The sequence below is a fragment of the Pseudomonas fragi genome, from assembly GCF_002269505.1.
Lineage (GTDB): Bacteria > Pseudomonadota > Gammaproteobacteria > Pseudomonadales > Pseudomonadaceae > Aquipseudomonas > Aquipseudomonas fragi_D.
In genome coordinates this window covers 173,015-230,685 of record NZ_NQKQ01000001.1, presented here as the reverse complement: position 1 = coordinate 230,685, position 57,671 = coordinate 173,015, and the positions used below count along the sequence as shown (strand labels likewise).

Sequence of the window (57,671 nt, the reverse complement as noted above, 5' to 3'; positions counted from 1 at the left end):
CTTTGCTGACCTCGCCGAGCAGATCGTACGCGCATTGCCCCGTGAGCGTTACGAGATCACGGCGGCCTTTTTGCGTGGGCGCCCGGGGCCGGGCGAACCGGTGAGCAAGGCCGATCACTCTGTGTATTTCGAGTTCAGTGACAAGTCGCTCAAGGGCATGCGCTTGCGCGCCATGTGGGCGTTGTACAAGTTCTGCCGCAAAGAGCAGTTTGATGTGGTGATCTGCAACCGCTTCAAACCGGTGAACATGATGCTGCAGCTCAACCGCTGGCTGAAAATCCCGCTGTGTGTGGGCATTTCCCATGGGTTTGGCGAGTACGACCGTTTTTACCGGCGCAGCCAGGCCAAGCGCCTGATCGACAAGCACTGGCGCTTTGTCGGCGTTTCGCCTGCGGTCAAACAGTACCTGCTGGACTGCCAGTGCGGTTTCACTGACGCCAATACCTACGCGATCACCAACGCCATCGATATCGAGCAGGCCGAAGCCCTGCAACTGCCACGCGAGCAGGCCCGTGAAAAGCTCGGTCTGGATCAGGATGCGCGGATGATCGGTGCGTTGGGGCGTTTGGTGCCGATTAAGGGCCATCGTTTTTTGTTGCAGGCCTTTGCCGCATTAAAAGACAAATACCCGACAGCGCAGTTGGCCATTATTGGTGCCGGGCGTGAAGAGTCGCGTTTGCGCGAGCAGATCGGGCAGTTGGGCCTCAATGGTCGTGCGCACCTGCTGGGGTTTCAGGAAAACGCCCTGCAATACGTGCGTGCGTTCGATATCTGGACCATGCCTTCGCTGGCAGAAGGTCTGGGGTTGGCACTGCTTGAAGGCATGAGCGGACACTTGCCAGTGATCGCTACCAATGTGCCAGCCATGTTGCCGCTGATTGAAGGGGCTGGTGGCCTGGCTGTGAAACCCAGCGATGTGGCAACCCTGACCGCTGCGCTGGACGAGTACCTCGCCCTGTCGGATGAAGCCTTGCACGCCAAGGGCGAGCAGGCGTTCCGCTACTTGCAGCAAAACCACGACATTGAGGTTTTCCGTCAGGAGTACCTGGATTTGATTGACTCGGGCCTGCGCCAGGCTCGCAAGGAACACCCATGACTGACTCGCAACCTCTGGTAACGGTGATCATCGCCTCCTACAACCACGGGCCTTACATCGAGCAAAGTATCCAGAGCGTTCTGGATCAGACTTATCCCAACATCGAACTGCTGGTGATCGATGACGGCTCGACCGATGACAGCGTGGAGCGCATTCAGCGTTTACAGGCCGAACATGGCTTTGACTTCCGGGTGCAGCAAAACCAGGGCCTGACGAACACCCTCAATGGTGCGATTGCGCGGGCCAAGGGCAGCCTGATTGTGCCGTTTGGCTCCGACGACATCATGATGCCGGACCGCATTGCGGTTCAGGTCGCCTATATGGATGGCAAGCCTGAGGTGGGTATTTGCGCGGGCAATATCGAGTTGATCGACGCTGACGGCAACCTGTTCCCGGAGAAGCGTCAGCGTCGCGATGTACCGTTCCGGCGCCTGGACTTCGATGACATGTTCCTTGAGCGCAAGCCGTATCCGCCTGCGCCAACCCTGATGATCCGCCGCGAAGCGCTGGACAAGGTGGGGGGCTTTGATCCGAGCATCCGCCTGGAAGACCTGTATATCGAACTGAAAATTACCCATGCCGGGTACTTTATCGACGGTCTGAACGTGGTGATGGCGCGTTATCGCAAGCACGCGACCAACTCATACAAGAACCATCGGTTCATGATCGACAGCATTTTGCGCATTTATGCACAGTTCAGCGATCACCCGTTGTATGACGAGGTTCGTTACAAGTTTCTCAACTCCATGTTCCTGAAAACGGCCAACCGCAATCGTGCCCTGGCCCGTGAGCTGTTGGCGCAGACTCCGTTCAAACACTGGACGGGCAAGACCTGGCGTGGCCTGGGGCGGCTGTATTTCTCACCCCTGGAAAAAAACTGACTGTTGTGAAAGGTTATTCCGGCTCGACCCGTGAGGTCGTCCGGGTGCGCTGACGCAGTCGGCGCACAAGCCTTTTGCCGGCGGCCATGCCCGGTTTCTCGATGTAGAGGAAGCTCAGGCTGCTGAGCACAATCAACAGGCAGCTGCTCAGGGCCGCCAGCAGCAGGAATACCAGCGGTTCCCTGGTGTCCAGTGGCAGCGCCAGTGGCAGCCGCTGCAACATCAGCCAGATCAGGAAGCCGTGCAGCAGGTAAGTGCTGTAGCTGATTTCACCCATCCAGCGAATGCTGCGCTTGGCCAAAGCGCCAAACAACGTATGCCCCGAGGCGATGATCGAGAACACCAGGGTGAGCAGCAGTAGCGGCAAGAATGCAAAGCTCTTGCGAAACAGGGTCAGCACGGCCGCCAGTACAATCAATGCAATCACACCGGCAACAGGCGTCCGGCTCCAGGCCAGCAGCCAGGGTGTGCGCACCCAGTAAGCTGCGGCCACGCCACCGAGAAAGCTCATCAGAATGTGTTTTTTCAGCGAATGCTCCCAACCCACCACCTGATACAGCGCGTAGATGGCGACCAGGCACAGTGCAGTCCGGCGCCAGTCGCTACGGTACAGAAACACCATCCCGAACAGTGGCAACGCCATGTAGAAGAACACTTCGTAGCTCAGGGTCCAGGTGACGTTGGCAATCAGCCCGCCGGTTTGCGGGTATTGATTGATGTCCGGGCGATCAAAAAACAGCCAGGCAAGTATCTGGCCCGCGATCTCAAGCGGGGTGTCCTTGAGGGTCCAGCCCTGGATGTAGAACACGCTGACAATCACCAGCAGCATCAACGGCAAATACAGCGGGTACAGGCGGAAAATCCGGGACACGGCGAAGGCCAGCCAGTCGTACTGGCGGCCTTTCTCCAGCAGGCGACCCCAGAACAGAAAGGCCGTGATCATGAAAAACAAGGCCACGCTGGCCAGACCGATCTGGGCGTAGAAGTTGGTCGAGGGCATCTCGAATGCCCCGGTGTGCAGATACACCCAAGTGATGGCTGTGTGGTGAATGAATACCCCGAAAGCCAGATAGCCGCGCAAGCCATCGACACTGCCATAGCGGCTTTGACCTGAATGCTCCAGGTTGCGCTGGATGGCCGGCGACCATCGCAGCAGCAATGCTGACGTCATGATCGCCAGCCCATAGGCCAGCACCGCCCACAAGGGGTTACTGCTGTCCAGGCTCAATGAGTGTTGGCTTGGGCAAGTGCCATAACCTGGGTGCGCAGGCTTGTAACGGCAGGGGCGGGCGCCAGGGTGGCGTAACCTTGCAGCAGCTCGGGCAGTTGCTCTTCGAACAGCCAGCGACGGTCCTCGGGGTAGCGTTGCATATGCCGCAAGTTGCGCTGGCGCAGGGCGATGCGCAGTGCTGAAGGATAGAGATGCATGTCGGCGATATCGATCAGGGCGAACTCGCCATCGTCCATCAGCAACACATTGCCTAAGTGCAGGGAGCGGAAGTAAACGCCCTTGTCATGCAGGATCGCCAGGAACTTGCCGAAGCGCTCAACCAGGGCCTGGCGCATGGCCGGCGAGCCCATCGACTGCATCACCTGGCGCAGTGTCTGCCCCGGCAATGGTTGATACAGCACGGCGGTGCTGCCATTGCTCAACTGAAACAGATCGAGGATTTTCGGCGCGGGAATGCCCATCGCCTGCAAGCGCTCGCTGTTGACGGCAAAACGTTCCGAATAAGGGTTGAAACTGCCCGAGGTGTAGTAGCGGCGTGCGCGGAATAACTTGAGGAAGTTGCCATTTTGCAGGCGCAGCACCTTTGGCCCCAGGCCATCTTCTTCAATGACCTGGGCATGGCTGGCAAGGGCGTTGAAGGCCGCATCGGACAGGCGATGTACCGGTCTGTCGCGCAGGGTCTTGAGGCGCAGGCCGATATTCAGCGCGGCGATCAGGGCCAGCGGGATCCACAGCAGATACCAGTGTTCCTTGGGCCGCGAGATGATCCCGCCGCCTTCGGTCAGGCCGGCACCGATACCGTATACCAGCCAGGCGGACGCCAGGATGAACAAGGGTTGCGCGCGGTGACGCCAGCTGCTGTAAAGGCCCCAGGCCTGCATGAACAACCAGGGCAGCAGGCCGAGCAAGCCGACGTAGAAAAGGACACCCAGGAAAAAATTATGGGGCTCGCTCAGGGGGTAGTCGGGGTGTTCGGACAGTGTCAGAGACAAGTGAGCGTCATAGCCATGGCCGATCCACGGGTTTTGCCCGATCAGGTCCAGCGCCATCTGCCACAGTTCAAAGCGGAACGAACTGCCACGGCCGATGAGCATGTCCCAGAACAGTGTAGTCACCACCACGCCGCCGATGGCCAGCATGCTGATCAGGGCGAGCGAACGTCGGTTCCAGCAGATAAAGCTGAGCCAGGCCATAGCCATCACGATGGCTACCAGCGGAGTCCGGGAGCCGGTGGCGATCAGCGCGGTGAACATGATGACAAAGCCGGGAATGGCCACAAGCAGGGCTGGCGGGCGTTTGCAGGTCATGCCCAGGGTCAGCCAGTAGATACAGAAGAAACCGAATGCGTGGGAGCTGAGCAGCGGGTTGTCGAAAGCGCCGGCACCGATCATCCGCTGTTGCGGATCTTGGTGGGGATAGAACATATACAGGTTGTACAGGGTGGCGACCAGGGCAATGACTGCGGCAGCAAAGATGACCGGCTGCAGGCTGTCACTGCGGTATTTGACCAGCAGCGTACCGCCCGCGAACAACATGAACAGGTGCAAAGGGGGTTTGAGCAGGCCGACAACGTTGTCGTCGGTGTTGCTCCAGATCAGGCTGGCCATGGCCCAGGCGGCAAACAGCAGAAAACCTGCAATCAAGGGTTCACGCAAGATGTCCCTGAGCTCTTTGGGCCGCAAGACAAGGGCAATCAGGGTCGGAATGCTGAACAGGCCGTAATACAGTTTGTGATGCAGACTTCGTCCAGGCAGAAAATAAAGGTCGGATAAAAGTAATAAAAGACCGACAGGCAGCAGCCATAGGCAAATGAAATCAAACGCCCGTTGTTTTGAATAATTTAAGTAGCTCAATTGCATGCTGAAAGGTTCGTTCCAGATTTTGGACGGCCATACTAGCGCACTGGCCCTGTAGTGTCGTTTTTACTGCCCCGGAAGGCCGGGCTACAAGCGGCAGTCAGTACACCAGAGAAGCTGTGATAAAGTCAGCTTCCTTTTTTACTAACCGCCGCGTGATATGACCGAATCCAGCCCCAGCACAAGCGAATCGAGCTTGAAGATATATCTGCGCCTGCTCAGCTATGTCCGGCCTTATGTCGGCCTGTTCCTGCTGAGTATCGTCGGGTTTCTTATTTTCGCTTCGACCCAGCCAATGCTTGGTTACATCCTCAAGTATTTCGTCGATGGCCTGTCCAACCCGGACGCAGTGTTGTTTCCTACCGTTCCCTATTTGCGTGATTTGCGCCTGTTGCAGGTCGTGCCGATCCTGATCGTATTAATTGCTGCATGGCAGGGCCTGGGTTCCTTCCTGGGCAACTACTTCCTGGCCAAGGTTTCCCTGGGCCTGGTGCACGACCTGCGGGTGCAGTTGTTCAACAACCTGCTGGTCCTGCCCAATCGTTATTTTGACAAGCACAACTCGGGCCATCTGATCTCTCGTATTACCTTCAACGTGACCATGGTGACCGGTGCTGCTACCGATGCGATCAAGGTGGTGATCCGTGAAGGCATGACGGTCGTGTTCCTGTTCGGCTCGTTGTTGTGGATGAACTGGCGCCTGACGCTGGTGATGGTCGCGATCCTGCCGCTGATTGCGGTCATGGTGAGTACGGCCAGCAAAAAATTCCGCAAGCAAAGCAAGAAGATTCAGGTGGCAATGGGCGATGTAACCCACGTTGCCTCGGAAACCATCCAGGGCTACCGCGTTGTGCGCAGCTTTGGCGGTGAGGCTTATGAGCGCAAGCGCTTCCTGCAAGCCAGCCAGAGCAACACCGACAAGCAACTGCGCATGACCCGCACCGGGGCTATCTATACCCCGATGCTGCAACTGGTCATCTATGTGGCGATGGGCATCCTGATGTTCCTGGTGCTGTACCTGCGCGGTGACTCGTCGCCGGGCGACATGATTGCTTACATTACCCTGGCCGGCCTGTTACCCAAGCCGATTCGTCAGCTGTCTGAAGTCAGCTCGACTATCCAGAAGGGCGTGGCGGGTGCCGAAAGCATCTTTGAGCAGCTGGATGAGAAACCGGAAGTCGATACTGGCACTGTTGAACGCGACCACGTCACCGGTCGTCTGGACGTGCGCAACCTGAGCTTCACCTACCCGGACACCGATCGGCAGGTGCTCAAGGATGTGACCTTCTCGGCCGAACCGGGACAAATGGTGGCATTGGTCGGGCGTTCAGGCAGTGGCAAGTCGACACTGGCGAACCTGATTCCGCGTTTCTATCACCACACGGCGGGCGAGATCCTGCTCGATGGCGTTGAAGTCGAAGATTATCGTCTGCTTAACCTGCGCAAGCATATCGCCCAGGTAACCCAGCATGTGACCCTGTTCAGCGACACAGTGGCCAACAACATTGCCTACGGTGATCTGGCGGGTGCCCCGCGTGCTGATATCGAAAAAGCCGCGCGTGATGCCTACGCGATGGACTTTATCGAGCAATTGCCACAAGGCCTGGACACTCAGGTCGGTGAGAACGGCGTGCTGCTTTCCGGTGGTCAGCGCCAGCGTCTGGCAATTGCCCGCGCATTGCTCAAGAACGCCCCGCTGCTGATTCTGGATGAGGCTACCTCGGCGCTGGATACCGAGTCCGAGCGCCATATCCAGGCGGCACTCGACCACGTCATGAAAGGTCGTACCACGCTGGTGATCGCTCACCGCCTGACCACCATTGAGAAAGCCGATCTGATTCTGGTGATGGATCAGGGCCAGATTGTCGAGCGCGGTACCCATGCCGAACTGATGACGCAAAATGGTTACTACGCGCGCCTGCACTCCATGGGGCTTGATGCGCCCGAGGCCTCCGGCGATATCGCCTGAGACTTATACTGATAAACCTGTGGGGGCAAGCCTGCCTCCACAGGGAATCTTCATCTTGAGTGTTGTAGCTCATATCTGATTCTCATTCGCTGCGATTAATACCGTGAACTGACCTGTGTTCACCCTGTGTTAATATCGCGCCCCTGTTCATTTTGTATGTGGGTTCTCCATGAAGTTGTCCATGCCGCGATTCGATCAAGCCCCTGTCTTGGTGGTAGGCGATGTCATGCTCGACCGTTATTGGCATGGCGGGACCTCACGGATTTCCCCTGAGGCGCCGGTGCCGGTAGTCAAGGTCGAGCAAATCGAAGACCGCCCGGGCGGCGCTGCCAACGTTGCGCTCAACATTGCTGCACTGGGCGCGCCTGCCTCGCTTGTGGGCGTGACCGGTGATGACGAAGCCGCCGACAGCCTGGCCAATCGGCTTGAGGGGGCGGGCGTTCGTGCGCTGTTCCAGCGCATCGCGCACCAGCCGACCATCGTCAAGCTGCGGGTCATGAGCCGTCACCAGCAACTGCTGCGTATCGATTTCGAAGAACCGTTCGCTACCGACGCTCTGGCGTTGGGTGCCGAAGTTGAAAAACTCCTCGAAGGCATCAAGGTGCTGGTGCTGTCTGACTACGGCAAAGGCGCCCTGAAAAACCATCAGGTGCTGATCCAGGCCGCACGCGCCAGGGGCATTCCGGTTCTGGCCGATCCCAAGGGCAAGGATTTCTCGATCTACCGTGGCGCGAGCCTGATCACGCCAAATCTGAGCGAGTTCGAAACCATCGTCGGTGGCTGTACCGACGAGGCCGACCTGGTGGCCAAGGGCGCCAAGCTGATGGCAGACCTGGACTTGGGTGCCTTGCTGGTGACCCGTGGCGAACATGGCATGACCCTGTTGCGCCCGGGCTTTGCTGCCATGCACCTGCCAGCGCGGGCACGTGAAGTGTTTGACGTGACAGGGGCGGGCGACACGGTCATCTCGACCCTGGCCGCAGCCATTGCTGCCGGTGAAGAACTGCCCCACGCCGTGGCCCTGGCCAATCTGGCGGCGGGTATTGTGGTCGGCAAGCTGGGTACGGCAGCCATCAGCGCGCCGGAGCTGCGCCGTGCAATCCAGCGTTCCGAAGGGTCGGAACGCGGCGTGCTGAGCCTCGATCAATTGCTGCTGGCCATCGAAGATGCGCGGGCACACAACGAGAAAATCGTTTTCACCAATGGTTGTTTTGATATTTTGCATGCCGGGCATGTGACTTATCTGGAGCAAGCACGGGCCCAGGGCGATCGTTTGATTGTCGCGGTCAACGATGATGCTTCGGTGAGCCGCCTCAAAGGTCCGGGCCGGCCGATCAACAGTGTGGACCGTCGCATGGCGGTACTGGCCGGTCTGGGTGCTGTGGACTGGGTGATCAGCTTTCCTGAAGCCACCCCGGAAAACCTGCTGGCTCAGGTCAAGCCTGATGTACTGGTCAAGGGCGGTGACTACGGCATTGACCAGGTTGTCGGCGCCGATATCGTCACCGCTTATGGCGGTACGGTGAAAGTGCTGGGGCTGGTTGAAAACAGCTCGACCACAGCCATTGTCGAGAAAATCCGCGGTCAGTAAATGCAGCCCTCACCCCAACCCTCTCCCGCAGGGAGAGGGGGCAGGTTGGCGGTGTTGTTGAAGCCGCGTACGGTCAGTTCCCTCTCCCTCCGGGAGAGGGCTAGGGTGAGGGGCTTTTCGCCTTCACCACCGTCCTGAAGATCTGCCGCGCCTTGCCCGTCAGGCGCTTGAGCCGGGACTCGGGCTTGGGTGGCGTCAAGCCCTGTTGCCGGACCCAATCCTTCCAGCGAATCCGCTCGTCGTGCACTACCCAGCCGTCCTGCGGTGCAAAACTCTCGGCCAGGCGCACGCCACGGGTGCTGGCAGGTTGCAGGCGGTCTTTGCTCAGGGTGTACAGCTCGGCGCAGGGCTGGCCTTCCGTCAGCGGGATCAGGTACAGATCCGGGCGCTTGCGATCAAGGCGCGCCACCAGTTGATCGCCTTCAAGCCGCTCTTCGACATGAAACAGGCTCAGGGACTTGGCTTCCCTGGGTACCTCCAGGCGCAGATCGTAAATCAGTTGCAGTGAGGCCGTCGGCAAGTGCACGTAGGTTCGTGGCCGCTCTAGCAAAGGCTGGCTGCCACAGCTTACAGGCCGGGTCGCACCGGACAGGGGTGTCAGGCGAAAGGGCAGGGCTTCGCGGTAATGCAGTGCGGCAGCGTAGGGTGCAGGCAACCATGTGTCATTGAAACGCCCGCTCAGCCAGCCTTCGGGAGTTTCCAGCAGACACTCTTCGGCAATTTCCTGAATGGCTGTATGCAGGGGCAGATTGACCTCGTGGGCCGGTACATAACCAGAGATCAGCTTGAGCACCACATCACCGCGATCCTGGCGGCGCTGGCGCACCAGCACCCAGTAATCGCGACCTTGCCAATGCAGGGTGAGGCGTATGGATACCCCCAGGTTAGCCAGTTCCAGCGAAAAACGCTCATTGTCGGCAACCGTCACCGGGCGGCGTTTTTGCAGGGTTTGCGCGAAGTTCAGCGGCATGCCGATGCTTTGGTAGCTCAAGCCCTCGGGCGTGGCCTCGACATACAGCGGCAGGGTTTTGAAGTCGCTGGGGTTCTTGCGGATCAGCATGCGCGGCATGTCGGCTCCTCCTTGCGTCGGGGTCGGCCGCGTCGGCGGCTTCAGGTTTTACGCAGAACCTGCGCAACTGTCGCCACGTTATGGGCCAAGTGCAACGGATTGATGGTGCCGACAATAGCACTGGCAACCCCGTCATGACCAAACACCAGTTCGAAACTGGCGCGCACCGGATCAACACCCGGGCTCAGGCAAACATGACCGCTGGCCAGGGCTTTTTTAACCAGAATGGCCTTGCCATGGGCCGCGGCGTAATCGATCACGGGCAGCTCGGCCTGTTCATTGAGGTTATAGGTCACCATCGCGCAATCGCCGGTTTCCAGGGCTTTGAGCCCACCCTCAACGGTTTTGCCCGATAAGCCGAAACCGCGAATCTTGCCCTCGCGCTTAAGCTCGGCCAGGGTCTCGTAGACTTCGCACTCGTTGAGAATGGCAAGGTCATTGCCGTCGGAGTGAACCAGTACCAGATCGATAAAATCCGTTTCCAGACGTTTCAGGCTGCGCTCCACCGAACGCCGGGTATGTGCGGCGCTGAAATCGTGACTCGACTGGCCGTCGACGAACTCTTCGCCGACCTTGCTGACGATCACCCAGTCCTGGCGCTGACCTCGCAGTAGCGGGCCAAGGCGCTCTTCGCTGCGACCATAGGCGGGGGCGGTGTCGATCAGGTTGATCCCCAGGTCGCGGCTGAGCTTGAGCAGCATGCGTGCTTCGTCATCATCCGGGATCTGAAAGCCGCTGGGGTACTTGACCCCTTGGTCGCGGCCCAGCTTGACGGTGCCCAGACCCAGTGGCGAAACCAGCAGGCCGGTACTGCCTAGCGGGCGATGGAAGTCGTGCAGGGTTGGCTGGCTCATGGCAACAGTTGCTCCCACGCGGTTTTGCCCAGTGGCGGACGGGGTAGCGGCGGCAGGGCGGGAGCATTACCCGGTTTGATACCGTCTTGTTCCAGGGCTTGCAGCACCCGGTCAGAGAAGTCCGGCGCCAGTGCCAGTTTGGTTGGCCAACCGACCAGCAGGCGGCCTTGGTCCGCAAGGAAGGCGTTGTCCGGTCGCACCAGCCCGGACTGCGCAGGCTCGGCACGGTTGACCCGCAACGTGGCCCATTGCGCTTGACTCAGGTCGACCCACGGTAGCAGATTGCCCAGCTCTTTTTTGGCCACGGCGATCTGCTCGGCAGGTTCGCGGGCCACGCCATCGGCTTCTGCGATATCACCGCCCAGATACCACACCCACTCGCCATTGGCTGCGGGGTGGGTGGTGACGGTAATGCGTGGCTTGGGGCCACCGCCCAGGCAGTGAGCGTACAGCGGCTTGAGGGTGGGCCCCTTGACCAGCACCATATGCAGCGGGCGCAGTTGCTGGGCCGGCACACTGATGCCGACACGGGCCAGCAAGTCGGCATTGCCGGAACCTGCACTAAATACAATGCGCTGGGCGTGAATATCGAGACCGTCGACTCGCAGACCGATCAACTCGTCGTTCTCGAACAGCGGTTCAATGACCTGACCGGCCAGCAGGCCGTCGCCAGCGAGGTCGGCCAGGCGCTCGATCAGGCTCGGGACATCGACCACCAGCTCTGCCAGGCGATAGACCTTGCCCTTGAAGCGCGGGTCTTGCAGGGCCGGGGGCAACTGGTCGCCCTTGACCTGGTCGACCCGGCCACGCACGGCCTTGCTGGCGAAAAAGCTGGTGAGGTTGCCTGCCAGAGTGCCGGGCGACCACAAGTAATGGGCTTCGGAGAGCAGGCGTACACCGCGCAGGTCGAGCTCGCCGTCACCGGCCAGGGCTTCGCGCCAGCGGCGGGGCATATCGGCAATGGCTTCGGATGCACCGGTGAGGGCGCCATGCAGCGCGTATTTGGCGCCACCGTGAATGATGCCCTGGGATTTCACACTCTGCCCGCCACCCAGGCTTTCACGCTCGACCACAACCGTGGAGAAGCCCTGGCGTCGCAGGCGGGCATTGAGCCAAAGGCCGGCAACACCAGCGCCGACAATCAGCACGTCGGTGGAAATAACAGATGGCATGGGCGACCTCGGCGTTTAAAGACAAAGACCGCAAGTATACAGCCTGATCTTCAACCTGCCTCGTCAGCGACCACAGGGTGGGCTGTTTCAATGCCCCGCTGTTTTCGAGAACAACTGGATCACCACCACCCCCAACACAATCAGGCCCATGCCGAGCATGGCAGGCACATCGAGCTTTTGCCCGTAGATAAACAGTGCCGCGATGCTCACCATCACGATGCCCATGCCTGCCCACACGGCGTATGCCACGCCTACCGGGATGGTGCGAACCACCAGGGTCAGCATCCAGAACGCGGTAGCGTAGCCGGCAATCACCAGAACCAGAGGCAATGGCGTGCTGAAGCCCTTGATCGCTTTCATGGAGACGGTTGCAATCACTTCGGCGCAAATGGCGATGGCCAGATAGTAGTAGGCGTTCATGGTGGAGTCCTGAGTTTGGAGCGGGGCAATTTAACAGCTAGCCATTCTAGTAGTTGTGAAACTGTGTAGTGTGTTCTGGTTGCGACAGGGTAGGGGCTATTCGGTGCCATCATCGTGAATACTTTTTCAAGTAAACTCCGCACCCATGAATAGAACTCTCTACACCTTGCTGTTTCATCTGGGGCTGCCACTGGTGGCGATTCGTTTGTGGCTGCGGGCGCGCAAGGCGCCAGCTTATGCCCGGCGCATTGGTGAGCGTTTCGCCATAAATCTGCCAGCCATGCAGCCGGGCGGAATTTGGGTGCACGCGGTTTCGGTGGGCGAGAGCATCGCTGCCGCGCCGATGATTCGCGCACTGCTTGAACGTTATCCACAGCTGCCAATCACCTTGACCTGCATGACGCCCACCGGGTCCGAGCGGATCCAGGCATTGTTCGCGGGCGAACCGCGTATCCAGCATTGCTACTTGCCTTACGACTTGCCATGGGCGGCGGCGCGGTTCTTGAATCGCGTGCAACCCAAACTCGCAGTGATCATGGAAACCGAGTTGTGGCCCAACCATATCCACCAGTGCGCCAAGCGTGGCATCCCGGTGGCGCTGGCCAATGCGCGGTTGTCGGCACGCTCGGCCAAGGGGTATGGCCGTTTTGCCCGCCTGACCCGGCCCATGCTGGAAGAAATGAGCCTGATCGCCGTGCAAACCGAAGCCGAGGCCGAGCGCTTTCGTCAGTTGGGAGCACGGCCTGAGTGCGTTGAGGTGACCGGCTCGATCAAGTTTGACCTGAGCATCGATCCACAACTGCTGGTCGATGCCCGGGAGCTGCGTGAGCAGTGGCAGGCCCAGGCGCGTCCGGTGTGGATTGCCGCCAGCACCCACGAGGGGGAGGACGAGATTGTGCTCGCTGCCCATCGGCGATTACTCAATCAGTATCCCAACGCGTTGCTGATGCTGGTGCCGCGTCACCCTGAGCGCTTTAACACGGTGTTTGAACTGTGCCGACGTGAAGGTTTTGCCACGGTGCGCCGCTCCAGTGGCGAGCCGGTCTCCGCCAGTACCCAGGTCATGCTGGGTGACACCATGGGTGAATTGCTGTTCTTGTATGCGCTGGCAGACACCGCGTTTGTAGGCGGCAGTCTGGTGCCCAACGGCGGGCACAACCTGCTGGAGCCGGCGGCGCTGGCCAAGCCGGTGTTAAGCGGGCCACATCTGTTCAACTTTCTGGAAATCAGCGCGATGCTGCGCGACGCCGGAGCACTTGAAGAAGTGGACGACGCCCAAGGGTTGGCGCTGGCGGTACAGCGCCTGTTCGAGTTGCCGCAAGACGCCCGGCGCATGGGCCAGGCGGGCCTTAAAGTCATGCAGCTCAATCAGGGCGCCTTGCAGCGGTTACTCGATGGCCTGGGGCGGTTGATGTCGCGCTAGTCGGCCAGTGGCAGAAACCAGCGTTTGGCCAGGTCTTTGCCAATCTGGCCGCGATGAACGTTTACAATGGCCGGGGCAGTTTTCGCCTTGTCCAGCTGGACAATGTAGCTGAGTTTGCGCTGCTCTTTTGTCTTCAAGTGAGCGGCCGTGTAGTTCTCTTTCGGGGTCTGGGCCTCGTCATAGTGAAAGTGGGCATACCACAGCGGGCTGCCCTTGCGGTCGTTGACGGCGTACTCCTGAATATAGTCCTGCCGCTCACCGGTTAACTGGATGCGCTTGCCAAGGCCGGCCATCTGCACCTGCTTCTCATCAATCAAGTACTGCAGATTGCCATGGGTCGGCGGCAGTTCGAGGCTCAACTTGATACGCATCTCCCGGCCTTCCCTGATCATTTTCTGGGCAGCACTGCGCATGCTGTCGATCAGGGTCTGATCGTCCTGGGACCTTGAATCCTCGGCTTGGGCTTGCAGGGCCAAGTGCAGTTCAGTGGCCAGCTTGTCGAGCTTGTTGGCTTCGCGAGTGAGCTCTTCCTCGACTTCCTGCGGGTAGCGGGTACTTGTGCTGTGCACTCTGGCCTTTTGCAGATGCCATTCGGACAAGGCATAAAGTTTGCGCGCATCACCCTTGATGATATTCAGCGCCCGTGTACGCGGTGATTCAGTACGCACGGTTTTAATCTCGATCCATTCGTCCCCGTGCTGCAAGTAAGTCGACAGTAATTGCTCGTCATAGTCTGAGCGGATCTCAATGACATCACTCAGCCATTCGTTGTCTGCGGGCCTGAGTTCGCCGATCAATTTGCCCTTGCCACGGACATGAATCACTTTTTTTGAGCGACTGCCAGCGGCAGGTGGTGTGCGCTTTCCAGGTCTTGGTGCGGGGGGCTGCTGGGGCGGCTTGATCTCGGCCGCCAGTTGGCGGGTGACATCCTGATAGAGCTCTGTCAGCAACAGACGAAGCTTTTTGAAGTACTCAGGCTCCAGCTCATCGGCATACATCAAGCCAATGCCTTGCAAGGCATCCAGCGCCTGCCCGTAGTTCTCCACGAGGCTGTCCAGTACCTCCAGGCGCTTGTCGGCGTCGAACTCCAGAGTGTTGAGCTGGTTATGGGTGTGGGTGTGCTCATTGAGCGGGTCAATGGCGCTATCAAGGCTTTCTTCTGTGAGACTGCTTGCAGAGGGCCCGGAGCTGGCATGTTTCAGGCAGTCAAGCTGAAAGCCTTTGAGGGTCAGGCTGGTATGCCCTCCCGCAGGTAGCGACTGGGCCAGCTCGGTGGCGGTAGCGATCCCCTCTTCGCCGAGGTTGTACAGTTGCTCCAGGTAGCCGTCTCTTTGCTCGATGCGTTCTATTGTTATCTCGTTGATTGCCACCTGTTCCCGGTTTGATTGTGCATAGCCCTGGCGGTCTGCATTTACCGCAGCCTCAATATCAGTACCTGGCAGGTTGAACTGCGGCCACTTGTTGATCAGGGCTCTTTGTTCGCTTGCCGAGACAGACAGGGATATGCAGCGGTTGTCGAAAGACTTCTCCAGCATGGAAATCATGATCTTGTCGTGAAAGGGGATATCAAGCTTGCTGCGTTCCTCGGCAGTGGCCAGCAGTGCCTGGTAGCCGCTCAGTTCTGCGTGCAAGGCCGTTTTGAGTCTCTCGCGAAAGGTGGTGAGCTGCGCGGCGGTAAAACGCGGGTCCGCCATCGCACTTTTGAGGGCGCTGTGGGTGATCTCAACGGCTTTCTGCAGGGGAACTTCACGGGGGAAGAACTCAGTCAACTGCACTTCCAGTTCGCGTTTACGCTGGGCCTTCTGTGCTTGCAAGGCGGCTATGCGCCTGGACAGGCCGCCACCCCGCAAGCGCAACCGTGTATCTACCATCCAGTTACCCTTGCCGTCTGTTCTCAGGTTCGGGCCGCTGCGATTGATATCGCTCTCTGAAACGATGCAAACATCATCGTCGATGTCGATATGGACGGGGTATAACCCTTCACCGAGCAATGCGTGCCACTTCTGATCGATAACATAGAGACCCTTGAACGGGCCGTCGGCCACCGCAGGTGGCAGAGTCTCGGGCTGTGCCACTTTGAAACTGGCCAACAGCTCGCGTCTGCTTGATGTCAGCCGGTCGCTGGCACTGGCGGTACTCAAATCCAGCACGGCGCTGTTGGCACCGGGGAACTCGCCGGGCAGGGCCACGATACCCGTGACGACTACAGGAGGCTCCGGTTCCGGCCATGCTTCGGCGATAGGGGCCGGGGCCGGAGCCTGCATGGCCTTGCCCGTTAATCCTGCGGGCAGAGGTGAGAGTTTCTGCAGGGTTTTCTGGGACTGATGGAACAACAACATGCCCAGGTTCAGCAATACATCGGCGGCTGCCAGTTCGCGGGTAGCGGCGTCACTGCTGGCCAGCGCAGGGATGTCATGGCTGGCCACATTCGCCAGGCTCAGCAAACCGCCGGTAAACATGATGGGGGACGATAATCCGGGCAGCAGCAACAGGCTGTTGAAGATCAGCCCGCCGCCTTCCAGCAGCACGGCCCAGCGGCTTTCCGTGTTGGACACCGAGTCTGTGTTCGCTTGCTCTACCAGTGCCCTGGCATTGCAGCCAAAAAGGTACTGCATCAATTGGCCGTTTTGCAGGTATTGCAGTAACTCGTCGCTGCCATTGGTTGCCAGTCTGGCGGGCCCCGGCAGTTCAATCGGAGCGAAGTCACTGCCCAAGCCGAAGCGAACGTAGTGTGGCTCCTTGAAGCCGCCGTTGTCGTAGATCGGACGGGCAATATCACTCAACCAGGTCAGCACGCTGGTTTGCAGTGGCGATGGCTCGGCGATGGCGTCCAGCAGGGCAGTGCGGGTGCTGAATTCCAGCAGTGAAGGCGAGTAAAACGGCCGATACAACACATGAGGGCCATGCTCGACGTTGGCCGGCTCGATGATAAACATGTTACTCACAATATCGGGCCGAGCTTCAGGGTGGCGTAACAAGGCCAGATGACGAATGACCACAGCAACGCCATCGACCTGTTGGTCTGCCGCGCTGGTCTGTACGACTGCGGCAACCTGGCGTGCCCCGGGCGCTGTCATGCCGCTTTCTTTTTTCAGGCTCAGTTCCAGTGCTTCCAGTGGCAGTTGCACATTGATCTGGCTCGCAAACAGCTTTTCTCGTACCCCGGCATCGGCTGTATTGCTCAACAGAGCGTCTTCCAGATGTTTCGGGTATAGCCTGCCGATATCGACCTTTTCGATCAGTCCGCCACGTTGCGTGATGTAATCGGGTGTCAGCCAGCTTGGCAGCGGCCGCCCCAGGCGATGACTCAGGCTGAGCGTGCCCTTGGGCCGTCCGATCAGGTTTTTCAGGGACAGCTCCGTGAGGCTCATGCTGATGCGCTCCACGATACCGACGGCCCCTGGCAGGCCGGTCGCGGACAGAAAAGTCAGCTCAATATCATCGGGCGCAAAGTTATCCACACGCTCTTGTATGGTGAAATCTTGCTCGAACTGGCGCTGGTCGGCGCGCATTTGCCGGTGCAACACGTCGACGGCATAGGTGTGGATGTCGCTGATGCCATACAGGTAAGTCCTGCCTGCACTGGTTTGTTTGGCTGTATACAGGGCAAGGCTGTAGTGGCGGTAGAGTGCCATTTCGGCCGGGGACGCGTTTTTGAGCCACTCGGGCAAGTGTTTCTTGACCGCTACAAGGCTCTGTAAGTCGGCTCTTGGCGCGTTGGCGAAGTTCGTCGAGGTGTCGGTGATGGACCTGTAAACCCTCTGCAGTGCCTGCCATCCAATAGTGGAAGGTATCTTCAGCTTACCTGTGCGTTCAAGTTGGCGGTTGAGAATGGCAGAGGCATGTGCATTGAAAAAGTTGCCATCGAGCTCGAATTGCTTAACGCGGATCTCCTTGACGCTGTAGGACTTGCTTATCTTGCTGGCCCAGGCCTGGCCCAGCGCGTCCATTGAATCAAAGATGAGGGTGGCGCCGTCAGCCTTGCACACCAGGACTTGATCCCGGGTTGCCAGGGCGATCCTTGAGTTGAGTACGGAGTAAACAGCTTCAGGGTTCAGCATGGTGGCCTCAAGCCAATAGGCGCGCACGGCGTTTTCGCCATGCAGGCGGCTGCGCTCTTCGAGATCCGGGGTTGTAATGACCTGGTTGATGGCGGCAAGCGCGGCGGGGTTCAGGTCCGTTTGCCGGAGTGCGCCAATCGTCAGGGTGTCCTTCATCACATCACTAAGCCATTGCCAGCGGCTGGCGCCGGTATCGGCGCTTTCTGTCCAGAACTCCTTCAGTGCATTCTGCAGGCCGATGGGCAGGCGCCAGGCCAGTTCTTTGGCCAGGGTCTCGATGACTTGCATATCCAGCTCACCATCATCGGGCTTGAGCCACTCAGGTGCGTTATCGGTCAGGTAGTAGGGCTGCGTATTGACAGGGCTGATATCCAGCGCGACGCGGCTGCCCAGGTATTCAAGGACCTTGGGCATGAACGGCTCCAGCGACCAGCCACCGCCTGCTCTGGGCACGGCCAGGCGGGTGCGTTTCAGGTCGATCTGCACAGAGGGATAGCGCTGTGCAATGGCCTCAGTGAGCATTTTGCGAGCGACTGATTCAAGCGACGGTGGGTTGGCGAACTGTTCCCGTACGGCATTTTCGGGAAGGGCGAGAGAGGGCGAGGGGACTGTAGGCATGAGCGTTCCTGTGTTGCGTTCCAGAAGGTCATACGACCGATGCCGTATTAACTTCTGGTGCGCTCAAGGAACGGTGGTATCTGGATATATCAGCAATCAGGGCGCTGGGCGAATCAGTTGCCCGGCGAGCGCAGGTTGGCCTCGGCAGCCTTGGCCAGGTCCGGTGGCAGGAAGTCCTTGTCCGGGTTGTAGTCGGCTTTGAGGTAATGCGACAGCGCTTCCAGATCCCCGGGGTTGAGCGTGCCCGCTGCCTGTTTGAGGCGCAGGTTGTCGAGGATGTAGTCGTAGCGGCTGTTGTTGTAGTCGCGCACCGAGTTGTACAGCTGGCGCTGGGCGTCGAGCACGTCGACGATATTGCGGGTACCCACCTGGTAGCCGATTTCCGTGGCCTCCAGCGCGCTCTGGTTGGAGATGATCGACTGTTTGCGTGCCGATACCTGTTCAACGTCGGTATTCACCGCGCGATGCAGGTTGCGGGTGTTTTCCACCACCTGGCGGCGCAGGGCTTCGCGCTGTTGTTCGGTCTGGTCCAGACGCGAGTAGGATTCACGCACTTGCGAGCTGGTCAGGCCGCCGCTGTAGATCGGGATATTCAACTGCACGCCGATGCTGCGTTGCGACACGTCGCCGCCATAACGCTGGTTCAGGGCGTTGGGGTTGCTCAGGCCGAAGGCGTCGTTGTCGCCGGTTTTGTACTGCGCCACGGCATCGAGGGTTGGCGCGTGGCCCGCCTTGCGTTGCTTGAGGGTTTCTTCAGCGGCGCTCACCGCGTAGTTGCTGGCCAGCAGGTTGAGGTTTTGCTGCGCGGCGGTGTCGACCCACGACTTGGCGTCATTGGGCATCGGCGGCAAGATCGGCAAGGTGTGGCGCATGCCTTCAATCGCGTTGTACTGGCGGTTGGTCAGGGTAACCAGGGATTCAAAGGCGTCTTCTACCTGACGCTGCGCCAGCATCCGGTTGGCCCGTGCCGTGTCGTAACTGGCCTGGGATTGCAGCACGTCGGTCTTGTCCGACAGGCCCACGTCAAAGCGCTCGCGGGACTGGTCAAGCTGACGCTTGAACGCCGCTTCTTCGGCTTTGGTCGCGGCCAGTGTGTCCTGGGCGCGCAGTACCGAGAAGTAGGCATTGGCGCTTTGCAGAATCAGATTTTGCTCGGTGGCCGAGAGTTGCAGGGCGGCCTGTTCGTTGATCGATTCGGCGGCTTTCAACTGGAACCAGCGGTCAATCCGGAAAATCGGCTGTGCCAGCGTGGCCTGGTACACCATCGCGCTGCGGGTGGTGGTCAGCGACGGCTGGTCGATGGCCGTGCGCACATTGCTCGACTCGGCGCCCCCCGACAGATTGGGCAGCAAACCGGCGCGGGCCTGGGGCACCACTTCCTTTTGTGCCGAATAGTTGGCGCGGGCAGCTGCCAGGTCGGCGTTGTTGTCGACCGCTTCGTGGTACACGCTGACCAGACCGTTTTGGCTGGACAATGGGGCGGGGGTGTCCAGCGCCATTGCGCTGGTCGCCCAAGACACGGCGATAGCCAGTGATAGTTTGCGCAGCATGAGCGATCCCTAGTTCAAGAATGCGAAAAATGAAAGCCCGAGTCCGACTCGCGGTTTCAGGAAGTAGCGAGTGTAGTAGTTTTGGGCAAGATAGAGCATCTGCAAGTTGCCGCTTTCAGCTTGTAGCTAAAAAATTGCCGCTGTCCTAGACTGTGCCCGTTCTTGTCGGGGTGCCTTGCTATGAGGCTGAGATCGAATAATTTCGGATCCCGTTGAACCTGATCAGGTTAACGCCTGCGTAGGGAACAAGATTTCTCGTCTCCCGGCGAGTCCTCTTGAGTGCTGTCCGGGATCGATTGGTCAAAAAGTGATCAGTTGTTCGAGGTCGTCACTCAGCACCCAGTCCTTGGGTGCATCCGTACATTTTTCAGGTTCTCCCTCCGACAATCCGCCTGGATGCAGTCTGGAGAGCCGTGATGAGTACAAAACCAAAAAACGCGATCAACCTCAGTGATTCGGCCAAGGTCGATGAACAGTCAGTCAAGCCGTTTACCCGCTCGCAAAAAGTCTACGTACAGGGTTCGCGCCCCGACATTCTGGTGCCGATGCGTGAAGTCAGCCTGGATGTCACACCTACCGATTTTGGCGGCGAAGTGAACGCCCCGGTATTGATCTACGACACCTCCGGCCCGTATACCGACCCGTCCGTGCAGATTGACGTGCGCAAAGGCCTGGGCGATGTGCGTTCGGCCTGGATCGATGACCGTGACGACACCGAGCGTCTGGCGGGCCTGAGTTCGAACTTCGGCCAGATGCGCCTCGAAGATGCAGAGCTGACCAAACTGCGCTTTGCCCACGTGAAAAACCCGCGCAGGGCCAAGGCCGGTGCCAACGTTACCCAGATGCACTATGCGCGTCAGGGCATCATTACCGCCGAGATGGAATACGTCGCCATCCGCGAAAACATGAAGCTGCAGGAAGCCCGCGCCGCCGGTCTGCTTGACCAGCAGCACCCGGGCCACAGTTTCGGCGCCAGCATCCCGAAAGAAATCACCGCCGAATTCGTGCGCGATGAAATCGCCCGCGGCCGCGCCATCATCCCGGCCAACATCAACCACGTTGAGCTGGAGCCGATGATCATCGGCCGCAACTTCCTGGTGAAGATCAACGGCAATATCGGCAATAGTGCGCTGGGCTCGTCCATCGAAGAAGAAGTGGCCAAGCTGACCTGGGGTATTCGCTGGGGCTCGGACACGGTCATGGACCTGTCCACCGGCAAACACATTCACGAAACCCGTGAGTGGATCATCCGCAACTCGCCGGTGCCGATTGGTACCGTGCCGATCTATCAGGCGCTGGAGAAGGTTAACGGTGTGGCCGAAGACCTGACCTGGGAGCTGTTCCGCGACACCCTGATCGAACAGGCCGAGCAGGGTGTGGACTACTTCACCATCCACGCCGGCGTGTTGCTGCGCTATGTGCCGCTGACCGCCAAGCGGGTGACCGGGATTGTGTCCCGTGGTGGTTCGATCATGGCCAAGTGGTGCCTGGCGCACCACAAAGAGAACTTCCTCTACACCCACTTCGACGAAATCTGCGAAATCATGAAAGCCTACGACGTCAGCTTCTCGCTGGGCGATGGCTTGCGTCCGGGATCGATTGCCGACGCCAACGACGCGGCGCAGTTCGGCGAGCTGGAAACCCTTGGCGAACTGACCAAGATCGCCTGGAAGCACGACGTGCAGTGCATGATCGAAGGCCCGGGCCACGTACCGATGCAGTTGATCAAGGAGAACATGGACAAGCAGCTGGAGTGCTGCGACGAGGCGCCGTTCTACACCCTGGGCCCGCTGACCACCGATATTGCGCCGGGTTACGACCACATCACCTCGGGCATTGGTGCCGCGATGATCGGCTGGTTCGGTTGCGCCATGCTTTGCTACGTGACGCCCAAGGAGCACCTGGGCCTGCCGAACAAGGATGACGTGAAGACCGGGATCATTACCTACAAGATCGCGGCCCACGCGGCCGACCTGGCCAAGGGCCACCCTGGCGCACAGATCCGCGACAACGCCCTGAGCAAGGCGCGTTTTGAATTCCGCTGGGAAGACCAGTTCAACCTCGGCCTGGACCCGGACACTGCGCGTTCGTACCACGACGAAACGCTGCCCAAGGATTCGGCCAAGGTCGCGCATTTCTGCTCCATGTGCGGGCCGAAATTCTGCTCGATGAAAATCACCCAGGAAGTGCGCATCTACGCTGCCAACCAGCGCATAGATGCCATCGACGTGGATGTAGCCAAAGGCCTGGCCGAACAGGCCGAGCGCTTCAAGCAGGAAGGCAGTCAGCTGTATAAAAAAGTGTGATGTAGCAGTTCCCTTGTGGGAGCGGGCTTGCTCGCGATTGCAGCACCTCGGTGATTCAGAAGTACCGAGTTGATTGCATCGCGAGCAAGCCCGCTCCCACAGGGTTTTTTAGGCGGTTTTCTCTTTGTGGGATTCATTTCTTTGAACACACCCGGTACTTACTCTCCCGACCGTGCTGTCCCTCTGGACCGGCGTGCATTCGGCGGTCGCGATTTGTTCTCTCTGTGGTTTTCCCTCGGTATCGGCCTGATGGTGTTGCAGACTGGTGCGTTGCTTGCGCCGGGGCTGGGGCTGTCGGGTTCGTTGCTGGCAATTTTTCTCGGCACGCTGGTAGGCGTGTCGCTATTGGCTTCGGTAGGTGTGATCGGTAGTGATACCGGCCTTTCATCCATGGCCGCCCTCAAGCTCAGCCTGGGCAGCCGGGGCGCCATGCTGCCGGCCATGCTCAACGTGCTGCAACTGATCGGCTGGGGCTCGTTTGAAATCATCGTGATGCGCGACGCAGCCAGCCTGCTTGGCGCCCGGGCTTTTGGCGAAGGCAGCCTGTTGAGCAACCCCCTGTTGCTGACGTTGCTGTTCGGCGCCTTGGCCACCTTGCTTGCGGTGAGCGGGCCATTGACCTTTGTGCGCAAGATTCTGCGCAAATGGGGTATCTGGTTACTGCTGGCGGCCTGTCTATGGCTGACCTGGAACCTGTTCGCCAAGGCCGATCTGGCTGCACTGTGGGCGCAAAAAGGCGATGGTTCGCTGCCGTTTGCCGTGGGTTTTGACATTGCCATTGCCATGCCGCTGTCCTGGTTGCCGCTGATCGCGGATTACTCGCGCTTCGGCAAGCGGGCCAAAAGTGTGTTCGGCGGCACGGCGCTGGGCTTCTTTATTGGCAACTTCTGGTTGATGAGCCTGGGCGTGGCCTACACCCTGGCATTCGCCCCGAGTGGCGAAGTCAATGCGCTGTTGCTGGCGCTGGCAGGCGCTGGATTGGGGATTCCGTTGCTGCTGATCTTGCTCGATGAGTCGGAAAACGCATTTGCCGATATTCATTCGGCGGCGGTGTCTGGCGGGATTTTGTTGCGTTTGAAAGTCGAGCATCTGGCCTTGGCCATCGGCGTGGTCTGCACCTTGATAGCCTGCTTTGCGCCGCTGGCGCAATATCAGAACTTCCTGCTGCTGATCGGCTCGGTGTTCGCGCCATTGTTCGGCGTGGTGCTGGTGGATCACTTTATCCTGCGCAAGCGCAGTGCCCGGGTCACGCCGACGCTGCTGCGCTGGCCGAGTTTGCTGGCTTGGGTGGGTGGGGTGGTGACTTATCACCTGCTGGCGAACTTGCTGCCGGATATAGGCGCGACATTGCCCGCGTTGCTGCTGGCCGGTGGGTTGCAGTGGGTGTTGGGGTTTACGCTAAAAGCCCCTCTCCCGGACGCAGAGGGGACTAAAGGCGCAAGCAGGTCTGCGTAACACCACAGATCAGCTCCCTCTCCCTAAGGGAGAGGGTTGGGGTGAGGGTGGCTCTGGCTCAGCCCTTACCCGGAAACCACTCAGGCTTCAAAATCCCGTTCAGGCGCGAGTACGGGATCTTCAGTTCAACATGGCCTTCAGAGTAGGGCGCAATGCTGTACACGTCGTACTTGAGCACCACGTTGTCCTTGAGCAATGCGACATGCGGGGTTTTCTGGAATGGCCAGTTTTTCACGAACTCCGGGTCACTGCCGTAATGGCTGCTGATCAACCAGTTGTTGTGAGCCACTTTGGCGGCGCCCCAAAAAGCCTGCTCCTGACCCGGCAGCAACATGTCCTGCAAGGTCACGTCCTTTTGCTGTGAGCGTGAGTAGTTGATAAACCCGCGCCCCGGCATGCCATGGGCACCACCTGTGTCCAGGTAGCTGGACAGCTCGACTATCACCAGACCGTCATGCTGTTCGCGTACCTTGGCCTGCAGATAAGTGCTGTTACGGCTGTCGGCCGTGCGCAGGAAGTGTTCGCGGTAGGCGTTGAGCGAGGGCGCCAGTTTGTCGTCAGGCGAGTTGACGGTCATTCGCAGCAGGCGATTTTCGATCATCGCATCGAGCTTGGGTGCATCGGGGAAATGTAGCGTGTCGATATTCACCAGCGGGCAATCCTGGCCGGTGCAGCCTGCCTTGACTTGCTCGGAAGCGTCATTGGCAAACGCCAGCGGCTTTTGCACCGCAGGCTGGAACACGCTTTGGCACGCACCCAGGGTCAGGGCGATGCAAGTCATGGAAGCAAACTTTAAAAGCGACATGGTCGTCCTTCATCGTCGAAAGAGTAAGGGAATAATGGTGGTTCGACTGCCAGCATGGGCATCGGTTCGCCACTAAGCTTATGTAGAGCCAATTAGAGTTGTTTTGCAGGCAATCCGTCTATCCCTGCGTTATAAAAGAGGCTGCATCGCGAGTCTCAGGCGCGTTAGGATGCGCGATGCCGAGGGTCCGCCCACGGTGAAATTCGCCAGCAAGGGGTTTGCAATGACTGACATTACCAAGGCCACGCCACGCGCCGTTGAGATCGTAAAGCGCGAGAACGGCTATCAGGGTTTTTACAAACTTGATCGCGTGCACCTGCGTCACGAACTCTTTGCCGGGGGCATGAGCCGCGAGATCAGTCGTGAAGTATTTGTGCGTCATGACGCGGTGTGCGTACTGCCCTACGACCCGCAACGTGATGAAGTGGTGTTGATCGAGCAGTTTCGCGTCGGCGCTCTGGGCAAGACCGAAACACCGTGGCTGATCGAGCTGGTTGCCGGGTTGATCGACAAGGCCGAAGTACCGGAAGAGGTCGCTCACCGCGAAGGTGAAGAGGAAGCCGGGCTGACGTTTTCGTCCCTGTGGCCCATCACCCGCTATTTTCCGTCACCGGGTGGCAGCACCGAGTTTGTTCATCTTTATCTGGGCCGTTGCATTTCTGAAGGTGTGGGGGGCTTGCATGGTCTTGAAGAAGAGGCAGAAGATATTCGTGTAACGGTATGGGCGTACGAAGATGCGCTGCAAGCAGTTCGTGATGGGCGTATTTCCAATGCAGCGAGCATTATTGCCCTGCAATGGTTGGCGCTTAATCGCGCTGAAGTGAGGGGGTTATGGTCGTAAATGGGGTTCGCGATCGTTATCGGGTCGATCTGATCGGGCTGCAGGCCGCTTGCGAGGCCAACTATGCGCGCCTGATGCGTTTGCTGCCTGAAATGCGCGAGCAACCCGGCCCTCGTCAGATTGCCGTGACCCAGGGCGACCAGATGCTGGGCGTGCTGACGCTGGAGGTGATCCTCGATTGCCCGTACACCAGCACCCTGCGTGTCAGCCAGGAGCACAGTTTGCCGTGGTTGCCGGTGCCCCAACTGCAGGTGCAGGTGTATCACGATGCACGCATGGCCGAAGTGGTCGCGGCCGAGCATGCGCGGCGTTTTCGCAGCATTTATCCCTACCCCAATATCGCCATGCACCAGCCCGACGAAAAAGCCCAGCTCAATGTGTTTTTGGGTGAGTGGTTGAGCCATTGTCTGGCCTGTGGCCATGAATACGCAGAAGTGCGCTAGCCTTGAAGAAAAACCTCCCCGGGAGAGCCTCCTTGCCGAATGTATCCACGCTGACCACCGAAGATCCGGTGCTGCTGGTGCAGCTCTCTGACAGCCACCTGTTTGCTGATGCTGATGGCTCGCTGCTGGGCCTGAAGACCGCGCAAAGCCTGCAACAGGTCATCGACCTGGTGCGCGCCGAGCAACCGCACATAGACGGCCTGCTGGCCACTGGCGATTTGACCCAGGACGGCAGTGTCGAGGCCTATCAGCTGTTTCGCCACATGACGTCACCGCTGGGCGGTGTTGCCCGCTGGATCCCCGGTAATCACGATCAACTTGCGCAGATGCGTGAAGCTGCCGTGCAAAGCCGCCTGCTGGAGCCCGTGATCGATATCGGCAATTGGCGCATTACACTGCTCAATTCGGCGGTGCCCCATTCCACTCCCGGTTACCTGGAGGACGACCAGTTGCAGTTGCTGGCGCAGTCCTTGAGCGAAGCGCCCGACCGCCATCATCTGGTGTGTCTGCATCATCACCCGGTGTCGGTGGGCTGCCAGTGGCTGGAGCCTATCGGCCTGCGCAATGCCAAGGAGTTCTGGTCGGTCATGGACCGTTATCCACAGGTCCGTGCGGTGCTGTGGGGGCATGTCCATCAGCCGTTTGACCAGCAGCGCAACCATGTGCGGTTGCTGGCGTCGCCTTCTACCTGCATCCAGTTCGCTGTCGGCAGCCCGGACTTCAAGGTCAGTGGTGAGGCGCCAGGGTATCGCTGGTTGCGCCTGCAACCGGATGGCACCTTGCAAACTGGCGTGTCGCGCCTGGCGGATTTCACCTTCGAGCCGGATTACAGCGCCAACAATTACTGAAATATCTTGAAGCGAGTCATTGCCCCTGAGTCAGGCTAAACTGCGCGTCTTTCTTGATGCTGTGTTCAGCTTAACGGGTCTTCGGGGGTCATCGCATGTCGGGTTCCATCTTGTATATCCACGGGTTCAACAGCGCCCCCGAGTCGAAGAAGGCCTCGCAACTGATAACGGTGATGCAACGCATGGGCCTTGGTGAGCAACTGCGTGTACCCGCCCTGCATCATCATCCGCGTCAGGCCATCGCCCAATTGCAGGCCGCAATCCGTGAGCTGGGCTGCCCTTTGCTGGTAGGCAGCTCGCTCGGCGGCTACTATGCGACATGGTTGGCCCGTCAACACGGCCTCAAGGCCTTGCTGGTCAACCCGGCCGTCAGCCCGCACCGGATGTTCGACGGCTATCTGGGTACGCAAACCAATCATTACAGCGGCGAAACCTGGGAACTGACCCACGATCACGTGCAGGCGCTGGCCGAGCTGGAAGTGCCAGCCCCCCAGGACGCGCAGCGTTGTCAGGTGTGGTTGCAGACCGGCGATGAAACCCTGGACTACCGCTACGCTGAACAGTATTACGCGGCGTGTACGTTGCGTATCGAGGCCGGCGGTGATCACAGTTATCAGGGCTTTGCCCAGCAATTGCCCGATCTGCTGAACTTTGCAGGGATCGGCGCCGAACAGTTTCAAACCATCGACTTCGCGGCCCTTTAAGGCGCCCGTTGAATGGCCCTTATTTTCACTTACGACTAACGACGAGACCCTATGGCCACTCCCAGCGCTAGCTCTTATAACGCCGACGCCATCGAAGTCCTCTCGGGCCTCGACCCGGTGCGCAAACGCCCCGGCATGTACACCGACACCAGTCGGCCCAACCACCTGGCCCAGGAAGTCATCGACAACAGTGTCGACGAAGCCCTGGCTGGCCACGCCAAGGCGGTGCACGTCATTCTGCACGCCGATCACTCGCTGGAAGTCAGCGATGACGGGCGCGGCATGCCGGTGGACATCCACCCGGAAGAGGGCGTGCCGGGCGTCGAGCTGATCCTCACCAAGCTCCACGCCGGCGGCAAGTTCTCCAACAAGAACTACCAGTTCTCCGGCGGCCTGCACGGCGTGGGCATCTCGGTGGTCAACGCGCTGTCGACGCTGGTACGGGTCAAGGTCAAGCGTGACGGCAACGAGTACCAGATGACCTTTGCCGATGGCTATAAAGCCACCGATCTGGAAATCATCGGCACCGTGGGCAAGCGCAACACCGGCACCAGCGTGTACTTCGCGCCGGACCCGAAATACTTCGATTCACCCAAGTTTTCCGTCAGCCGCCTCAAGCACGTGCTCAAGGCCAAGGCCGTGCTGTGCCCGGGGCTGCTGGTTACGTTCGAAGACAAAAACACCAACGAAAAGGTCGAGTGGCATTACGAAGACGGCCTGCGTTCGTATCTGGTCGATGCCGTCAGCGAATTTGAACGCCTGCCCGATGAGCCGTTCTGCGGCAGTCTGGCCGGTAACAAAGAAGCCATCGACTGGGCCTTGCTGTGGCTGCCCGAGGGCGGCGACAGCGTTCAGGAAAGCTATGTCAACCTGATCCCCACCGCCCAGGGCGGTACTCACGTCAACGGTCTGCGCCAGGGTTTGCTCGATGCCATGCGCGAATTCTGCGAGTTCCGCAGCCTGCTGCCGCGTGGCGTAAAGCTGGCGCCTGAAGACGTGTGGGAGCGCATTGCGTTCGTGCTGTCGATGAAAATGCAGGAACCCCAGTTCTCGGGCCAGACCAAAGAGCGTCTGTCATCCCGTGAGGCGGCGGCATTTGTCTCGGGCGTGATCAAGGACTCTTTCAGCCTGTGGCTCAATGCCAACCCCGAGTTGGGCATGCAACTGGCTGAACTGGCAATCAACAACGCCGGGCGCAGGCTCAAGGCCAGTAAAAAGGTCGAGCGCAAGCGCATCACCCAGGGGCCAGCATTGCCTGGCAAACTGGCTGACTGCGCCGGGCAGGACCCGATGCGCTCCGAACTGTTCCTGGTGGAAGGCGATTCCGCAGGCGGCTCGGCCAAGCAGGCGCGGGACAAGGAATTCCAGGCGATCCTGCCGTTGCGCGGCAAGATCCTCAATACCTGGGAAGTCGACGGCAGCGAGGTGCTGGCCAGTCAGGAAGTGCACAACATTGCCGTGGCCATCGGTGTCGATCCGGGCGCGGCAGACATGAGTCAGTTGCGTTACGGCAAAATTTGCATCCTTGCCGACGCCGACTCCGACGGCCTGCACATCGCAACCTTGCTCTGCGCCTTGTTCGTGCAGCACTTCCGCCCGCTGGTGGATGCCGGCCACATTTATGTGGCGATGCCGCCGCTGTACCGTATCGATCTGGGCAAGGAGATTTTCTACGCCCTGGACGAAGCCGAGCGCGATGGCATCCTAGACCGGCTGGTAGCCGAGAAAAAACGCGGCAAGCCGCAGGTCACGCGATTCAAGGGGCTGGGTGAGATGAACCCGCCACAGTTGCGCGAAACCACGATGGATCCGAACACCCGGCGCCTGGTGCAACTGACCCTTGAGGACTTTGCCGCCACGTCAGAGATGATGGACATGCTGCTGGCCAAGAAGCGCGCCGGTGACCGCAAGTCCTGGCTCGAATCCAAAGGCAACCTGGCGCAGGTGCTGGCCTGATGCGCAGTGCCTTGCTGGGCTTGCTCTGTCTGGGTGCTGCGCCGGTCATGGCCGATGCCTGGCCAGAGCTGGCGTTGCAATCAGAGCATCCGGTTGAAGGCATGCGCGGTGGTAATCTGTCCGGGCTGGCATTGTGTTCGGGTGAGCTGTGGGCGGTGTCTGATCGCGATGATGATCAGATTTATCGCCTCGATACCCGCGAGCCACTGTGGCACGCCGAAGCCTTGCCTGTTGATGTGCCGCCAGCCCCGGAAAGCGGCTTGCCGTGGGGCGTGCGCATGATGGGCAAGGCCATCAGCCCGCTGCGCGGCGGCGAGCTGGATTTTGAAGGGATCAGTTGCGATGAGGCGGGCAACCGGTTCGTGGTCAGTGAGTCCCATGCAGCGGTGCTGCAAATCCCTCAGGCCGGGGCGCCTTCATGGCTTAAAATCGACCCGGCGCTGGTGCGTCAGGCCCGTGCCAGCGGCATGTTGCTGCATTTCAATGCGCTGTTTGAGGGGATTGCCGTCAACCCGCAGGGTAATCAGATATGGCTGGCGGCCGAGCGTGAGCGCCGTGGTTTGCTGACTATTCGCAAAAAACAGAGTGTGTGGGACTGCGAAAACGGCTGCGTGTTGATGAGCGAAGGCGGCCTTGAGCAGCCACCGGCGCAACTCAAGGGCAAGGCTCAGCAAAAGGACTTTGCCGACCTGACGCTGTTCGAGGGCAAGCTGTTTACCCTTGAGCGCATGGCCTATCGCATTTGTCGGCGCACCCCGGACACGGGCGAGATAGAGCGCTGCTGGTCGTTTGCCAATGATGCACTGACCGAAGGGCGGCGCTATAACACCGGCTACGGCAACACCGAGGCCCTGAGCCTGGATGCCAAAGGCGCCTGGGTCGGAGTCGACAATGGTAACCATGTCCGCGCCGATGGCGAAAAACGCCCCGTTATCTGGCGTTTTGTTGCCCCGCAAGGTGGCTGGAGCGCCAAATCATGAGCGAGCAAACGCCGGGTAAAGGTGTGGGTCGGGTCTTTATGATTGTGGCCTGGTGCGCCGGTTTGTATCTGGCCGCGCAATTTTTCGGGCGCTGGGAACAGCGTCAGCAAAACCCCAATACTGAAGTTACCTCGCAGCAAGGCGAGGGTTATATCGAAGTCAAACTGCTCGGTAACGCCCAGGGTCATTTTGTCGCCAGCGGCCGGATCAACAACGTGCCGGTGGAATTTTTACTCGATACCGGCGCCACGGATGTGGCGGTGCCGATGGACCTGGCCAGGCAACTGGCACTGCCCAAAGGCGTCCCGGTGACGCTGAACACTGCCAATGGTCGCACTCAGGGCTATCAGACCCGCATCGACCGCCTGCAACTGGGTGCCATTGTGTTGCGCGACGTGCGTGCAGTGGCGGCCCCGGGGCTTGAAGGCGAGCAAGTGCTGCTGGGCATGAGTGCGCTGAAAAAACTTGAATTCACCCAGCGCGGCGGCACCATGCTGCTGCGCCAGACAACGAACTGAATGAGGTCCGCATGAGCGACTCCCTTGATCTCAGCCTGGACGGCGTAGAACGCCGGTCACTGGCCGACTTCACCGAACAGGCCTACCTCAACTACTCCATGTACGTCATCATGGACCGGGCCTTGCCGCATATCGGCGACGGCCTCAAGCCCGTACAGCGGCGCATTGTTTACGCCATGAGCGAGTTGGGCCTGGACGCTGACTCCAAGCACAAGAAATCGGCGCGTACCGTCGGTGACGTACTCGGCAAGTTCCACCCCCACGGCGACTCGGCCTGCTATGAAGCGATGGTGCTGATGGCGCAGCCGTTCAGCTATCGCTATACCCTGGTCGACGGTCAGGGCAACTGGGGTGCGCCGGACGATCCCAAGTCGTTCGCCGCCATGCGTTACACCGAAGCGCGCTTGTCACGTTACTCCGAAGTGCTGCTCAGCGAGCTGGGCCAGGGCACGGCGGACTGGGTGCCGAACTTTGACGGCACCCTCGACGAGCCTGCGGTTCTGCCTGCGCGTCTGCCCAATATCCTGCTCAACGGCACCACCGGTATTGCCGTGGGTATGGCCACCGACGTGCCGCCGCACAACCTGCGTGAAGTGGCGGCGGCCTGCGTGCGCCTGCTCGACGAGCCCAAGGCCACGGTTGAGCAGCTGTGTGAACACATTCAGGGGCCGGACTATCCGACCGAAGCCGAGATCATCACCCCGCGTGCCGACCTGCTGAAGATCTACCAGACCGGCCGTGGTTCGGTGCGCATGCGTGCCGTGTACCACGTCGAAGACGGTGACATCGTCGTCACCGCGCTGCCCCATCAGGTTTCCGGTGCCAAGGTGCTGGAACAGATCGCTGCACTGATGCAGGCCAAGCCGACCAAGCTGGCCATGGTCACTGACCTGCGCGACGAGTCCGACCACGAGAACCCGTGCCGTATCGTGATCATTCCGCGCAACAATAAAGTCGATCTCGACGAGCTGATGCAGCACTTGTTCGCTGTCACCGAGCTGGAGTCCACGTTCCGGGTCAACATCAACATCATTGGCCTGGACGGCAAGCCGCAGCTGAAAAACCTGCGCGCCCTGCTGGTGGAGTGGCTGGAGTTCCGGGTCAACACCGTGCGCCGCCGCTTGCAGTTCCGCCTCGATAAAGTCGAGCGCCGCCTGCACCTGTTGGACGGTTTGCTCACCGCTTACCTGAACCTGGATGAAGTGATCCACATCATCCGCACCGAGGAACACCCCAAGGCCGAGCTGATTGCACGCTTCGCCCTGACTGAAACCCAGGCCGACTACATCCTTGATACGCGCCTGCGTCAATTGGCCCGTCTGGAAGAGATGAAGCTGCGCGACGAGCAGGATGCGCTGCGTAAAGAACAAGCCAAGCTGCAAACCTTGCTGGGCAGCGAAGCCAAGCTGAAAAAGCTGGTGCGTACTGAACTGCTGGAAGACGCCAAAACCTACGGCGATGATCGTCGTTCGCCTATCGTGGCCCGCGCAGAAGCCAAAGCCCTGTCGGAAAACGAGCTGGTGCCGACTGAAGCGGTTACGGTTGTTCTGTCAGAAAAGGGCTGGGTACGTTGCGGTAAAGGTCACGACCTGGACGCTACCGGTCTGTCCTATAAAGCGGGTGACGGCTACAAGACTGCTGCAGCGGGGCGTTCCAATCAGTTTGCGGTGTTTATCGACTCCACGGGGCGCAGCTACTCGGTGGCTGCGCATACCTTGCCGTCGGCCCGCGGTCAGGGTGAGCCGCTGACCGGTCGTCTGACGCCGCCGCCGGGCGCGACGTTCGAGTGCGTGCTGTTGCCGGAAGACGACGCGTTGTACGTGATCGCCTCCGATGCCGGTTATGGTTTTGTGGTCAAGGGTGAAGACCTGCAAGCCAAGAACAAGGCCGGTAAAGCGCTGCTCAGTCTGCCTAAAGGCGCGCAGGTGATGCAGCCACGGCCGGTGGCCGATCGCGAGCACAACTGGCTGGCAGCGGTCACGACCGAAGGTCGCCTGCTGATTTTCAAGGTCAGCGACTTGCCGCAGTTGGGCAAGGGCAAGGGCAACAAGATCATCGGTATCCCCGGTGATCGCGTGGCCAGCCGTGAAGAGTACGTGACCGATATCGCCGTGCTTCCAGACAATGCCGCATTGGTATTGCAGGCAGGCAAGCGTACCTTGACGCTCAAGGCAGATGACCTGGAGCACTACAAGGGTGAGCGTGGCCGTCGTGGCAATAAACTGCCCCGCGGGTTCCAGCGTGTGGATGCCTTGCTGGTAGAAACGCCCAATTAAGCCTGTTTAAGCCGCCTGGTCTGCGTTTTTAAGCGCAGATCGGCGCGACAGCGCTGGAGTCAGGCCCAATATTCGCGGATGATATGCCGCGTTTGCGGCACGGCTTATGGCAATGTGCTTTGCGAGCCTTTCGAGAATTACACTGCGGCTCGCCCCATGGCGGCCACCTGGATGGAATGATGAACGTTCTACGCCTTCCTATAATTGCGTTGCTGACCGGTGTGTTGGGTCTGGCGGGGTGCAGCACGCACCAGCCAGCGGCCTTGTACCAACTGGACAGCGGCACCCCCGGCCTGCCCGCGCAAAGCGCCGGCATGGCTGTGGTACTTGGCCCGATCAGCGTGGCCGACTACCTGCAACGTGAAACCCTGCTGCAGCGCCAACCTGATGGCAGCTTGAGCGCTGCGACTGATGGGCGATGGGCTGGCAGCCTGTCGGCCGATATCGATCAGTTGCTGGTGCGCCAACTGGCGTGGCGCCTGGATAGCCAGCGTGTGGTCCAGGCCCCTGCACCTGCGGGCTTCAGCCCGGATGTGCAAGTGTTGTTGTCGATCACTCGCCTGGACTCGGGCAAGGACCTGCCTGCAGTGCTGGACGCACAATGGCGCTTGATTGACCGTCGCGGACAGGTGCGTGACAACCGTATTGTCCACCTGGAGCAGCCGCATACGGGCAGCACGGCGGATCAGGTCAAGGCCCAGGGCAAGCTGTTGCAGCAGTTGAGCGAGCAATTGGCGGTGGCACTCAAGCCGCTGGCCAATCAGCCGCCGCTGGTGGAGGCGCCCAAGCCACAGACCAAGGCGGCCCCCAAGCAGGGTGCGGATAAACCTCGTATCCCGATGGCCTCACCGATACGCACGGATATGGAAGTGTTTCGCTTCTGAGGCTGTGGCCAGAAACAAAAAATCCCGCACATGTGCGGGATTTTTTATGGAAGGTCAAAAGCCCCTCACCACGCCTCTCCCTACGGGAGAGGGTTAGGGTGAGGGTGCTCTTGGCTTCTAGCGGCTACCCACGACTCTCATGCATTCGCGCCAGCTGGCGCTCCAGCATTGAAGGGTAAGGCTCCATCAGACGCTCGACACAGCAGGCGCCTTCAGGGCTGGCAATCGGGCGGATGCGGGCGCGCTGGCGGATCAGCGGATCGTCGCTGATCTTGCGTTCCACCAGCAGCAGATTGCGGCTGTGTTGCGACAGTGCCAGGGCGTCCTGAGCCGTCTCAGTCAACAGCAGATCGATCTGGCTCATGCCGTTCAAACCCTCGCCCAGCACCAGACCCAGTTGCAATTGCAGGGTGATGCCGCTGTCTGCCACTTCGATCTGCAAGGCGTGGCCCAAGGCCCGCAGCAGTTCGCCGCAGCAAATGGCGTTGGTCAGGTAGTCGTCGCCGCTGTCTTCACTGTGGAACAGCATCAGCGTGCTGCCATCGTTAAGTGTGTGCAGCTCGCTCTGGTACAGCGAGGCCGCCTGGTTCAGGCAGTCGCGGTAGCGCTCCAGCAGTTCCATCAAGCGGGCGCGGGGCAGGCGGCGCAGTTGTTCTTGCGCGCCAAGTTGCACCGCCAGTACGGCGCAGGGCTGTGGCGCAGCCGGGCTAACCGGTTTCGGCTTGGCCAGTGCGACCGGGGCTGCACTTGTGCTGGTATCGCGCAGGTCAGCAAACGGGTCTTCGTCATCGTTGTCGTCTTCAACGGTGCTGATCACCTGGCGCGGCACCGCTTTGGGGGCGGGTGCAGCCGGGGTCTGGTCGAACGACGGGTCGCTCAGGTTACGTACTTCGAAGGTCGGCTCGTTGTCTTCAGCCTCTTCATAGTCGCTGTCGTCGTAGTCTTCTTCCGGTTCTGGCTCGGGTTCAGGCTCAGGCTCTGGTGCCGGAGGGGCAAGGCGAGAGTGAAGCTGACGGGCCAGGTCGCCGATCTCATCCTGGCGCTGAATGGCCGGGGTATAAGGGTCGGGTTCGCGCAACCATACCCGCAGTTGCAGCAGGGGCGTGGTGATGTGACGACCCAGGCGCAAGCTCAAGGCCAGAGCCAGGGCCAGCAGGATGGCGCTCAAAATGCCCATGCTCTGCAAGCTGATGGTCATCGGCTGTTCAAACTGGTTCATGTCCAGGCTGATGCGCAAATGCCCGGCGGTCACATCCTGAAAGGTGATCTTGGTCTGGTACAGACCCTGGGTTTCGCCCAGCAGGCCGTTTTTTGGGCGTTGCCCGGCTTCGGCGAGGATGCGGTTATCCACGCTATAGATAGCCGCGTGGGCCACCAGCGGATTTTTGGTCAGGTTGTTGAGCAGCACGTTGAGGCTGAGGATGTCGTTGGACACCAGCAGCTCGGTCGCCGAGGTGGCGGTCTGCGTGGTCAGGCTCTGGCCCAGCGCATCGGCCTGTTCGTGCATGGCCTGCTTGAATTGCAGGCCCATGACCACGGCATAGATGACCAGTGCCAGGGCGACCAGAATCACGTTATGGCTGGCGATACGCAGAGCAAGCGGAACGCGGCGATCGCGCAGGGCCCGGAAGATCAGCAGGAAGAAGTTATCGGTTTTGACAGGCGATGGCCGGTTCACTGAGCGCGGCTCTTAGTCCGTTAAGTTGGTGCGCAGTATAGCGAGCGGCCTGAGGGCGGCAAAGCCTTGGCGGTGCCCGATGGTCACTGAAAGTGGGTAGAATGCGTTTTTTTTAGCGAATGGGGGTGTGCCTTGCGCGAAATCGTCCTGATAAACATCACCGGTGAGGACCGTCCGGGTCTCACTGCGGCCATTACCGGTGTACTGGCCAGCAATGGTGTGAATATTCTCGACATCGGTCAGGCCGCCATCCATGGCGTTTTGTCGTTGGGTTTTCTGGTCGAAATTCCACACGCAGAGCAAGTCTCGGCGGTGCTCAAGGACCTGCAGCCACTGATTGCCCAAGAGGGCCTGCAACTGCGTTTCGACCCTATCAGCGAAGAGCATTATCAGCGCTGGGTCAACGAGCAAAGCCAGACCCGTCATGTGGTCACCCTGATGAGCCGCCAGGTCACTGCCCATGAGCTGCAGCGCGTGACCTCGGTGATCAGCCAGCACGGTTTGAACATCGAGCAGACCGATCGCTTGTCCGGTCGCGTGCCGCTGGATGCACCCACACAGTTGAGCAAGAGCTGCATCGAGCTGCGTGTATGCGGCGAGCCTGCGGACATCGACGCCCTGCGCGCAGAGTTCTTCAATCTGGCGCAGGAACTGGGTGTGGATATCGCCCTGCAGGAAGACACCCTGTTCCGTCGCAACCGCCGCCTGGCGGTGTTCGACATGGATTCGACACTGATCGAAGCCGAAGTGATCGACGAGTTGGCCAAGGCAGCCGGCGTGGGGGATCAAGTGGCGGCCATCACCGAGCGTGCGATGGCTGGCGAACTGGATTTCAAGGCCAGTTTCAAGGAGCGCATGGCGCTGCTTAAAGGGCTGGACGTGGGCGTGCTGGATGCCATCGGTGCTTCACTGCGCCTGACCGAGGGCGCCGAAGTGCTGTTCGCCGAGCTCAAACGTCTGGGTTACAAAACCGCGATCCTGTCTGGTGGTTTCACCTACTTTGCCAAGCAGGTGCAGGCCAAACTGGGCATCGACTATGTGTTTGCCAACGAGCTGGAAGTGGTGGACGGCAAGGTGACCGGGGTTGCGGTTGAGCCGATTGTGGATGCACAGCGCAAGGCTGACTTGCTGCGTGAACTGACGCAAAAGGAAGGCTTGAGCCTGGAGCAGACCATTGCGGTCGGTGATGGCGCCAACGACTTGCCGATGCTGGCGATTGCCGGGCTGGGTGTGGCTTTCCGTGCCAAACCGCTGGTCAAGAAATCGGCCAAACACGCGATTTCGACATTGGGTCTGGATGGTGTGCTGTACCTGCTGGGCCAGCGTGACCGTAACAGCCAGGGCTAATCAGCCCTGTAAATGACCTGTGGGAGCGGGCTTGCCCGTTCCCACAGGGTTTTGGGTTATTCAGCGTGCGCTGGTGCACCCATTTTCTGACCCATCATCACCGGCGTTCCTGCCGTCAGGCCTTCGGCCCATTTCACCTGATCCGCGCCAAACAGCACGATAGCCGTCGAACCCAGTTTGAAACGACCCAGCTCGGCACCTTTTTCCAGGTGGATCGGCGCACGGGCAGCTTCGTCGTAGCGGAAGTTTTTCAGCTCGCGTTTCGGCGGAGTGACCAGGCCGGCAAACACGGTTTCAATCGATGCCACGATCATGGCACCTACCAATACCACGGCCATCGGGCCGCGCTCGGTGTCAAAAATGCACACGGCGCGCTCGTTGCGAGCAAACAGTTCCGGCACGTTTTCGGCGGTAGTCTGGTTGACCGAGAACAGGCGGCCCGGCACGTAGATCATCTCGCGCAGGGTACCGGCCAGAGGCATGTGAACGCGGTGGTAGTCCTTGGGCGACAGGTAAATGGTGGCGAACTCACCGCCCATGAACTGCGACGCAACGGCCGGGTCGCCGCCGACCAGTTCCAGCACGCTGTAGCTGTGGCCTTTGGCCTGGAATACACGGCCGTGTTCGATCGGGCCCAATTGGCTGACGGCGCCATCGGCAGGGCTCAACACCGCACCCGGGGTTTGATCCAGCGGGCGCGCGCCATCTTTCAGGGCGCGGGTGAAGAAGGCGTTGAAGTGCTCGTAGGCGGTCACGTCTTCAACCAGGGCCTGGGACATGTCCACCTGATAACGTTTGGCGAACCAGCTGGTGAACGCATTTTTGAACCAGCGCACGCGGCACTCGGCAATGCAGCCGGCCAGGCGTGACAGCAGGTGATGCGGCAACAGGTACTGACTGAGGAGGAACAAACGCTTTTTCATTCAAGATCCTTAATTTTTTACAGGTAGCTCGACGGGGGTGTCGGGGTGGTTGCCCCATTCGCCCCAGGAGCCGGCGTAGCCTTTGACGCGCGGATAACCGAGCGCTTTGGCAACGAGATAAGTAAAGCCAGAACGGTGGTGGGTCTGGCAGTGGGTAATCACTTCTTTGTCTGGCGTGATGCCCAGGTCCTTGAGGATCTGCGCCATGTCTGTGCGGATACGCAGGCTGCGGGTCTTATCCATGCCGGCGGTCCATTCCAGATGCTTCGCCCCGGGGATGTGCCCGCCCTTGGCTGCCAGCACTTTTTCACCGGTGTATTCGGCTTCGCTGCGCGCATCCCAGATCGCCAGGTCAGTAGCGCCCAGGCGGCTTTGCAGATACTCGCGGGTTGCCGTGGGTTCGTCATGCAGGGGCAGCGATACCGCAGCCGTGGCTGCGTCCGGCTGGTAATGACTCAGGGCCAGGCCTTCAGCAATCCAGCTGTGAATACCGCCATCCAGATAGTGATAAGCCTTGTGGCCGATGACATCCAGCAACCAGATAAACCGCCCGGCCCAACCACCGCCTTCGTCGTCATACACCACGTAGACCGCATCGGGACTGTGCCCCAGCTCACTGAACAGCGCTTCAAGCGCCGCCTGCGTCGGCAGCAGGCCGGGTGCCGGTGGCAAGCCTAGCTGCGTACGTTTCGGGTCGGCGAAGCGAGCCCCCGGAATATGCCCGGCTTCGTAACGCGCAACGCTGGTCAGATCGACCAGGATCAGTTCGGGAGCGTCGAGCCGGGCAAGCAGGTCGCTCGGTTCAATCACTAACGGCAAGCCAGAGAAGCCAGGCATGTGAAGCCTCCAGAGCAAAAAAGGGGGGGATTGTAGCGCTAGCGCCCGCGACTACTAAAGCTATTCAGGGCTTTCTCGATGCATTGGGCGGTTTTGCCAAATGCCTGCACGCTGGTTTCGGAAAAAGGCCCGCCGCCCTGATCTGCCAGGATCAGCATGACCACGCGACCGTTGTTGCTCAGCGAGCGTAGCAGCAGATGCTCGCCGGGGAACAGGCTGCGCAGGCTGTAGGGCAGAACGGCAGAAATCACGGCGTTGTTTTCAGGTGTCAGGCGCACTTGCGCCGGTTGCGTCATCAGGCGTTGCAGCGCGGTGCTTTCGCTGATGTTTACATTCAGGTCGAAGGCCGTTTTCGTCAGCCCGGCAATCTGGTTTACGCTCAGGCTGGTCGAGGTTTTATCGGCCATCAGCAGCATGACCCGGCGCATGCCGCAGGCCACCAATGCTTCGCGGGCACAGGTGGTCAGGTGCATGGGGTTGGTGAATGCGCTCGGCTGCGCCAGCAACTGGCCGCAGTGTTTGCGCCACGCGGCCAGGGCCTGGGCTGAAGGCGGCGGGGCCGCCAGAGAGCTATTCGCGTTGCGCCGTGAGTCCCACGGCCAGAGCAGTGCCTGGGCCGGGTGCCAGAGATCGGGCATGGAGTGGTAGCGCCCGCTGCTGGCCGCCTGCTGGTGTATAAGCTGCTGCACTTCATCTAGCGGCATTTGCAGGTACAGGCTGGTTATGAACTGCCAGCGCAGGTTGTGCGGCGTGTCCCAGGCCTGCTGGGCTGAGAGCGCCAGGCAATTGGCCAGCAATATGCTGTTGGCGGGCTGGTTGAGCCAGCGACGCAATGCCGGATCGGCGTCCAGGCGCTGTTGCTGGCGTAGCGGGTGATGGTTGTCACGGGCAATGTGCAGCACATTGACCAGAGTGCGGCGCTCTTCGGTGATCACGGTGTAGCCGTGCATCACCCAGGCGGGCAGGCGCCACAGCTCTGCCAGCGTGCGGCAGATATCAAACAGCGGTACACCGAACAGCGCCAGTTCGACCTTTCTGGCGCATTCGCCGTGTTCTATGACGCGCCGTTCCCAGGCTTCAAGCAACAATGGATGGGTCAGCGCCAGGGCCCACAGCGGCGACAGAAACAGCAGGCTGCCCCAGTAGATTTCTTGCCAGAGCCGCGCCAGACGAGTGCCGAACAAGCCTATGGCCTGTTGCGCTGCGTGCTGGCTGATCAGCTGGATTTGCCGGTAGGCCAGCGGGATATCTTCAATCGCCAGGGCGGGCACTTGTTCAAGCAATGCTTGGGTACGCTTGAGACCTAGGCGGTTGATGGCCACTTCAAGGCTTTCGGCAGGCTCGCTCAGACTGCTTTGGGCTTGCTGGTTGGCTTCACGGATCAGCCTCAGTGCCAGCGCCGGGCTGTCCTGCATGACTTCGGCAATTTCGCGCAACGAGCGGCGACTGTCGTTGAGGGTCTTGAAGACCTGTGCATGGCTGGCTTGCGGGATCGGCAGATCAACTGCGTCCAGGTGTGCAACCCAGGCATCCAGGGTGGTGGGTGTTGATGTCGGTGCGCTGGTTTCGTTGGCCATAATGGGGACGCGATGATCATCCAATGTGGGGTCGAATGGCTTTTCGGCTCTACCGGCTATAGTCTGGCGCAGATTCGCCGATAAGGAGAAGAAGAGTTTTAGCTACGCTGGAATATGACCTTGAACCGACCCAAGAAGTACTTTTATATCTATGGCTAAAATTATCGGCATCATCGTCGTGTTCGCGAGCGTGCTCGGCGGATACGTGCTTTCCCACGGCAAGATCGGCGCGCTGATCCAGCCGTTCGAGGTATTGATCATCGGCGGTGCGGCCTTTGGTGCGTTCCTGCAGGCCAACCCCGGTTACATGACCATGCACGTGATCAAAAAATCACTGGGCATGTTCGGCTCGCGTTTCTCCCACGCTTTTTATCTGGAAGTGCTGGGCCTGGTTTACGAGATTCTCAACAAAAGTCGTCGCGAAGGCATGATGGCCATCGAGAGCGACATTGAAGACGCGGCCGCCAGCCCGATCTTCGCCAAATACCCCACCGTCCTTAAAGATGAACGCATGACCGCGTTTATCTGCGATTACCTGCGCATCATGTCATCGGGCAACATGGCCCCCCACGAGCTTGAGGGGCTGTTCGACATGGAGCTGTACAACCTCAAGGAAGAACTGGAGCATCCTTCCCACGCCGTTACCGGGATTGCCGACGGCATGCCGGGCTTCGGTATTGTCGCGGCGGTACTGGGTATTGTGGTGACCATGGCCTCGCTGGGCGAAGGTGACCAGGCTGCTATCGGCATGCACGTTGGCGCCGCACTGGTGGGTACCTTCTTCGGTATTTTGGCTGCTTATGGCTTCTTCGGGCCTTTGGCGACGTCTTTGGCTCACGATGCCAAGGAAGAACTCAATGTCTACGAAGCGATCAAGGCTTCACTGGTGGCTTCGGCCTCGGGCATGCCGCCGTCGCTGGCGGTCGAATTTGGTCGCAAAGTGTTGTACCCCAAGCACCGGCCCAGTTTTTCCGAGCTGGAACAAGTGGTTCGCGGTCGCTGATTTATGGAAAACAACCAGCCCATCATCATCAAGCGCGTAAAGCGCTACGCCGCAGGCCATCACGGTGGCGCCTGGAAAATCGCCTTTGCTGACTTCGCCACGGCGATGATGGCGTTCTTTCTGGTGATGTGGCTGATGACAGCCGCCACGCCCGAGCAAAAGATCGCCATTGGCGGCTATTTCAAGGATCCGATCGGTTTCAGCGAAAGCGGCACGCCCTACATTATCGACCTGGGCGGCACACCTGCGCTGGCGCCGGAAAACACCCTTAACCCGGAAGAAAAGCTGCAGCCCCAGCCCGACAAGATCAAGGTTGATGCCGAGCAGGTTGAAAACATGGCCGAGCAGGTCGAGAAAGAGCGTCTCGAACTGTTGCTTCAGGAGTTGCAAAACAAGGTTGAAGAGAACCCGCAACTGCGTAAGTTCAAGGATCAGTTGCTGTTTGAGATCACCCCGGACGGGTTGCGCATTCAAATCATGGATGCCGAAAACCGGCCGATGTTCGATGTGGGCAGTGCGCGACTCAAGCCGTATTTCGAAGACATCCTGCTGGCCATGGCGGACACCATCAAGGCGGTGCCCAACAAAGTCAGTATCAGCGGCCACACCGACGCCATGCCTTACGCGGGGGGCGGTGATTATGGCAACTGGGAGTTGTCGGCCAACCGTGCCAATGCGGCGCGGCGTGCGCTGGTGGCAGGTAGTTACCCGGATGGGCAGATTGCGCGGGTGGTGGGTTATGCGTCTTCAGTGCTGTTCGACAAGGCCAACCCTTATAACCCGGTTAACCGTCGTATCGACATTGTGGTGTTGACCAAAAAGGCCCAGCAGGCGATTGAAGGTGAGCAGGGAGCGGAGGTGGTCAAGCCGCAGGAACTGCCCAAGGCGCCGGTCGACCCGATCCAGTTGCCCGCCGACAAACAGCCGCTGCCGATGCATGAAGAGCGCCAGAAGCTGAATCTGTTTGACGACCCTTCACCCTCACCCCAACCCTCTCCCTGAGGGAGAGGGAGCTGATCGGTGGTGATCTTGACGCTGAATGCGGTCAGTCCCCTCTCCCTTCGGGAGAGGGTTAGGGTGAGGGGCTTTAGGCTTCTGGCCTGAATCAGTAACTCGACTCAGGCAAGCTGGCAATGATCGAGCGATAGCTGTTCATGCGCTGTTGCTGCACGCGGCCATCTTCCAGGGCCATCAGCAACGCACAGCCCGGCTCGCGGTCATGCTTGCAGTCGCGGAAGCGGCAACGGCCGATCAGGTCGTTGAACTCGATAAAGCCCGCCTCGACATCGGCACGGCTGACGTGGCCCAGACCGAATTCACGAATACCCGGGGAGTCAATCAGATCGCCGCCGCCAGGGAAGTGGAACAGGCGCGCGGTGGTCGTGGTATGCGTGCCCTGGCCGGAAATCTCGGACAACGGCCCGACACGCAGGTTGACCTCAGGCAGCAGGCTGTTGACCAGGGACGACTTGCCAACGCCCGACTGGCCCACAAACACACTGATATGGCTGTCCAGTTGCGCTTGCAACTGCTGCATGCCATCACCGTGATGCGCCGACACTTCCAGCACCGGATAACCCAGTTGACGATAAACCCCCAGCAACGCATTCAGCGCCGGTGCGTTTTGCTCGTCGATTAGGTCAGCCTTGTTGAGCAGCAGCAGCGGGCGAATCCCGGCGTGCTCGGCAGCAACCAGATAACGGTCGATCAGGTTGGCATGCGGCTCGGGCATGGGCGCGAATACAATCACGATCATGTCGACGTTGGCCGCCACCGGCTTGAGCTGGCCACGGCTGTCAGGGCGGCACAGCTCGGTCTTGCGCGGCAACTGGGCGACGATAACGCCGATGCCCTGATTGCCGGCGCGCCATACAACGGTGTCACCGGTTACCAGAGCGGGCAGGTTGGCGCGCAGGTGGCAACGGAACATCTGGCCTTTCAGCTCACCTTCCTGGGCTTCGACTTCGACCTGCACACCAAAGTGCGCGATTACCAGGCCAAGTTGCTCGGGGCCTAAATCGCCGCCTTCAAGCGCTTCGACGGCACTGGATTCGCGTTTGGCGGCGCGGGCAGCGCGCTCGCCCTGGATCTTTTCGATGCGCCAATTCTGACGACGGTTGAGCTGGCGTTTGGCCATGGGTGTTCCGTGTTGATAAAACGATAAGAAGGGTAAAACGCCGGGGAGTTTAGCACGAGGGCTGCGTGCCTAAGCTAAACTGCGCACCTAAGCACTGGAGGCCATTATGCAAAACGCGCAGAACCTGATCTGGATCGACCTGGAAATGACCGGTCTGGACCCTGACAACGACGTCATTATCGAAATGGCCACCATCGTCACCGACAGCAACCTCAACACCCTGGCTGAAGGCCCGGTGATCGCCATCCACCACAGCGATGCCGTGTTGGCGCGCATGGACGAATGGAACACCCGCACACACGGCGGCAGCGGTCTGACCCAGCGGGTCAAGGACAGCACCACCACAATGGCCGAAGCCGAAGCGCAGACCATCGCGTTTCTTGAACAGTGGGTACCCAAAGGCAAATCGCCGATCTGCGGCAACAGCATCTGCCAGGATCGTCGTTTCCTGTACACCCACATGAAAGCGCTCGAAAGCTACTTCCACTACCGCAACCTGGACGTTTCTACGCTCAAGGAACTGGTCGCGCGCTGGGCACCTGAAGTGCGCGACAGCCTGGTGAAAAAGGGCACGCATCTGGCGCTGGACGACATTCGCGAGTCGATCGCCGAGCTGCAGCACTACCGCAAGCACTTCATCAAGTTTTGATCGTAACCTTGTAGTCGCTGCCGAAGGCTGCGAGCTGTTCAGATCTCAGGCTCACAGCCTTCGGCAGCGACTACAACGTTACGCCCCCTTTTGGTGCCAATGCCAACTGAGAGTAGACTGCGCGCCTTCTTGCAAGGATCGCTGCCATGTTGCTGATGCTTTATTTAGTTGCCATTACTGCCGAAGCCATGACCGGCGCACTATCTGCCGGGCGTCGGGGCATGGACTGGTTCGGGGTGGTGCTGATCGCCTGCGTCACCGCGCTAGGCGGCGGTTCGGTGCGCGACGTCCTGTTGGGGCACTACCCGCTGACTTGGGTCAAACACCCGGAATACCTGGTTTTGACTACGTTTGCCGCATTGGTGACGATCTTTATCGCACCCTTGATGCGTCATCTGCGCTCGCTGTTTCTGGTGCTCGATGCCCTGGGGCTGGTGGCGTTTACCCTGATCGGCTGCATGACCGCGCTGGAAATGGGCCAGGGCATGCTGGTGGCTTCGGTGAGCGGGGTGATTACCGGGGTATTTGGTGGCATCCTGCGCGACATCTTCTGTAATGACATCCCGCTGATCTTCCGTCGCGAGCTGTATGCCAGCGTGTCGTTTGCTGCGGCGTGGTGTTTCTTGTTGTGTACTTATCTGGAAATGCCCAACGAACAGGCGATTTTCGTCACCTTGTTCGGCGGGCTGCTGCTGCGTTTGCTGGCGATCCGTTTTAACTGGGAAATGCCCAAGTTCGTTTATAACGACGAGCACTGACAGCCCCAAAAGCCTCTCACCCTGACCCTCACCCGGAGGGAGAGGGTCAGGGTGAGGGCGAGCGGTTTGCATGTTGCTTAAGGGCCCACTCCACATGTTCCTGCACCAGCTCGGACGGGTAATCACGCCGCGCATTCAGGGCTTCGAGCACCGGGATCGTCGACGGCGCATTACCCAGGCCCACCGCCAGGTTGCGCAGCCAGCGTTCGTACCCGGCCCGGCGCAGCGGCGAGCCTTCGGTGCTGCTCAGGAATTTGTCTTCATCCCACATAAACAGCTCGGCCAGGCCGGCGTTGTCCAGGTTATGCCGTGGCTTGAAGTCCCCTTCTGCGGTGGTGCGGGCAAAACGGTTCCACGGGCAGACGATCTGGCAGTCATCGCAGCCGAATACCCGGTTGCCGATCATCGAGCGCAATTCTTCAGGGATCGCGGTTTTCAGCTCGATGGTCAGGTACGAAATACATTTGCGCGCATCCAGTACATAAGGTCCGACAAAGGCATTGGTGGGGCAGATGTCCAGGCAGGCAGTGCAGCGCCCGCAGTGTTCGGTTTCGTGGGGGGCGTCGACCGGTAGCGGCAAATCGACAAACAGCTCGCTCAGGAAGAAGTAACTGCCCGCCTTGCGATTGAGTACCAGGGTGTTTTTGCCGATCCAGCCCAGGCCTGCCTGTTGGGCGATGGCTTTTTCCAGCACCGGAGCGCTGTCGACAAACGCGCGGAAGCCAAACGGGCCGATGTCCTTCTGGATGCGGTCGGCCAGTTGCTGCACGCGCTTGCGGATCAGCTTGTGGTAATCGCGGCCCAGGGCGTAGCGCGACACGTAGGCTTTTTCCGGTTGGGCCAGTAATTGCGCCATATGAGTGTCACCGGGTAGGTAGTCCATGCGCAGGGACACCACGCGTAATGTGCCCGGCACCAGCTCTTCGGGGTGCGAACGCTTGCTGCCGTGGGCGGCCATGTAGTCCATGTCGCCGTGATAGCCAGCATCGAGCCAGCGTTGCAGGTGGTGTTCGTGTTCTCCCAGGTCAAGGCCGGTAATGGCGACTTGTTGAAAGCCCAGCTCGCGGCCCCATTCCTTGATGGACTGGGCGAGAGCGGGGAGGTCGGCAGTAATAGCAGGCATGGGACAAGAGAAACCGGAGCTGAGATGCGTATAATTCTGCCAGACATCGGAGCCAAACACGCATGCCGCAGACCAAACACCTGTTAGCCGCCCCCCAAGCCCTTAGCGCAGATAATCTGGCGCAACTACCTCGCCGAGCCCCGAGCGCCCATAAAGGCCAGTTCGGGCATGTGCTGCTGGTGGGTGGCGATCGCGGATTTGGCGGTTCGATTACCCTCAGTGCTCAGGCTGCACTACGCTGTGGCGCTGGCCTGGTATCCCTGGCAACGCGCCCCGAACACGTTCCTGCTGCGCTGGTTCGGGTGCCCGAGGTGATGGCGCTCGGCGTGTCGTCGGCCAATCAGCTGATGGGCGTGCTGGCGCAAGCTTCGGTGGTCGTGGTGGGGCCGGGTTTGGGCCAGGCGCCCTGGGGGCGCAGCCTGTTGTCGGCAGCGGCACAGGCAAAAATGCCGCAGGTGTGGGATGCCGATGCGCTGAATCTGTTGTCCAACGCAGTCATCGCGCTGGCGCTAGGCTCGGTAATCACCCCACACCCGGGTGAAGCTGCACGCTTGCTGGGTATCAGCACCGGTCAGGTACAGGCCGATCGGCCGGCTGCGGCCAGGGCGCTGGTTAAAAAATACTCAGTGGTGTGCGTCCTTAAGGGCGCAGGCAGTCTGGTCGCAGGGCTCAATGGCGAGTTGGCCATTTGCAGTCATGGCCATCCTGCAATGGCCACGGCCGGTTTGGGGGATGTGCTGGCAGGCGTGATCGGCGCACTGCTGGCTCAAGGTTTGGGCGCGTATGACAGCGCATGCCTGGCGGTGTGGCTGCATGCCCGCGCCGGCGAGCAACAAGGACAATTGGGCCGTGGGCTGGCGGCCAGTGATTTGATTCCAGCCATTCGTCAGTTGTTGGAGGAACACGCACCGTGCACGAAATAACACTGCAACTGGCCGATGAAGAGGCCATGACCGCATTTGGCGCGCGCCTGGCGACCGTCACCCAAGGCCACGGCCTGATCTTTCTGGACGGAGACCTGGGGATGGGCAAGACCACCCTGTCACGCGGCCTGATCCGGGGCCTGGGCCACACTGGCTCGGTAAAAAGCCCGACCTTTACCTTGGTCGAGCCCTACGAAATTGGCGATATTCGCGCCTTCCACTTTGACCTGTATCGCCTTGTCGACCCTGAAGAGCTGGAATATATGGGGATTCGCGATTATTTCGACGAAGACGCCCTATGCTTGATTGAGTGGCCCGATAAAGGTGCAGGGTTTTTGCCAAAGCCTGACCTGACCATTACCATTAGGCCGCATAACACCGGGCGTTTGCTGACGCTGACGCCCCAAGGTTCACGTGGCGAGTCTTGGTGTGCCGCATTGGCGCCGGAATACAAATAATGATGGGGTTTGGTATGCGCTTTCGCGCGTTAGTAAGTGTGGTTGGTGTGTTGCTCAGTGTCATGGCAATCAATGCTGTGGCCGCGACCCAGGTCAAGAGCGTGCGTTTATGGCGGGCGCCGGACAACACTCGACTGGTTTTTGATCTTACCGGCCCGGTGCAGCACAGCGTGTTTACGCTGACCGCGCCCGACCGTCTGGTGATTGATATCAATGGCGCGACCCTTGGCGGGCCGCTGAATGTGCAAACAGCCAATACGCCGATCACCAGCATGCGCTCGGCGCAGCGCACCCCCACCGATTTGCGCGTGGTCATTGACCTGAAAAAGGCCGTGACCCCCAAAAGTTTCGTGCTGGCGCCCAATGCCCAATACGGCAACCGCCTGGTCGTCGATCTGTATGACCAGGGTGCCGATCTGGCCCCAAGCCTGCCGGCCACCAATGTGGCAACGGTGCCGGTGGTGCCGGTGACTCCGGCACAACCCGACGTCAAGCTGCCGCCGATCCCGAGTGGCAAACGCAGCGTAGTGGTGGTGATCGACGCCGGCCACGGCGGTGAAGACCCGGGTGCTTCGGGCTCTGCAGGCCAGCGTGAAAAAGACGTGGTGTTGGCGATTGCCAAGGAACTGCAACGCCAGATCAACGGCATGAAAGGCTTCAGGGCCGAGCTGACGCGTACTGGCGACTACTTCATCCCGCTGCGTGGCCGTACCGAAATCGCCCGCAAGAAGGGCGCCGACCTGTTTGTATCGATCCACGCTGACGCCGCACCGTCCAAGGCGGCCTTTGGTGCTTCGGTGTTTGCCTTGTCCGAGCGCGGTGCGACGTCCGAGACGGCGCGCTGGCTGGCCGACAGCGAAAACCGTTCCGACCTGATCGGTGGCGCAGGCAACGTCAGCCTTGATGACAAGGACCGCATGCTGGCGGGTGTGTTGCTCGACCTGTCGATGACCGCATCGCTGACCTCAAGCCTCAACGTCGGACAAAAAGTGCTGAGTAACATCGGCCGGGTCACCCCGTTGCACAAGCAGCGCGTGGAGCAGGCCGGGTTTATGGTGCTCAAGTCGCCGGACATTCCGTCGATTCTCGTCGAGACCGGATTTATCTCGAACTCCAACGAAGCTTCCAAGCTGGCATCGAGCAGTCACCAGCAAGCGCTGGCCCGTTCTATCAGTAGTGGCGTACGCCAGTTCTTCCAGCAAAATCCGCCACCAGGCACTTATATCGCCTGGCTGCGTGATACCGGAAAAATCGCCCAGGGCGCTCGCGAACACACGGTTCGCCCCGGCGAAACCCTGGCGATGATCGCTGTACGTTATCAGGTGGGCGTGGCGACACTGCGCTCAAGCAATAGCCTGAAAACCGATGAGCTGAAAGTCGGTCAGAACCTGAATATTCCGGCTACTGCCCTGGCGGTTCAGCAATGAGTGATGAAGTATTGAGCAGCAGCGCGCGGATTGAATTGCTCAGCCCGCGCCTGGCCAACCAGATCGCTGCGGGCGAAGTCGTTGAGCGTCCGGCCTCGGTGATCAAGGAGCTACTGGAAAACAGCCTCGATTCGGGTGCCAAGCGCATTGATGTGGACGTGGAGCAGGCCGGGATCAAGCTGCTGCGGGTACGTGACGATGGCAGCGGAATTTCCAGCGACGACTTGCCGTTGGCGCTGGCCCGTCACGCCACCAGCAAGATTCGTGATCTGGAAGACCTTGAGCGGGTGATGAGCCTGGGCTTTCGTGGTGAGGCGCTGGCTTCCATCAGCTCCGTGGCGCGCCTGACCCTGACCTCGCGCACCCGTGGTGCCGATCAGGCCTGGCAGGTCGAGACCGAGGGTCGCGACATGGCGCCCCGGGTGCAGCCGGCGGCCCATCCGGTGGGTACCTCGGTTGAAGTGCGCGACCTATTTTTCAACACCCCGGCGCGGCGCAAATTTCTCAAAACCGAAAAGACCGAGTTCGATCACCTGCAAGAAGTGATCAAGCGCCTGGCGCTGGCCCGCTTTGATGTGGCGTTCAATTTGCGCCACAACGGCAAGTCCATCCTCAACCTGCACGAAGCCCGCGACGACACTGCCCGCGCCCGGCGTGTGGCGGCAGTGTGCGGCTCGGCGTTCCTGGAACAGGCAATGCCTATCGAGGTCGAGCGCAATGGCTTGCATCTTTGGGGCTGGGTCGGCTTGCCGACCTTTTCGCGCAGCCAGGCCGACTTGCAGTACTTCTATGTGAATGGCCGCGCAGTACGCGACAAACTGGTGGCCCATGCGGTGCGCCAGGCCTATCGCGATGTGCTGTTCAACGGTCGGCATCCGACCTTTGTGCTGTTCTTTGAAGTCGACCCTTCGGTAGTTGACGTCAACGTGCACCCGACTAAACACGAAGTGCGTTTCCGTGACGGGCGCATGGTGCATGACTTCCTCTATGGCACTTTGCACCGTGCCCTGGGTGACGTTCGCCCGGAAGATCAACTGGCTGCACCTGCGCCGGTACCTGGGGCCGAGCGCCCGACAGGGCTGGATGCCGGTGAGTTCGGCCCGCAAGGTGAAATGCGTCTGGCGGCCAATGTGCTGGAGCAGCCGCAGTCTGCCCCGACTCCGCATGTGGCAGGTTCGGGGGCTGGTGCAGGCTATCAGTACCAATACCGCCCGTCGTCGTCCGCGCCCTCGATACCTGCCGAAGAAGCCCGTAACGCCTACCGCGAATTCTTTGCGCCACTGCCCGAAGCCAACGCTGCGCCGTTGCCCGAAGGGCAGGGCGATATTCCGCCGCTGGGCTTTGCCCTGGCACAGCTCAAGGGTATTTATATCCTCGCGGAAAACGCTCAAGGGCTGGTGCTGGTGGATATGCACGCGGCCCATGAGCGGATCATGTACGAGCGCCTGAAAATCGCCATGGCCAGCGAAGGCCTGAGCGGTCAGCCACTGTTGGTGCCGGAGTCGATTGCGGTCAGCCAGCGAGAGGCTGATTGTGCCGAAGAACACGCCGAGTGGTTCCAGCGCCTGGGCTTTGAGCTGCAACGCCTTGGCCCGGAAACCCTGGCCATCCGCCAGATCCCGGCCTTGCTCAAGCAGGCTGAAGCTCAGCGCCTGGTGCATGACGTACTGGCCGATTTAATGGAATACGGCACCAGTGACCGGATTCAGGCGCACCTCAATGAGTTGCTCGGCACCATGGCCTGCCATGGCGCGATCCGGGCCAATCGCCGTTTGGCGATCCCGGAAATGAACGGCCTGTTGCGTGACATGGAAAACACCGAGCGCAGTGGTCAGTGCAATCATGGTCGTCCCACCTGGACCCAAATGGGCCTGGACGACTTGGACAAACTCTTTTTGCGCGGTCGCTGATGACAGGTTCCAACGCTCTACCCCCGGCCATTTTCCTGATGGGGCCGACTGCCGCCGGCAAGACCGACCTGGCCATCGAGCTGAGCAAGGTGTTGCCGTGCGAGCTGATCAGTGTCGATTCGGCGCTGGTCTATCGCGGCATGGACATCGGCACGGCCAAGCCATCGAAAGAAATTCTGGCTGCCCACCCGCACCAATTGATCGATATTCTCGACCCGGCCGAGAGCTATTCGGCGGCCGATTTTCGTCGTGATGCGCTCAAGGCCATGGCCGAGATCACCGCGCGGGGCAATATCCCGCTGCTGGTGGGCGGCACCATGCTGTATTACAAGGCGCTGATCGATGGCCTGGCAGACATGCCGCCAGCCGATCCCCAGGTGCGTGCCGAGCTTGAAGAAGAGGCGCAACGCCTTGGCTGGCAAGCCCTGCACGACCAGTTGGCGGCCATAGACCCCGAGTCTGCTGCGCGGATTCACCCCAATGATCCACAGCGTCTGACCCGGGCGCTGGAGGTTTATCGGGTCAGCGGCATGAGCGTAACGGCGCATCGGCAAAAACAATCTGAACAAACGACTAAAGCAGCGGCTTCTGGCCACAGCCAATTGCCCTATACTGTCGCGCATCTGGCCATCGCTCCGGCGAACCGTCAGGTGCTGCATGAGCGAATTGCATTAAGATTCGGGCAGATGCTGGAACAGGGGTTCCTTGACGAGGTCATAAGCCTGCGCAATAGAAGTGACCTGCATGCAGGACTGCCGTCTATACGTGCTGTGGGTTACCGCCAAGTCTGGGACTACCTCGACGGCAAGCTGACTGCGGCCCAGATGCAGGAGCGCGGCATCATTGCCACGCGCCAGTTGGCCAAGCGTCAGTTCACCTGGTTACGCAGCTGGAATGATTTGCATTGGCTTGACAGTCTGGACTGCGACAATCTGCCACGAGCCTTGAAATACCTGGAATCGGTCTCCATATTGAGCTGAGTCTTGGCAAATGCCGTCTATCCTATGGATGTGGCGACAGCGGTCATCTAATTTTTGATTCTATTTTTTATCCTTACAGGAGTGCGGCATATGTCAAAAGGGCATTCGCTACAAGACCCTTACTTGAATACTTTGCGTAAAGAGAAGGTTGGCGTTTCCATCTACCTGGTTAACGGGATCAAGCTGCAGGGGACCATCGAGTCTTTCGACCAGTTCGTGATTCTGTTGAAAAACACCGTCAGCCAAATGGTTTACAAACACGCAATTTCGACAGTCGTACCAGTACGTCCAATTCGTCTGCCTAGCGCAACTGAATCGGATCTGGCAGACGCTGAACCAGGTAACGCCTAAAATAGGAGCATCCTTTGTTCTTTGAGCGCCACGGTGGTGGTGAGCGAGCGATCCTCGTTCATTTGGAAGGACAGGACCCTGAGGCGCGCGAAGATCCGCAGGAGTTCCAGGAGTTAGCTGTGTCGGCTGGCGCCGATACCGTCGCGTTTTTTAACGTGCCGCGTCATCGGCCATCGGCCAAATACCTGATTGGCAGTGGCAAGGTCGAGGAGTTACGCGACCTGGTCAAGGCCGAGAAGGTCGACATCGTGATTTTCAATCACGTACTCACGCCCAGTCAGGAACGTAACCTCGAACGTGTTTTCGAGTGTCGCGTGCTTGACCGTACCGGGCTGATTCTCGATATCTTCGCTCAACGCGCCCGTACCCATGAGGGTAAGCTGCAGGTCGAACTGGCCCAGCTTGACCACATGAGCACGCGTCTTGTGCGTGGCTGGACTCACCTTGAGCGTCAGGGTGGCGGCATTGGCATGCGCGGGCCGGGTGAAACCCAGCTCGAAACCGACCGCCGTCTGTTGCGTGTGCGCATCAGCCAGATCAAGGCCCGCCTGAAAAAAGTCCGCAGTCAACGCGAGCAGTCCCGTAGAGGGCGCCAACGCGCCGATATCCCTACAGTGTCGCTGGTGGGCTATACCAACGCCGGTAAATCCACGTTGTTCAACAAGGTCACCGGCTCTGACGTCTTTGCCGCCGACCAGTTGTTCGCCACACTCGACCCGACCTTGCGCCGTCTTGATCTGGGCGACCTGGGGCCGATCGTGCTGGCCGATACCGTGGGCTTTATTCGTCATCTTCCGCACAAGCTAGTTGAAGCATTCCGGTCTACGCTCGAAGAGTCGAGCAATTCCGATCTGCTGCTGCATGTGATCGATGCGCACGAGCCTGAGCGCATGGCGCAGATCGAGCAGGTGATGGTGGTGCTGGGTGAAATCGGTGCGCAGGACTTGCCGATTCTCGAGGTCTACAACAAAATCGATTTGCTTGAAGGTGTCGAGCCGCAGATCCAGCGTGATGCCGATGGCAAGCCGCAGCGGGTCTGGTTGTCGGCCCGTGATGGTCAGGGGTTGGAGTTGCTTGAACAGGCCATCGCCGAGTTGCTGGGCAATGATTTGTTCGTGGGCACCTTGCGCTTGCCGCAACGTTTTGCTCGACTGCGTGCACAGTTCTTCGAACTGGGGGTTGTGCAAAAAGAAGAGCATGACGATGAGGGCTCCAGTCTGTTGGACGTACGCCTGCCGCGATCCGAGCTCAATCGCTTGGTCAGCCGCGAAGGGATGCAGCCGCTGGAATTCATCGAAGAACACACTTTGCAATAAAAGCCTCGCAAAGCGGTCGTGCCGCTGTGATAGGCATTCTGTAGCATTGGTCGGCGCGCCGTGGGCGCGTCTTTGCTTTATCAGATGGAGAGCGCTATGGCTTGGAATGAGCCGGGTGGCAACTCGAACAATCAAGATCCTTGGGGTGGCAAACGCCCTAAAAATGGCGACCGCAAGGGACCACCAGATCTCGACGAGGCCTTCCGAAAGCTGCAGGAAAGCCTGAATGGGTTGTTCGGTGGTGGGAAAAAACGTACTGGCGGTAGCGGCAGTGATGGTGGTTCGAATGGCAAGGGCGCCGGCTACGGCCTGCTCGGCATCGGCCTCGTCGTGCTGGCGGCTGCCTGGCTTTACAGCGCCGTGTATGTAGTCGATGAGCAGGAGCAAGCCGTGGTGCTGCGCCTGGGCAAGTACTACGACACCGTTGGGCCGGGCCTGAATATCTACTTCCCGCCGTTCGACAAAAAGTACATGGAGAACGTGACGCGTGAGCGTGCGTACACCAAGCAGGGTCAAATGCTGACTGAAGACGAAAACATCGTCGAAGTGCCGCTGACCGTGCAGTACAAGATCAGCAACCTGCGCGACTTCGTGTTGAACGTTGATCAACCGGAAGTCAGCTTGCAGCAGGCTACCGACAGCGCCTTGCGTCACGTCGTGGGCTCCACGTCGATGGATCAGGTACTGACCGAAGGCCGTGAGCAGATGGCCGTGGAAATCAAGGAGCGCCTGCAGCGTTTCCTCGATACCTACAAGACCGGTATCACCGTAACCCAGGTCAACGTACAGAACGCCGCTGCGCCGCGTGAAGTACAGGAAGCCTTCGATGACGTGATCCGTGCCCGTGAAGACGAGCAGCGTGCCCGCAACCAGGCCGAAAGCTATGCCAACGGCGTTGTACCGGAAGCACGTGGTCAGGCCCAGCGCATTATCGAAGATGCCAACGGCTACCGTGATGAAGTGGTTTCCCGCGCCAAGGGTGAGGCTGACCGCTTTACCAAACTGGTTGCCGAGTACCGCAAAAATCCTGAAGTAACCCGCGACCGTCTGTATCTGGACACCATGCAGGAAGTCTTCAGCAACACCAGCAAGGTACTCGTGACCGGTAACAAGAACGGCCAGAGCAACCTGCTTTACTTGCCGTTGGACAAAATGATCGAAGGCCGTAATGGCAGCACCCCGGCAACGGGTTCGGCAGCCGCAGCGAGCAATAATGATTCCGGCTCGCACGTCAGCACTGATCTGCCGCCACAACCGCGCACCAGGGAGAGCCGCTGATGAGCAATAAATCGCTGGTTGCCCTTATTGTTGCCGTTGTCGTGGGGATCGTTGCCTGGAACAGCTTCTACATCGTCTCGCAAACCGAGCGTGCGGTACTGTTGCGCTTCGGCCGTGTGGTCCAGGCTGACGTTCAGCCGGGCCTGCATGTGAAGATTCCTTACGTCAACCAGGTGCGCAAGTTCGACGCCCGCCTGATGACGCTGGACGCGCCGACTCAGCGTTTCCTGACGCTGGAAAAGAAAGCAGTAATGGTTGATGCCTTCGCCAAGTGGCGCGTGAAAGATGCCGAGCGCTTCTACACCGCAACTTCGGGCATGAAACAGATTGCTGATGAGCGTCTGTCGCGTCGTCTGGAATCCGGTCTGCGTGACCAGTTCGGCAAGCGCACCCTGCACGAAGTGGTGTCGGGTGAGCGTGATGCGTTGATGGCTGACATCACCGCATCGCTGAACAAAATGGCTGAAAAAGAGCTGGGCATTGAAGTGGTTGACGTTCGCGTCAAGGCCATCGACCTGCCAAAAGAAGTAAACCGCAGCGTTTTCGAACGTATGAGCACCGAGCGTGAGCGTGAAGCACGCGAGCATCGGGCCAAGGGTAACGAACTGGCAGAAGGCATTCGTGCTGATGCCGACCGTCAACGTCGTGTTTTGCTGGCTGAGGCGTATCGTCAGTCTGAAGAAGCACGCGGTGATGGTGATGCCGAGGCAGCTTCGATTTACTCCAAGGCTTACGGCCAGGACCAGGAGTTCTACAAGTTCTATCGCAGCCTGCGCGCTTACCGCGAAAGCTTTGCGAACAAGAGCGACGTACTGGTGTTGGACCCAAGCAGCGATTTCTTCCGCTACCTGGAAAAATCCAAGCCTTCGCAGCAGTAAAAGCGCTTCAAGCCTGTGGGTGGGGGCAAGCTGGCTTGCTCCCACATGAAAGGGTCTCACTTTGTGAGGCATGTTTCACTCCGCCGGGCGGGCAAATTGCCTCGCGGGGTGATCCTTTTAGAAAACGGGTGTATGATGCGGCAGCCGGGAAATTCCCGGCTTTTTTGCGTCTGCATGTTTGATTGGCTGAGTGCTGTTAAAGCATCGGCAGAATTTTCGAGGAATGTGCGAGCCTGTCGTTCAGGCTTTTTTGCTGTGCGCGTTCAAGACGCAGCCACGTTCTGCTTTACTCAAGGCTCGCCTGCTGGCTGGCCGCCCGGATCACAGGGGAATGGCGTAATGGCAACGGTAGACCGCTGGCTTTTGCCAGATGGCATCGAAGAAGTACTTCCACCTGAAGCTGCCCGCATTGAAGTGGCGCGCCGTCAGGTGTTGGATCTGTTCCAGAGCTGGGGCTATGAGTTCGTCGTCACCCCGCATATCGAATACCTGGAGTCCCTGCTGACAGGGGCTGGCCAGGATCTCGATTTGCGTACCTTCAAGGTCATTGACCCGCAAACGGGTCGCCAGATGGGTTTTCGTGCCGACATCACGCCGCAAGTGGCGCGCATCGATGCGCATACCCTGCGTCGTGAAGGCCCGAGCCGTCTGTGCTATGCCGGCAGCGTGCTGCATGCTCAGCCGCGGGCACTGTCATCCTCGCGCAGCCCGATCCAGCTGGGTGCCGAGTTGTATGGCGACGCAAGCCCGAGCAGCGATGTTGAAGTGATCAGCCTGATGCTGGCCATGCTGCAACTGGCCGATGTGCCGGATGTGCACATGGACCTGGGGCATGTTGGTATTTACCGAGGTCTGGCCCGTGCGGCCAACCTGTCGGTTGAAGTGGAACAACAATTGTTCGACGCCCTGCAACGCAAGGCGATCGACGAAGTAACGGCCTTGACCCAAGGCTTGCCGGCCGATTTGGCGGGCATGCTGCAGGCCTTGGTTGGTTTGTGTGGCGGTCACGAAGTTCTGGCTGCTGCGCGCGAGCGTCTGGCCAAGGCTCCGGCTCAAGTGCTGGCGGCTCTGGACGACCTGGTGGCGATTGCCGAAGGGTTGTCTGTGCGTTTCCCGCAGTTGCCGTTGTACTTTGACCTGGGCGAGTTGCGTGGGTATCACTACCACACAGGTGTAGTGTTTGCGGTATTTGTACCGGGCGTTGGGGACTCCATCGCCCAAGGCGGTCGTTATGACGACATTGGTGCTGTTTTCGGGCGTGCCCGGCCGGCAACCGGCTTTTCGACCGATTTGAAAACCCTGGTGACCCTGGGGCGTGCGGAAGTCGAGTTGCCGTCGGGTGGTATCTGGATGCCAGACAGCACCGATGCGGCACTCTGGCAGCAGGTTTGCCAGCTTCGCAGTGAAGGTCAGCGTGTGGTTCAGGCGTTGCCTGGGCAACAGCAGGCTGGTGCCCTGGAGGCAGACTGCGACCGCCAATTGATTCAGCAGAACGGCTTGTGGCAAGTAGTGCCACTGGTTTCTTGAGTTTTCCTGCCGGCGGCTGCCGGCACCAAGTTTGCGCGAATGAGGACAAGTGTTATGGGTAAGAATGTCGTAGTCCTGGGCACCCAATGGGGTGATGAGGGCAAAGGCAAGATCGTTGATCTGCTGACCGAACATGCTGCCGCTGTAGTGCGTTACCAAGGTGGCCACAACGCTGGCCACACGCTGGTAATCGACGGCGAAAAAACCGTATTGCACCTGATTCCGTCGGGCGTGTTGCGCGAAGGCGTGCAATGCCTGATCGGCAACGGTGTCGTGGTTGCTCCCGACGCCCTGCTGCGTGAAATCATCAAGCTGGAAGAGAAAGGCGTACCGGTGCGCGAGCGCCTGCGTATCAGCCCGTCCTGCCCGCTGATCCTGTCTTTCCACGTTGCCCTTGATCAGGCGCGTGAAAAAGCCCGTGGCGAGCTGAAGATCGGTACGACCGGTCGCGGCATCGGCCCGGCTTACGAAGACAAAGTTGCCCGTCGTGGCCTGCGTGTTGGCGACCTGCTGAACATGCCGCGCTTCGAAGCCAAACTGCGTGAACTGGTGGATTACCACAACTTCATGCTGGTCGGTTACTACAAAGAGCCAGCCATCGACTTCGACAAGACCCTGGCCGAGTGCAAGGAATACGCCGAGCTGCTCAAGCCGCTGATGCTGGACGTGACTGCCGAGCTGCACGACCTGCGTCGCGCTGGCAAAGACATCATGTTCGAAGGCGCCCAGGGTTCGTTGCTGGACATCGACCACGGTACCTACCCGTACGTGACCAGCTCCAACA

The 57,671-nt window shown here is 59.7% G+C and carries 47 protein-coding genes and 1 riboswitch (2 of these 48 running past the window's edge); of the genes, 32 read left to right on the top strand and 15 right to left on the bottom strand.

Annotated elements, in window-relative coordinates:
• Positions 1-1,096: the 3' portion of a glycosyltransferase gene (locus CJU81_RS00985; RefSeq protein ID WP_095035152.1), read on the top strand. Its footprint begins 56 nt before the window's first position; 1,096 of the gene's 1,152 nt are visible here — the last part of the coding sequence; its start codon lies off the left edge, out of view; the stop codon is at positions 1,094-1,096.
• The gene (locus tag CJU81_RS00980) at positions 1,093-1,977 is read left to right on the top strand and encodes a glycosyltransferase (RefSeq protein ID WP_095035151.1); all 885 of its coding nucleotides are present in this window, start codon (positions 1,093-1,095) and stop codon (positions 1,975-1,977) included. Before CJU81_RS00985 ends, CJU81_RS00980 begins: the two co-directional genes overlap by 4 nt.
• A 13-nt stretch (positions 1,978-1,990) precedes the next feature.
• Here CJU81_RS00980 and CJU81_RS00975 read toward each other — a convergent pair whose 3' ends face one another.
• Both CJU81_RS00975 and CJU81_RS00970 read right to left on the bottom strand, forming a co-directional pair.
• On the bottom strand, positions 1,991-3,199 hold the full coding sequence (locus tag CJU81_RS00975) for an acyltransferase family protein (RefSeq protein ID WP_254924754.1): 1,209 nt from the start codon (positions 3,197-3,199) through the stop codon (positions 1,991-1,993).
• 2 nt (positions 3,200-3,201) lie between these two features.
• Positions 3,202-5,067 (bottom strand): bifunctional O-antigen ligase/aminoglycoside phosphotransferase family protein, encoded by a 1,866-nt coding sequence (locus tag CJU81_RS00970; RefSeq protein ID WP_095035149.1) that lies wholly within the window; start codon positions 5,065-5,067, stop codon positions 3,202-3,204.
• Positions 5,068-5,224: 157 nt separating this feature from the next.
• Between CJU81_RS00970 and msbA the strand changes: the two genes are divergently transcribed.
• Positions 5,225-7,033 (top strand): lipid A export permease/ATP-binding protein MsbA, encoded by a 1,809-nt coding sequence (gene msbA / locus CJU81_RS00965; protein WP_095035148.1) that lies wholly within the window; start codon positions 5,225-5,227, stop codon positions 7,031-7,033.
• A 169-nt stretch (positions 7,034-7,202) separates the two neighbouring features.
• On the top strand, positions 7,203-8,624 hold the full coding sequence (gene hldE / locus CJU81_RS00960) for a bifunctional D-glycero-beta-D-manno-heptose-7-phosphate kinase/D-glycero-beta-D-manno-heptose 1-phosphate adenylyltransferase HldE (protein ID WP_095035147.1): 1,422 nt from the start codon (positions 7,203-7,205) through the stop codon (positions 8,622-8,624).
• A gap of 100 nt (positions 8,625-8,724) precedes the next feature.
• On the opposite strand, the gene CJU81_RS00955 is transcribed toward hldE, so the two are convergent.
• From CJU81_RS00955 to CJU81_RS00940, 4 genes are all read right to left on the bottom strand, one after another.
• Positions 8,725-9,693 (bottom strand): metal ABC transporter ATPase, encoded by a 969-nt coding sequence (locus CJU81_RS00955; RefSeq protein ID WP_095035146.1) that lies wholly within the window; start codon positions 9,691-9,693, stop codon positions 8,725-8,727.
• A gap of 41 nt (positions 9,694-9,734) precedes the next feature.
• The gene (locus tag CJU81_RS00950) at positions 9,735-10,547 is read right to left on the bottom strand and encodes an aldo/keto reductase (RefSeq protein ID WP_095035145.1); all 813 of its coding nucleotides are present in this window, start codon (positions 10,545-10,547) and stop codon (positions 9,735-9,737) included.
• Complete coding sequence (locus CJU81_RS00945) at positions 10,544-11,719, bottom strand: NAD(P)/FAD-dependent oxidoreductase (protein WP_095035144.1); 1,176 nt, start codon at positions 11,717-11,719, stop codon at positions 10,544-10,546. Before CJU81_RS00945 ends, CJU81_RS00950 begins: the two co-directional genes overlap by 4 nt.
• An 87-nt stretch (positions 11,720-11,806) precedes the next feature.
• Complete coding sequence (locus CJU81_RS00940; protein WP_016783272.1) at positions 11,807-12,139, bottom strand: DMT family transporter; 333 nt, start codon at positions 12,137-12,139, stop codon at positions 11,807-11,809.
• 145 nt (positions 12,140-12,284) lie between these two features.
• Between CJU81_RS00940 and waaA the strand changes: the two genes are divergently transcribed.
• Positions 12,285-13,562 carry a lipid IV(A) 3-deoxy-D-manno-octulosonic acid transferase gene (gene waaA, locus CJU81_RS00935; protein WP_095035143.1) on the top strand — a complete coding sequence of 426 codons (1,278 nt, stop codon included), beginning with the start codon at positions 12,285-12,287 and terminating at the stop codon, positions 13,560-13,562.
• On the opposite strand, the gene CJU81_RS00930 is transcribed toward waaA, so the two are convergent.
• Entirely contained in the window at positions 13,559-18,241 is a 4,683-nt protein-coding gene (locus tag CJU81_RS00930; protein WP_095035142.1) for a dermonecrotic toxin domain-containing protein, read from the bottom strand. The two genes, waaA and CJU81_RS00930, sit on opposite strands and share 4 nt — an antisense overlap.
• A 113-nt stretch (positions 18,242-18,354) precedes the next feature.
• Positions 18,355-19,791, bottom strand: coding sequence for a TolC family outer membrane protein (locus CJU81_RS00925; RefSeq protein WP_095035141.1), 1,437 nt, complete (start codon positions 19,789-19,791; stop codon positions 18,355-18,357).
• 156 nt (positions 19,792-19,947) lie between these two features.
• Positions 19,948-20,053: riboswitch (TPP riboswitch) on the top strand.
• Positions 20,054-20,207: 154 nt separating this feature from the next.
• On the opposite strand from CJU81_RS00925, the gene thiC reads away from it, so the two are divergent.
• The gene (thiC, locus tag CJU81_RS00920; RefSeq protein WP_095035140.1) at positions 20,208-22,097 is read left to right on the top strand and encodes a phosphomethylpyrimidine synthase ThiC; all 1,890 of its coding nucleotides are present in this window, start codon (positions 20,208-20,210) and stop codon (positions 22,095-22,097) included.
• Between the two features lie 141 nt (positions 22,098-22,238).
• The gene (gene cytX, locus CJU81_RS00915; protein WP_095035139.1) at positions 22,239-23,552 is read left to right on the top strand and encodes a putative hydroxymethylpyrimidine transporter CytX; all 1,314 of its coding nucleotides are present in this window, start codon (positions 22,239-22,241) and stop codon (positions 23,550-23,552) included.
• A gap of 58 nt (positions 23,553-23,610) precedes the next feature.
• Here the strand turns inward: cytX and CJU81_RS00910 are convergent, their stop codons facing one another.
• Positions 23,611-24,357, bottom strand: a complete 747-nt coding sequence (locus CJU81_RS00910) for an RsiV family protein (RefSeq protein WP_020467805.1) — start codon at positions 24,355-24,357, stop codon at positions 23,611-23,613.
• A gap of 223 nt (positions 24,358-24,580) precedes the next feature.
• On the opposite strand from CJU81_RS00910, the gene CJU81_RS00905 reads away from it, so the two are divergent.
• From CJU81_RS00905 to CJU81_RS00865, 9 genes are all read left to right on the top strand, one after another.
• Positions 24,581-25,198, top strand: coding sequence for an NUDIX domain-containing protein (locus tag CJU81_RS00905; RefSeq protein WP_095035366.1), 618 nt, complete (start codon positions 24,581-24,583; stop codon positions 25,196-25,198).
• Complete coding sequence (locus CJU81_RS00900) at positions 25,189-25,641, top strand: DUF1249 domain-containing protein (RefSeq protein WP_095000935.1); 453 nt, start codon at positions 25,189-25,191, stop codon at positions 25,639-25,641. The genes CJU81_RS00905 and CJU81_RS00900 overlap by 10 nt, the downstream gene beginning before the upstream one ends.
• 32 nt (positions 25,642-25,673) lie before the next feature.
• A complete protein-coding gene (gene cpdA / locus CJU81_RS00895) occupies positions 25,674-26,489 on the top strand; it encodes a 3',5'-cyclic-AMP phosphodiesterase (RefSeq protein ID WP_095035138.1) in 816 nt (271 codons plus the stop codon).
• Positions 26,490-26,584: 95 nt separating this feature from the next.
• A complete protein-coding gene (locus CJU81_RS00890) occupies positions 26,585-27,193 on the top strand; it encodes a YqiA/YcfP family alpha/beta fold hydrolase (protein ID WP_095035137.1) in 609 nt (202 codons plus the stop codon).
• Positions 27,194-27,244: 51 nt separating this feature from the next.
• Positions 27,245-29,149 carry a DNA topoisomerase IV subunit B gene (gene parE, locus CJU81_RS00885; RefSeq protein WP_095035136.1) on the top strand — a complete coding sequence of 635 codons (1,905 nt, stop codon included), beginning with the start codon at positions 27,245-27,247 and terminating at the stop codon, positions 29,147-29,149.
• A complete protein-coding gene (locus CJU81_RS00880) occupies positions 29,149-30,129 on the top strand; it encodes an esterase-like activity of phytase family protein (RefSeq protein WP_095035135.1) in 981 nt (326 codons plus the stop codon). Before parE ends, CJU81_RS00880 begins: the two co-directional genes overlap by 1 nt.
• On the top strand, positions 30,126-30,647 hold the full coding sequence (locus tag CJU81_RS00875; RefSeq protein WP_095035134.1) for a retropepsin-like aspartic protease family protein: 522 nt from the start codon (positions 30,126-30,128) through the stop codon (positions 30,645-30,647). Before CJU81_RS00880 ends, CJU81_RS00875 begins: the two co-directional genes overlap by 4 nt.
• An 11-nt stretch (positions 30,648-30,658) precedes the next feature.
• Complete coding sequence (parC, locus tag CJU81_RS00870; RefSeq protein WP_095035133.1) at positions 30,659-32,923, top strand: DNA topoisomerase IV subunit A; 2,265 nt, start codon at positions 30,659-30,661, stop codon at positions 32,921-32,923.
• 179 nt (positions 32,924-33,102) lie between these two features.
• Positions 33,103-33,807, top strand: a complete 705-nt coding sequence (locus CJU81_RS00865; RefSeq protein ID WP_176464776.1) for a PqiC family protein — start codon at positions 33,103-33,105, stop codon at positions 33,805-33,807.
• Positions 33,808-33,931: 124 nt separating this feature from the next.
• Here the strand turns inward: CJU81_RS00865 and CJU81_RS00860 are convergent, their stop codons facing one another.
• Positions 33,932-35,485, bottom strand: a complete 1,554-nt coding sequence (locus CJU81_RS00860; protein WP_095035131.1) for an AhpA/YtjB family protein — start codon at positions 35,483-35,485, stop codon at positions 33,932-33,934.
• A 132-nt stretch (positions 35,486-35,617) separates the two neighbouring features.
• Between CJU81_RS00860 and serB the strand changes: the two genes are divergently transcribed.
• A complete protein-coding gene (gene serB, locus CJU81_RS00855) occupies positions 35,618-36,832 on the top strand; it encodes a phosphoserine phosphatase SerB (RefSeq protein ID WP_095035130.1) in 1,215 nt (404 codons plus the stop codon).
• Positions 36,833-36,888: 56 nt separating this feature from the next.
• Here serB and asd read toward each other — a convergent pair whose 3' ends face one another.
• The 3 genes from asd to CJU81_RS00840 are packed head-to-tail and all read right to left on the bottom strand — an operon-like array spanning position 36,889 to position 40,169.
• Entirely contained in the window at positions 36,889-37,755 is an 867-nt protein-coding gene (asd, locus tag CJU81_RS00850) for an archaetidylserine decarboxylase (RefSeq protein WP_095035129.1), read from the bottom strand.
• A gap of 9 nt (positions 37,756-37,764) precedes the next feature.
• Positions 37,765-38,592 (bottom strand): rhodanese-like domain-containing protein, encoded by an 828-nt coding sequence (locus tag CJU81_RS00845; RefSeq protein WP_095035128.1) that lies wholly within the window; start codon positions 38,590-38,592, stop codon positions 37,765-37,767.
• A 38-nt stretch (positions 38,593-38,630) separates the two neighbouring features.
• Positions 38,631-40,169, bottom strand: coding sequence for an HDOD domain-containing protein (locus CJU81_RS00840; RefSeq protein ID WP_095035127.1), 1,539 nt, complete (start codon positions 40,167-40,169; stop codon positions 38,631-38,633).
• Between the two features lie 151 nt (positions 40,170-40,320).
• Here CJU81_RS00840 and motA point away from each other — a divergent pair, with 151 nt between their 5' ends.
• Both motA and motB read left to right on the top strand, forming a co-directional pair.
• Positions 40,321-41,172, top strand: coding sequence for a flagellar motor stator protein MotA (gene motA, locus CJU81_RS00835; RefSeq protein WP_016783293.1), 852 nt, complete (start codon positions 40,321-40,323; stop codon positions 41,170-41,172).
• Between the two features lie 3 nt (positions 41,173-41,175).
• Complete coding sequence (gene motB / locus CJU81_RS00830; RefSeq protein ID WP_095035126.1) at positions 41,176-42,174, top strand: flagellar motor protein MotB; 999 nt, start codon at positions 41,176-41,178, stop codon at positions 42,172-42,174.
• Positions 42,175-42,277: 103 nt separating this feature from the next.
• On the opposite strand, the gene rsgA is transcribed toward motB, so the two are convergent.
• Positions 42,278-43,309, bottom strand: a complete 1,032-nt coding sequence (rsgA, locus tag CJU81_RS00825) for a small ribosomal subunit biogenesis GTPase RsgA (RefSeq protein WP_016783295.1) — start codon at positions 43,307-43,309, stop codon at positions 42,278-42,280.
• Positions 43,310-43,415: 106 nt separating this feature from the next.
• On the opposite strand from rsgA, the gene orn reads away from it, so the two are divergent.
• Both orn and CJU81_RS00815 read left to right on the top strand, forming a co-directional pair.
• Complete coding sequence (gene orn, locus CJU81_RS00820; protein ID WP_086799078.1) at positions 43,416-43,958, top strand: oligoribonuclease; 543 nt, start codon at positions 43,416-43,418, stop codon at positions 43,956-43,958.
• A 146-nt stretch (positions 43,959-44,104) separates the two neighbouring features.
• Positions 44,105-44,716, top strand: a complete 612-nt coding sequence (locus tag CJU81_RS00815; RefSeq protein WP_019826256.1) for a trimeric intracellular cation channel family protein — start codon at positions 44,105-44,107, stop codon at positions 44,714-44,716.
• 46 nt (positions 44,717-44,762) lie between these two features.
• On the opposite strand, the gene queG is transcribed toward CJU81_RS00815, so the two are convergent.
• Positions 44,763-45,839, bottom strand: a complete 1,077-nt coding sequence (queG, locus tag CJU81_RS00810; protein ID WP_095035125.1) for a tRNA epoxyqueuosine(34) reductase QueG — start codon at positions 45,837-45,839, stop codon at positions 44,763-44,765.
• Between the two features lie 62 nt (positions 45,840-45,901).
• On the opposite strand from queG, the gene CJU81_RS00805 reads away from it, so the two are divergent.
• The 11 genes from CJU81_RS00805 to CJU81_RS00755 form a co-directional block, all read left to right on the top strand.
• A complete protein-coding gene (locus CJU81_RS00805) occupies positions 45,902-46,762 on the top strand; it encodes an NAD(P)H-hydrate dehydratase (RefSeq protein WP_095035124.1) in 861 nt (286 codons plus the stop codon).
• Complete coding sequence (tsaE, locus tag CJU81_RS00800; protein WP_016783300.1) at positions 46,750-47,220, top strand: tRNA (adenosine(37)-N6)-threonylcarbamoyltransferase complex ATPase subunit type 1 TsaE; 471 nt, start codon at positions 46,750-46,752, stop codon at positions 47,218-47,220. The genes CJU81_RS00805 and tsaE overlap by 13 nt, the downstream gene beginning before the upstream one ends.
• 2 nt (positions 47,221-47,222) lie before the next feature.
• Positions 47,223-48,647, top strand: coding sequence for an N-acetylmuramoyl-L-alanine amidase (locus CJU81_RS00795; protein ID WP_217902747.1), 1,425 nt, complete (start codon positions 47,223-47,225; stop codon positions 48,645-48,647).
• 11 nt (positions 48,648-48,658) lie between these two features.
• Entirely contained in the window at positions 48,659-50,557 is a 1,899-nt protein-coding gene (gene mutL, locus CJU81_RS00790) for a DNA mismatch repair endonuclease MutL (RefSeq protein WP_176464781.1), read from the top strand.
• The gene (gene miaA / locus CJU81_RS00785; RefSeq protein ID WP_095035122.1) at positions 50,557-51,537 is read left to right on the top strand and encodes a tRNA (adenosine(37)-N6)-dimethylallyltransferase MiaA; all 981 of its coding nucleotides are present in this window, start codon (positions 50,557-50,559) and stop codon (positions 51,535-51,537) included. Before mutL ends, miaA begins: the two co-directional genes overlap by 1 nt.
• 90 nt (positions 51,538-51,627) lie before the next feature.
• Positions 51,628-51,888, top strand: coding sequence for an RNA chaperone Hfq (gene hfq / locus CJU81_RS00780; protein WP_016783304.1), 261 nt, complete (start codon positions 51,628-51,630; stop codon positions 51,886-51,888).
• A gap of 14 nt (positions 51,889-51,902) precedes the next feature.
• A complete protein-coding gene (gene hflX / locus CJU81_RS00775; RefSeq protein ID WP_095035121.1) occupies positions 51,903-53,204 on the top strand; it encodes a ribosome rescue GTPase HflX in 1,302 nt (433 codons plus the stop codon).
• A gap of 96 nt (positions 53,205-53,300) precedes the next feature.
• Complete coding sequence (hflK, locus tag CJU81_RS00770) at positions 53,301-54,482, top strand: FtsH protease activity modulator HflK (protein WP_083369658.1); 1,182 nt, start codon at positions 53,301-53,303, stop codon at positions 54,480-54,482.
• Positions 54,482-55,360, top strand: a complete 879-nt coding sequence (gene hflC, locus CJU81_RS00765; RefSeq protein WP_095035120.1) for a protease modulator HflC — start codon at positions 54,482-54,484, stop codon at positions 55,358-55,360. Before hflK ends, hflC begins: the two co-directional genes overlap by 1 nt.
• A gap of 339 nt (positions 55,361-55,699) precedes the next feature.
• Positions 55,700-56,887 (top strand): ATP phosphoribosyltransferase regulatory subunit, encoded by a 1,188-nt coding sequence (locus tag CJU81_RS00760; protein ID WP_095030445.1) that lies wholly within the window; start codon positions 55,700-55,702, stop codon positions 56,885-56,887.
• 54 nt (positions 56,888-56,941) lie between these two features.
• Positions 56,942-57,671, top strand: partial view of an adenylosuccinate synthase gene (locus CJU81_RS00755; RefSeq protein WP_095030446.1) — the 5' portion only. It continues 560 nt past the right edge of the window; only the first 730 of its 1,290 coding nucleotides appear in the window; its start codon is at positions 56,942-56,944; its stop codon lies off the right edge, out of view.

Coding starts and splice junctions, on each gene's coding strand:
- hldE (WP_095035147.1), top strand. CDS start 7,203: ATGAAGTTGTCCATGCCGCGATTCGATCAAGCCCCTGTCTTGGTGGTA.
- CJU81_RS00815 (WP_019826256.1), top strand. CDS start 44,105: ATGTTGCTGATGCTTTATTTAGTTGCCATTACTGCCGAAGCCATGACC.
- CJU81_RS00925 (WP_095035141.1), bottom strand. CDS start 19,791: ATGCTGCGCAAACTATCACTGGCTATCGCCGTGTCTTGGGCGACCAGC.
- CJU81_RS00760 (WP_095030445.1), top strand. CDS start 55,700: ATGGCAACGGTAGACCGCTGGCTTTTGCCAGATGGCATCGAAGAAGTA.
- waaA (WP_095035143.1), top strand. CDS start 12,285: ATGAATAGAACTCTCTACACCTTGCTGTTTCATCTGGGGCTGCCACTG.
- CJU81_RS00955 (WP_095035146.1), bottom strand. CDS start 9,693: ATGCCGCGCATGCTGATCCGCAAGAACCCCAGCGACTTCAAAACCCTG.
- hflK (WP_083369658.1), top strand. CDS start 53,301: ATGGCTTGGAATGAGCCGGGTGGCAACTCGAACAATCAAGATCCTTGG.
- thiC (WP_095035140.1), top strand. CDS start 20,208: ATGAGTACAAAACCAAAAAACGCGATCAACCTCAGTGATTCGGCCAAG.
- CJU81_RS00910 (WP_020467805.1), bottom strand. CDS start 24,357: ATGTCGCTTTTAAAGTTTGCTTCCATGACTTGCATCGCCCTGACCCTG.
- motA (WP_016783293.1), top strand. CDS start 40,321: ATGGCTAAAATTATCGGCATCATCGTCGTGTTCGCGAGCGTGCTCGGC.
- CJU81_RS00950 (WP_095035145.1), bottom strand. CDS start 10,547: ATGAGCCAGCCAACCCTGCACGACTTCCATCGCCCGCTAGGCAGTACC.
- hfq (WP_016783304.1), top strand. CDS start 51,628: ATGTCAAAAGGGCATTCGCTACAAGACCCTTACTTGAATACTTTGCGT.
- CJU81_RS00890 (WP_095035137.1), top strand. CDS start 26,585: ATGTCGGGTTCCATCTTGTATATCCACGGGTTCAACAGCGCCCCCGAG.
- CJU81_RS00840 (WP_095035127.1), bottom strand. CDS start 40,169: ATGGCCAACGAAACCAGCGCACCGACATCAACACCCACCACCCTGGAT.
- CJU81_RS00945 (WP_095035144.1), bottom strand. CDS start 11,719: ATGCCATCTGTTATTTCCACCGACGTGCTGATTGTCGGCGCTGGTGTT.
- CJU81_RS00930 (WP_095035142.1), bottom strand. CDS start 18,241: ATGCCTACAGTCCCCTCGCCCTCTCTCGCCCTTCCCGAAAATGCCGTA.
- CJU81_RS00805 (WP_095035124.1), top strand. CDS start 45,902: ATGCCGCAGACCAAACACCTGTTAGCCGCCCCCCAAGCCCTTAGCGCA.
- CJU81_RS00905 (WP_095035366.1), top strand. CDS start 24,581: ATGACTGACATTACCAAGGCCACGCCACGCGCCGTTGAGATCGTAAAG.
- parE (WP_095035136.1), top strand. CDS start 27,245: ATGGCCACTCCCAGCGCTAGCTCTTATAACGCCGACGCCATCGAAGTC.
- msbA (WP_095035148.1), top strand. CDS start 5,225: ATGACCGAATCCAGCCCCAGCACAAGCGAATCGAGCTTGAAGATATAT.
- CJU81_RS00865 (WP_176464776.1), top strand. CDS start 33,103: ATGAACGTTCTACGCCTTCCTATAATTGCGTTGCTGACCGGTGTGTTG.
- motB (WP_095035126.1), top strand. CDS start 41,176: ATGGAAAACAACCAGCCCATCATCATCAAGCGCGTAAAGCGCTACGCC.
- hflC (WP_095035120.1), top strand. CDS start 54,482: ATGAGCAATAAATCGCTGGTTGCCCTTATTGTTGCCGTTGTCGTGGGG.
- rsgA (WP_016783295.1), bottom strand. CDS start 43,309: ATGGCCAAACGCCAGCTCAACCGTCGTCAGAATTGGCGCATCGAAAAG.
- orn (WP_086799078.1), top strand. CDS start 43,416: ATGCAAAACGCGCAGAACCTGATCTGGATCGACCTGGAAATGACCGGT.
- CJU81_RS00845 (WP_095035128.1), bottom strand. CDS start 38,592: ATGCCTGGCTTCTCTGGCTTGCCGTTAGTGATTGAACCGAGCGACCTG.
- CJU81_RS00980 (WP_095035151.1), top strand. CDS start 1,093: ATGACTGACTCGCAACCTCTGGTAACGGTGATCATCGCCTCCTACAAC.
- CJU81_RS00875 (WP_095035134.1), top strand. CDS start 30,126: ATGAGCGAGCAAACGCCGGGTAAAGGTGTGGGTCGGGTCTTTATGATT.
- queG (WP_095035125.1), bottom strand. CDS start 45,839: ATGCCTGCTATTACTGCCGACCTCCCCGCTCTCGCCCAGTCCATCAAG.
- CJU81_RS00795 (WP_217902747.1), top strand. CDS start 47,223: ATGGGGTTTGGTATGCGCTTTCGCGCGTTAGTAAGTGTGGTTGGTGTG.
- CJU81_RS00970 (WP_095035149.1), bottom strand. CDS start 5,067: ATGCAATTGAGCTACTTAAATTATTCAAAACAACGGGCGTTTGATTTC.
- parC (WP_095035133.1), top strand. CDS start 30,659: ATGAGCGACTCCCTTGATCTCAGCCTGGACGGCGTAGAACGCCGGTCA.
- asd (WP_095035129.1), bottom strand. CDS start 37,755: ATGAAAAAGCGTTTGTTCCTCCTCAGTCAGTACCTGTTGCCGCATCAC.
- CJU81_RS00900 (WP_095000935.1), top strand. CDS start 25,189: ATGGTCGTAAATGGGGTTCGCGATCGTTATCGGGTCGATCTGATCGGG.
- CJU81_RS00880 (WP_095035135.1), top strand. CDS start 29,149: ATGCGCAGTGCCTTGCTGGGCTTGCTCTGTCTGGGTGCTGCGCCGGTC.
- CJU81_RS00940 (WP_016783272.1), bottom strand. CDS start 12,139: ATGAACGCCTACTACTATCTGGCCATCGCCATTTGCGCCGAAGTGATT.
- miaA (WP_095035122.1), top strand. CDS start 50,557: ATGACAGGTTCCAACGCTCTACCCCCGGCCATTTTCCTGATGGGGCCG.